General features: G+C 71.0%; 47 protein-coding genes, 1 tRNA gene and 2 pseudogenes. 18 read left to right on the forward strand and 32 right to left on the reverse strand.

Annotated elements, in window-relative coordinates:
- The first annotated feature begins 383 nt into the window (after nt 1–383).
- The 6 genes from ABZ154_RS24880 to ABZ154_RS24905 all read left to right on the forward strand — a co-directional run bounded on the left by ABZ154_RS24880 (nt 384) and on the right by ABZ154_RS24905 (nt 7,337).
- The gene (locus tag ABZ154_RS24880) at nt 384–1,709 is read left to right on the forward strand and encodes an extracellular solute-binding protein (RefSeq protein WP_356836070.1); all 1,326 of its coding nucleotides are present in this window, start codon (nt 384–386) and stop codon (nt 1,707–1,709) included.
- A 180-nt stretch (nt 1,710–1,889) separates the two neighbouring features.
- Nucleotides 1,890–2,894, forward strand: a complete 1,005-nt coding sequence (locus ABZ154_RS24885; RefSeq protein WP_356836072.1) for a sugar ABC transporter permease — start codon at nt 1,890–1,892, stop codon at nt 2,892–2,894.
- Between the two features lie 14 nt (nt 2,895–2,908).
- Nucleotides 2,909–3,829, forward strand: coding sequence for a carbohydrate ABC transporter permease (locus ABZ154_RS24890; protein WP_356836074.1), 921 nt, complete (start codon nt 2,909–2,911; stop codon nt 3,827–3,829).
- Nucleotides 3,830–3,915: 86 nt separating this feature from the next.
- Nucleotides 3,916–5,373 carry a GH1 family beta-glucosidase gene (locus tag ABZ154_RS24895; RefSeq protein ID WP_356836075.1) on the forward strand — a complete coding sequence of 486 codons (1,458 nt, stop codon included), beginning with the start codon at nt 3,916–3,918 and terminating at the stop codon, nt 5,371–5,373.
- Nucleotides 5,374–5,547: 174 nt separating this feature from the next.
- Entirely contained in the window at nt 5,548–6,582 is a 1,035-nt protein-coding gene (locus ABZ154_RS24900; protein ID WP_356836077.1) for a LacI family DNA-binding transcriptional regulator, read from the forward strand.
- Between the two features lie 164 nt (nt 6,583–6,746).
- Entirely contained in the window at nt 6,747–7,337 is a 591-nt protein-coding gene (locus tag ABZ154_RS24905) for a lytic polysaccharide monooxygenase auxiliary activity family 9 protein (protein ID WP_356836079.1), read from the forward strand.
- A gap of 62 nt (nt 7,338–7,399) precedes the next feature.
- Here the strand turns inward: ABZ154_RS24905 and ABZ154_RS24910 are convergent.
- The 3 genes from ABZ154_RS24910 to ABZ154_RS24920 all read right to left on the reverse strand — a co-directional run bounded on the left by ABZ154_RS24910 (nt 7,400) and on the right by ABZ154_RS24920 (nt 9,429).
- Nucleotides 7,400–7,472 (reverse strand) — tRNA-His (locus ABZ154_RS24910).
- A 120-nt stretch (nt 7,473–7,592) separates the two neighbouring features.
- Nucleotides 7,593–8,198: an oligoribonuclease gene (gene orn, locus ABZ154_RS24915; RefSeq protein WP_356836081.1), complete on the reverse strand. Its 606-nt coding sequence runs from the start codon at nt 8,196–8,198 to the stop codon at nt 7,593–7,595.
- Nucleotides 8,199–8,208: 10 nt separating this feature from the next.
- Nucleotides 8,209–9,429: a helix-turn-helix domain-containing protein gene (locus ABZ154_RS24920; RefSeq protein ID WP_030574665.1), complete on the reverse strand. Its 1,221-nt coding sequence runs from the start codon at nt 9,427–9,429 to the stop codon at nt 8,209–8,211.
- Between the two features lie 895 nt (nt 9,430–10,324).
- Between ABZ154_RS24920 and ABZ154_RS24925 the strand changes: the two genes are divergently transcribed.
- On the forward strand, nt 10,325–10,846 hold the full coding sequence (locus ABZ154_RS24925) for a universal stress protein (protein WP_026241330.1): 522 nt from the start codon (nt 10,325–10,327) through the stop codon (nt 10,844–10,846).
- 176 nt (nt 10,847–11,022) lie between these two features.
- Here the strand turns inward: ABZ154_RS24925 and glmS are convergent, their stop codons facing one another.
- The 9 genes from glmS to ABZ154_RS24970 form a co-directional block, all read right to left on the reverse strand.
- Nucleotides 11,023–12,852 carry a glutamine--fructose-6-phosphate transaminase (isomerizing) gene (glmS, locus tag ABZ154_RS24930; protein WP_356836083.1) on the reverse strand — a complete coding sequence of 610 codons (1,830 nt, stop codon included), beginning with the start codon at nt 12,850–12,852 and terminating at the stop codon, nt 11,023–11,025.
- Between the two features lie 86 nt (nt 12,853–12,938).
- Nucleotides 12,939–13,214 (reverse strand): hypothetical protein, encoded by a 276-nt coding sequence (locus ABZ154_RS24935; RefSeq protein WP_003968990.1) that lies wholly within the window; start codon nt 13,212–13,214, stop codon nt 12,939–12,941.
- 97 nt (nt 13,215–13,311) lie between these two features.
- Nucleotides 13,312–14,196, reverse strand: a complete 885-nt coding sequence (locus ABZ154_RS24940) for a DUF4429 domain-containing protein (protein ID WP_356836085.1) — start codon at nt 14,194–14,196, stop codon at nt 13,312–13,314.
- A gap of 468 nt (nt 14,197–14,664) precedes the next feature.
- Nucleotides 14,665–16,443: an IucA/IucC family siderophore biosynthesis protein gene (locus tag ABZ154_RS24945; protein ID WP_356836087.1), complete on the reverse strand. Its 1,779-nt coding sequence runs from the start codon at nt 16,441–16,443 to the stop codon at nt 14,665–14,667.
- The gene (locus tag ABZ154_RS24950) at nt 16,440–17,024 is read right to left on the reverse strand and encodes a GNAT family N-acetyltransferase (protein ID WP_356836089.1); all 585 of its coding nucleotides are present in this window, start codon (nt 17,022–17,024) and stop codon (nt 16,440–16,442) included. Before ABZ154_RS24950 ends, ABZ154_RS24945 begins: the two co-directional genes overlap by 4 nt.
- Entirely contained in the window at nt 17,021–18,298 is a 1,278-nt protein-coding gene (locus ABZ154_RS24955; RefSeq protein ID WP_356836091.1) for a lysine N(6)-hydroxylase/L-ornithine N(5)-oxygenase family protein, read from the reverse strand. Before ABZ154_RS24955 ends, ABZ154_RS24950 begins: the two co-directional genes overlap by 4 nt.
- Nucleotides 18,282–19,730, reverse strand: a complete 1,449-nt coding sequence (locus ABZ154_RS24960) for an aspartate aminotransferase family protein (protein WP_356836093.1) — start codon at nt 19,728–19,730, stop codon at nt 18,282–18,284. Before ABZ154_RS24960 ends, ABZ154_RS24955 begins: the two co-directional genes overlap by 17 nt.
- A gap of 187 nt (nt 19,731–19,917) precedes the next feature.
- On the reverse strand, nt 19,918–20,781 hold the full coding sequence (locus ABZ154_RS24965) for a siderophore-interacting protein (RefSeq protein ID WP_356836095.1): 864 nt from the start codon (nt 20,779–20,781) through the stop codon (nt 19,918–19,920).
- A 128-nt stretch (nt 20,782–20,909) separates the two neighbouring features.
- The gene (locus ABZ154_RS24970) at nt 20,910–21,551 is read right to left on the reverse strand and encodes a GNAT family protein (RefSeq protein WP_356836097.1); all 642 of its coding nucleotides are present in this window, start codon (nt 21,549–21,551) and stop codon (nt 20,910–20,912) included.
- On the opposite strand from ABZ154_RS24970, the gene ABZ154_RS24975 reads away from it, so the two are divergent.
- Complete coding sequence (locus ABZ154_RS24975; RefSeq protein ID WP_356836099.1) at nt 21,550–22,083, forward strand: DUF1707 domain-containing protein; 534 nt, start codon at nt 21,550–21,552, stop codon at nt 22,081–22,083. The two genes, ABZ154_RS24970 and ABZ154_RS24975, sit on opposite strands and share 2 nt — an antisense overlap.
- 342 nt (nt 22,084–22,425) lie before the next feature.
- Here ABZ154_RS24975 and ABZ154_RS24980 read toward each other — a convergent pair whose 3' ends face one another.
- The 6 genes from ABZ154_RS24980 to ABZ154_RS25005 form a co-directional block, all read right to left on the reverse strand.
- A complete protein-coding gene (locus ABZ154_RS24980) occupies nt 22,426–23,355 on the reverse strand; it encodes a MurR/RpiR family transcriptional regulator (RefSeq protein WP_356836101.1) in 930 nt (309 codons plus the stop codon).
- Nucleotides 23,356–23,454: 99 nt separating this feature from the next.
- Nucleotides 23,455–24,768, reverse strand: coding sequence for a cyanophycinase (locus ABZ154_RS24985; protein ID WP_356836103.1), 1,314 nt, complete (start codon nt 24,766–24,768; stop codon nt 23,455–23,457).
- Nucleotides 24,769–24,904: 136 nt separating this feature from the next.
- Nucleotides 24,905–26,119 carry a M20 family metallopeptidase gene (locus tag ABZ154_RS24990; protein WP_356836105.1) on the reverse strand — a complete coding sequence of 405 codons (1,215 nt, stop codon included), beginning with the start codon at nt 26,117–26,119 and terminating at the stop codon, nt 24,905–24,907.
- On the reverse strand, nt 26,116–26,868 hold the full coding sequence (locus tag ABZ154_RS24995; protein ID WP_356836163.1) for an amino acid ABC transporter ATP-binding protein: 753 nt from the start codon (nt 26,866–26,868) through the stop codon (nt 26,116–26,118). Before ABZ154_RS24995 ends, ABZ154_RS24990 begins: the two co-directional genes overlap by 4 nt.
- Before the next feature lie 8 nt (nt 26,869–26,876).
- The gene (locus ABZ154_RS25000) at nt 26,877–27,827 is read right to left on the reverse strand and encodes an amino acid ABC transporter permease (protein ID WP_356836107.1); all 951 of its coding nucleotides are present in this window, start codon (nt 27,825–27,827) and stop codon (nt 26,877–26,879) included.
- 1 nt (nt 27,828) lies between these two features.
- The gene (locus ABZ154_RS25005; RefSeq protein WP_356836109.1) at nt 27,829–28,788 is read right to left on the reverse strand and encodes an ABC transporter substrate-binding protein; all 960 of its coding nucleotides are present in this window, start codon (nt 28,786–28,788) and stop codon (nt 27,829–27,831) included.
- 308 nt (nt 28,789–29,096) lie between these two features.
- On the opposite strand from ABZ154_RS25005, the gene ABZ154_RS25010 reads away from it, so the two are divergent.
- The gene (locus ABZ154_RS25010; protein ID WP_356836111.1) at nt 29,097–30,146 is read left to right on the forward strand and encodes a hypothetical protein; all 1,050 of its coding nucleotides are present in this window, start codon (nt 29,097–29,099) and stop codon (nt 30,144–30,146) included.
- A gap of 329 nt (nt 30,147–30,475) precedes the next feature.
- Here ABZ154_RS25010 and ABZ154_RS25015 read toward each other — a convergent pair whose 3' ends face one another.
- The 4 genes from ABZ154_RS25015 to ABZ154_RS25030 are packed head-to-tail and all read right to left on the reverse strand — an operon-like array spanning nt 30,476 to nt 36,198.
- Nucleotides 30,476–31,642, reverse strand: coding sequence for an acyl-CoA dehydrogenase family protein (locus ABZ154_RS25015; protein ID WP_356836113.1), 1,167 nt, complete (start codon nt 31,640–31,642; stop codon nt 30,476–30,478).
- 8 nt (nt 31,643–31,650) lie between these two features.
- On the reverse strand, nt 31,651–32,628 hold the full coding sequence (locus ABZ154_RS25020) for a hydroxymethylglutaryl-CoA lyase (protein WP_356836115.1): 978 nt from the start codon (nt 32,626–32,628) through the stop codon (nt 31,651–31,653).
- Nucleotides 32,625–34,568 carry an acetyl/propionyl/methylcrotonyl-CoA carboxylase subunit alpha gene (locus ABZ154_RS25025; RefSeq protein ID WP_356836117.1) on the reverse strand — a complete coding sequence of 648 codons (1,944 nt, stop codon included), beginning with the start codon at nt 34,566–34,568 and terminating at the stop codon, nt 32,625–32,627. The genes ABZ154_RS25020 and ABZ154_RS25025 overlap by 4 nt, the downstream gene beginning before the upstream one ends.
- A 7-nt stretch (nt 34,569–34,575) precedes the next feature.
- Nucleotides 34,576–36,198, reverse strand: coding sequence for a carboxyl transferase domain-containing protein (locus tag ABZ154_RS25030; protein ID WP_356836119.1), 1,623 nt, complete (start codon nt 36,196–36,198; stop codon nt 34,576–34,578).
- A gap of 132 nt (nt 36,199–36,330) precedes the next feature.
- On the opposite strand from ABZ154_RS25030, the gene ABZ154_RS25035 reads away from it, so the two are divergent.
- Entirely contained in the window at nt 36,331–36,975 is a 645-nt protein-coding gene (locus ABZ154_RS25035; RefSeq protein WP_356836121.1) for a TetR/AcrR family transcriptional regulator, read from the forward strand.
- A 244-nt stretch (nt 36,976–37,219) separates the two neighbouring features.
- Nucleotides 37,220–37,636 carry a DUF6336 family protein gene (locus ABZ154_RS25040; RefSeq protein ID WP_356836123.1) on the forward strand — a complete coding sequence of 139 codons (417 nt, stop codon included), beginning with the start codon at nt 37,220–37,222 and terminating at the stop codon, nt 37,634–37,636.
- A gap of 64 nt (nt 37,637–37,700) precedes the next feature.
- Here the strand turns inward: ABZ154_RS25040 and ABZ154_RS25045 are convergent, their stop codons facing one another.
- Both ABZ154_RS25045 and ABZ154_RS25050 read right to left on the reverse strand, forming a co-directional pair.
- On the reverse strand, nt 37,701–38,357 hold the full coding sequence (locus tag ABZ154_RS25045) for a response regulator transcription factor (RefSeq protein WP_356836125.1): 657 nt from the start codon (nt 38,355–38,357) through the stop codon (nt 37,701–37,703).
- Nucleotides 38,354–40,723, reverse strand: coding sequence for an ATP-binding protein (locus tag ABZ154_RS25050; protein ID WP_356836127.1), 2,370 nt, complete (start codon nt 40,721–40,723; stop codon nt 38,354–38,356). Before ABZ154_RS25050 ends, ABZ154_RS25045 begins: the two co-directional genes overlap by 4 nt.
- A 194-nt stretch (nt 40,724–40,917) precedes the next feature.
- Here ABZ154_RS25050 and ABZ154_RS25055 point away from each other — a divergent pair, with 194 nt between their 5' ends.
- From ABZ154_RS25055 to ABZ154_RS25065, 3 genes and pseudogenes are all read left to right on the forward strand, one after another.
- Complete coding sequence (locus ABZ154_RS25055) at nt 40,918–41,595, forward strand: alpha/beta hydrolase (RefSeq protein WP_356836165.1); 678 nt, start codon at nt 40,918–40,920, stop codon at nt 41,593–41,595.
- Nucleotides 41,477–41,725: a hypothetical protein gene (locus ABZ154_RS25060; protein WP_356836169.1), complete on the forward strand. Its 249-nt coding sequence runs from the start codon at nt 41,477–41,479 to the stop codon at nt 41,723–41,725. The genes ABZ154_RS25055 and ABZ154_RS25060 overlap by 119 nt, the downstream gene beginning before the upstream one ends.
- 572 nt (nt 41,726–42,297) lie before the next feature.
- Nucleotides 42,298–42,402, forward strand: a pseudogene (locus tag ABZ154_RS25065) (TetR/AcrR family transcriptional regulator); the annotation flags it as partial.
- Here ABZ154_RS25065 and ABZ154_RS25070 read toward each other — a convergent pair.
- Both ABZ154_RS25070 and ABZ154_RS25075 read right to left on the reverse strand, forming a co-directional pair.
- On the reverse strand, nt 42,368–45,436 hold the full coding sequence (locus tag ABZ154_RS25070; RefSeq protein ID WP_356836129.1) for an SGNH hydrolase domain-containing protein: 3,069 nt from the start codon (nt 45,434–45,436) through the stop codon (nt 42,368–42,370). The pseudogene ABZ154_RS25065 and the gene ABZ154_RS25070 sit on opposite strands and share 35 nt — an antisense overlap.
- 30 nt (nt 45,437–45,466) lie before the next feature.
- Complete coding sequence (locus ABZ154_RS25075; protein ID WP_356836131.1) at nt 45,467–47,176, reverse strand: cellulose synthase catalytic subunit; 1,710 nt, start codon at nt 47,174–47,176, stop codon at nt 45,467–45,469.
- Between the two features lie 293 nt (nt 47,177–47,469).
- Here ABZ154_RS25075 and ABZ154_RS25080 point away from each other — a divergent pair, with 293 nt between their 5' ends.
- Nucleotides 47,470–48,285, forward strand: coding sequence for a phosphatase (locus tag ABZ154_RS25080; protein WP_356836133.1), 816 nt, complete (start codon nt 47,470–47,472; stop codon nt 48,283–48,285).
- Between the two features lie 63 nt (nt 48,286–48,348).
- Here the strand turns inward: ABZ154_RS25080 and ABZ154_RS25085 are convergent, their stop codons facing one another.
- From ABZ154_RS25085 to ABZ154_RS25095, 3 genes are read right to left on the reverse strand one after another with little or no spacing between them, the layout of a single operon-like run.
- Nucleotides 48,349–49,326, reverse strand: coding sequence for a cation diffusion facilitator family transporter (locus ABZ154_RS25085; protein ID WP_356836135.1), 978 nt, complete (start codon nt 49,324–49,326; stop codon nt 48,349–48,351).
- Between the two features lie 38 nt (nt 49,327–49,364).
- On the reverse strand, nt 49,365–50,252 hold the full coding sequence (locus ABZ154_RS25090; protein WP_356836137.1) for an acyl-CoA thioesterase II: 888 nt from the start codon (nt 50,250–50,252) through the stop codon (nt 49,365–49,367).
- A gap of 46 nt (nt 50,253–50,298) precedes the next feature.
- Nucleotides 50,299–51,456: an acyl-CoA dehydrogenase family protein gene (locus ABZ154_RS25095; protein ID WP_356836139.1), complete on the reverse strand. Its 1,158-nt coding sequence runs from the start codon at nt 51,454–51,456 to the stop codon at nt 50,299–50,301.
- 223 nt (nt 51,457–51,679) lie between these two features.
- Between ABZ154_RS25095 and ABZ154_RS25100 the strand changes: the two genes are divergently transcribed.
- Entirely contained in the window at nt 51,680–52,021 is a 342-nt protein-coding gene (locus tag ABZ154_RS25100) for a DUF5713 family protein (protein WP_356836141.1), read from the forward strand.
- A gap of 36 nt (nt 52,022–52,057) precedes the next feature.
- Here the strand turns inward: ABZ154_RS25100 and ABZ154_RS25105 are convergent, their stop codons facing one another.
- Entirely contained in the window at nt 52,058–52,600 is a 543-nt protein-coding gene (locus ABZ154_RS25105) for a MarR family transcriptional regulator (RefSeq protein WP_356836167.1), read from the reverse strand.
- 361 nt (nt 52,601–52,961) lie between these two features.
- Between ABZ154_RS25105 and ABZ154_RS25110 the strand changes: the two genes are divergently transcribed.
- Entirely contained in the window at nt 52,962–53,315 is a 354-nt protein-coding gene (locus ABZ154_RS25110; protein WP_356836143.1) for a PRC-barrel domain-containing protein, read from the forward strand.
- A 199-nt stretch (nt 53,316–53,514) separates the two neighbouring features.
- Here the strand turns inward: ABZ154_RS25110 and ABZ154_RS25115 are convergent, their stop codons facing one another.
- Nucleotides 53,515–53,730 carry a DUF397 domain-containing protein gene (locus ABZ154_RS25115; RefSeq protein ID WP_356836145.1) on the reverse strand — a complete coding sequence of 72 codons (216 nt, stop codon included), beginning with the start codon at nt 53,728–53,730 and terminating at the stop codon, nt 53,515–53,517.
- Between the two features lie 235 nt (nt 53,731–53,965).
- On the opposite strand from ABZ154_RS25115, the gene ABZ154_RS25120 reads away from it, so the two are divergent.
- Nucleotides 53,966–55,009 (forward strand): VanZ family protein, encoded by a 1,044-nt coding sequence (locus ABZ154_RS25120; RefSeq protein ID WP_356836147.1) that lies wholly within the window; start codon nt 53,966–53,968, stop codon nt 55,007–55,009.
- A gap of 24 nt (nt 55,010–55,033) precedes the next feature.
- On the opposite strand, the pseudogene ABZ154_RS25125 reads toward ABZ154_RS25120, so the two are convergent.
- A pseudogene (locus tag ABZ154_RS25125) lies at nt 55,034–55,827 on the reverse strand (GNAT family N-acetyltransferase); the annotation flags it as partial.
- Between the last annotated feature and the right edge of the window lie 60 nt (nt 55,828–55,887).

The raw sequence follows: 55,887 nt of genomic DNA on the forward strand, positions 1-55,887 counted from the left end.
GGCCGGGGCGCGCCCCTTTTCGGCGCCCGAAGGATGCCCTCGAGCGCCGGACGGGCCGGAAGCGCCACCAGCCCGCCGCTCAGTCGGCGGCGAAGGCGCTCGGCCGAGGGGACATAAGGCGCTGAATCGGCAAGGGCGGGACCGCCCGGCGCTTCGCCCCGCTCCGGCAACCCCCGTTCACCTCTCGACGGGTGGCCGGGTCCGACGCCCTCACGTGACGCGGTGGACATCCTTCGGCAACGGAATCGTCTTCAACTCTTGACACCCACCCCCTTGAGGCAGCAACCTTCCGGCATCGGCGCATGGGAGCGCTCCCACAACTAGGGCAGGGGTTCCCGCGCGCTTCCTTCCCGTAGGACTTCCCCGCAACAAGGAGCAGTGGAATGCGCATCACCCGCAGCGTTGCCGGTCGACGCCGGAGAACCGCGATCGTGGCCACCACGGGCCTGACGGTCACCGCCCTGCTGCTCACCGGCTGCGGCGGCTCGTCCGACTCGGGCAGCAAGGGGGCCGACGCCGACGGCAACATCACGCTGACCGTGGCCGACTTCGGCCAGTTCGGGTACAAGGAGGCCGGGCTCTTCGAGAAGTACCACGAGCTGAACCCGAAGATCACGGTCAAGGAGGACACCACCGCCGAGGAGAAGAACTACTACCCCAAGCTGCTCCAGCAGCTGAACTCGGGCAGTGGCCTCGCCGACGTCCAGGGCATCGAGGTCGGCCGGATCAAGGAGATCGTCGACACCAAGGCGGACTCCTTCGCCGACCTCTCCAAGGCGATCGACGTCAACGAGTGGGTGTCGTGGAAGGCCAAGCAGGCCACCGCCCCCAACGGCGCGGTGATCGGCGCGGGCACCGACATCGGCCCCATGTCCCTCTGCTACAACCGCGAGCTGTTCGAGAAGGCCGGCCTGCCCACCGACCGCGCCGAGGTCGCCAAGCGGACGGCCGGCGGCTGGGAGGACTTCCTGGCGCTCGGCGAGGAGTACAAGAAGAAGGCGCCCAAGGGCACGTACTTCATGGATTCCGCCAGCGCCATGTTCAACGCGGTCGTCAGCTCCAGCCCCGAGCAGTACTACGACGCGAGCGGCAAGCCCGTCTACAAGGAGAGCGCCAGCGTCCAGAAGGGCTGGGACCTGGCCGCCGAGGCCGCGTCCAAGAAGCTGACGCAGGGCCTGGCCCAGTTCGAGGACCAGTGGCAGGCGGCCCTGCGCAAGAGCACCGTCGCCACCGTCGTCTGCCCCGCCTGGATGGCCGGCCAGATCTCCACGTACGCCGGTGACGCCAACAAGGGCAAGTGGGACATCACCAGCGCCCCCGGCGAGACCTCCGCCAACTGGGGCGGCTCCTTCCTCGCCGTACCGAAGTCCGGGAAGAACGTCGACGAGGCCACCAAGCTCGTCAAGTGGCTGACCGCCCCCGCACAGCAGGCCGCCGTCTTCAAGGCCATCGGGGTCTTCCCCTCCAACCAGGGCGCCTACGAGCTGCCCGACGTGAAGAGCGCCACCCTGCCGTACTTCAACGACGCCCCCATCGGCCAGATCTACGCGGACGGGGCGAAGTCCATCCCCGAGGCGGTGCTCGGCCCGAAGGACGGCGTGATCAAGGACTCGATCTCCACGCAGATCAACAACATGGAGCAGCGTGGGACGAAGCCGGACGCGGCCTGGGACGTCGCGGTCCGCACGATCGACAAGGCGATCGGCTGACCTGATCCGGTCGCACGCGGCCGGTCCGGTCCGGCCGCGATGCGGCTGGCCTGGCCAGGCCGCGCGCCGGGGCGGGCAGGCGACTCCTGCCGCGCCCGCCCGCCCCGGCCGGCCTCTCGTCCGTACCGCCGCCCGATCACCCAGCCGCCCGCCGGCGCCTCCAGGGAAGGACTCCCGCCCGTGGCAACCTCGACCACCACCCGGGACGCATACGCAACCCCGCCCCGCGAACCGCAGAATGAACCACCGTCCGAGCGGCGGCAGTTGTGGCGCAGTCGGCTGTGGCGGTTCGACGACAAGGCGTCCCCGTACGCGTACATCGCGCCGTTCTTCCTCGTCTTCGGGGCCTTCGGTCTCTACCCGCTCATCTACACCGGCTGGATCGCCCTGCACCGGGTGGAGATGACCGGTCTGGACAGCATGGAGTGGGTGGGCTGGGCGAACTTCGACAAGATCCTGCACGACCCCGAGTTCTGGACGTCGGTCAGCAACACCTTCCTGATCGGTGTCATCTCGACCGTCCCGCAGCTCCTGGTGGCCCTCGGCCTCGCGCACCTGCTCAACTACCGCCTGCGCGCGAGCACGTTCTGGCGCACGATCATCCTCACGCCGTACGCGACCTCCGTCGCCTCGGCCGCCCTCGTCTTCGCGCTGGTCTTCCGGGCGGACGGCGGACTGCTCAACTGGACGCTCGGCCTCGTCGGTTTCGACCCGGTCAACTGGGCGAACGGGCACTGGACGTCGAAGCTCGCCATCTCCATCATCGTGATCTGGCGCTGGACCGGCTACAACGCGCTGATCTACCTGGCGGCGATGCAGGCGGTCCCGGGCGACCTCTACGAAGCAGCCTCGTTGGACGGCGCCTCGCGCTGGCAGCAGTTCCGCAAGGTGACCATCCCCTCGCTGCGGCCGACGATCCTGTTCACGATCGTCATCTCGACCATCGGCTCCATGCAGCTGTTCGGTGAGCCGCTGCTGCTGGAGGGCGGCGCGCTCGGCGCCACCGGTGGCAACGAGAACCAGTACGAGACGCTCAGCATCTACCTCTACAACTACGGCTGGAACCTCGGCCATCTCGGTCCGGCCGCCGCCGTGGCCTGGGCGATGCTCGCGCTCCTGCTCCTCATCGCAGGCGCCAACTGGCTCATCGGCCGCTACGTCCGCAAGTCCGATTCCGCGGTCTGACCGGGAGCGATTCCATGACCATGACCAGCCCCACGTCCACCGCCCCCGTGAAGCTCGCGCCGGCCCCGAAGAACAGCGCCCCGCAGCGCCCCAGCCGCTTCAGGATGGGCGCCGGCCAGCAGATGAAGGGCGGCCCGTTCGCGTACATCGCGCTCGCCGTCATCGGCTTCGGCTCACTGCTGCCGCTCTACTGGACCCTGGTGGCGGCCTCCCGCACCCAGGACGAAGTCCTCGCCTCCACCCCGCCGTTCCTGCCGGGCGGCCAACTGGTGGAGAACGTCCGGACGGCCTGGGAGCAGGCCAACCTCGGCAAGGCGATCGTCAACAGCATCATCGTCTCGTCGTCCATCACTGCCGCGACGCTCTTCTTCTGCACGCTCGCCGGATACGCGTTCGCCAAGATGCGCTTCCGGGGCCGTGGTTGGCTGATGACCGCCGTCATCGCCACGCTCACGATCCCGCCGCAGCTCAGCGTGGTCCCGCTCTTCATGATGATGTCCGGCCTCGGCTGGGGCGGGCAGCTCGAATCGGTGATCTTCCCGACGCTGGTGAGCGCGTTCGGCGTGTTCTTCATGCGCCAGTACCTGATCGAGGCGCTGCCGTACGAGCTCATCGAGGCGGCCAAGATAGACGGGGCGAACAACTTCCGCATCGTGGTGAGCGTGGTGCTGCCGGTGGCCCGCCCCGCGATGATGGTGCTCGGCATGCTCACCTTCGTCCAGGCGTGGAACGACTTCTTCTGGCCCTACCTCGCCCTCAACCAGCAGAACCCGACCCTGCAGGTGGCCCTCGGCCAGCTCAGCGCCTCGTACACCCCCGACCAGTCCATCGTCATGGCGGGCGCGCTGATCAGCACGCTGCCGCTGCTGGCGGTGTTCGTGATCTTCGGCAAGAAGATCGTGGGCGGGATCATGTCCGGCGCGGTCAAGGGCTGACGTCACGTGCGGTCGGCCCCGACCGCACCGCCCCTGCACCTCACTCCTCCCCTCTACTCTTCTCTACTCCCTGGGAGCGCTCCCACATGACAGTCGTACGATCCGACACCGCCCCGCACCAGGCCTCTGCCGCCCCCGCGCCCTTCCCGACGGGCTTCGTCTGGGGCGCCGCCACAGCCGCGTACCAGGTGGAGGGGGCGGCCACCGAGAACGGCCGCACCCCCTCCATCTGGGACACCTTCAGCCACACCCCCGGCAAGGTCCTCGGCGGCGACACCGGAGACGTGGCCGCCGACCACTTCCACCGCTACCGGGACGACGTGGCGCTGATGAAGCGGCTCGGCCTCAAGGCCTACCGCTTCTCCGTCTCCTGGTCCCGCGTCCAGCCCACCGGCCGGGGCCCCGCCGTCGAGCGCGGCCTGGACTTCTACCGCTCGCTCGTCGACGAACTGCTGGAGGCCGGCATCACGCCCGTCGCCACGCTCTACCACTGGGACCTGCCCCAGGAGCTGGAGGACGCGGGCGGCTGGCCCGAGCGCGCGACGGCCGAACGGTTCGCCGACTACGCCGCCATCATGGCGCGCGCCCTCGGAGACCGGGTCGGGATGTGGACGACGCTCAACGAGCCCTGGTGCACGGCCTTCCTCGGTTACGGCTCCGGGGTCCACGCCCCCGGCCGAACCGAACCGGCCGCCGCGCTGCGGGCCGCCCACCATCTCAACCTGGCCCACGGCCGGGCGACCGAGGCGCTGCGCACCCATCTCCCCGCTGCCGCGCAGACCTCGGTCACCCTCAACCTCCACCAGGTGCGCCCGCTGACCGCCAGCGAGGCCGACGCGGACGCGGCGCGCCGGATCGACGCGGTGGGCAACCGGATCTTCACGGGCCCGATGCTGCACGGCGCGTACCCGGAGGACCTGCTGGCGGACACGGACCGCCTGGTGAACTGGACGGACCTCGTCCACGACGGCGACCTGGCGGCGATCGCCCGCCCGATCGACGTACTCGGCGTCAACTACTACACGCCCACGATCGTCTCCACGCCCCCCTCCGGCGCCGGGGACACCCGCAACGACGGCCACGGCAGCAGCGACCACTCCCCGTGGCCGGGATCCGAGCACGTGGCGTTCCACCTCGCCGAGGGCAAGCCGCTCACCGCCATGAACTGGTCGGTCGACCCGAACGGCCTCCACGCCCTCCTCATGGACGTCGCCCGCGAGAACCCGGGCCTGCCGCTGATGGTCACCGAGAACGGCGCGGCCTTCGAGGACGTCCCGGACGCGGACGGCCGGGTCCACGACCCGGAGCGCATCGCCTACCTGCACGGCCATCTCGCCGCCGTACAGCGGGCGGTGGCCGACGGAGCCGACGTACGCGGCTACTTCCTCTGGTCGCTGATGGACAACTTCGAGTGGGGGTACGGCTACGCGAAGCGGTTCGGCGCGGTCCACATCGACTACGAGACCCAGCGCCGCACACCCAAGTCGAGTGCCCACTGGTACAGCGAGGTGATCGCGCGGCACGGGCTGCCGCCGGAGGTCTGACCTCCTGCGCTAAGCCGTGGGCCCCGGTCACCCCTGACCGGGGCCCACGCCATGCCGCCACCCGGCCTTGGGAGCGCTCCCAATAGACTGTCCGTACGCTCGTCGGAGTGATCGATCCAGGACTTGGATTGACTGTACGGCTGTGAGAAATTGACCGGGGACGGGGAGGCAGCCATGGCGGCAGCGCGAGTACGGAACGGCGGGCGGCCCACGCTCGAAGAGGTGGCGGCACGTGCCGGGGTCGGCCGAGGCACCGCCTCCCGGGTCATCAACGGCTCGCCCCGGGTCAGCGAAGCGACCCGCGAGGCGGTCGAGGCGGCCGTGGCCGAGCTGGGTTACGTCCCCAACCGGGCGGCCCGCGCCCTCGCCGGCAACCGGACCGACGCCATCGCGCTGGTGGTGCCGGAGCCGGAGACCCGCTTCTTCGCCGAGCCGTACTTCTCCGCCATAGTGCGCGGCGTAGGCGCGGCTCTCGCCGACACCGAGATGCAGCTGCTCCTCACGCTCGCGGGCAACGACCGCGAGCGCCGCCGGCTCGCCCAGTACCTGACCGCGCACCGGGTCGACGGGGTCCTCCTGGTCGCGGTGCACGCCGACGACCCGCTGCCCGAACTGCTGGAACAGCTGGGCATGCCCTGCGTGATCAGCGGCGCCCGGCACGCGGCCGAACCGCTGGCCTCGGTCGACTCGGACAACTTCGACGGGGCGCGGGCGGCCGTCGAGCACCTGATCACCCGGGGCCGCCGCTCGGTCGCCACCATCACGGGCCGCCTGGAGGTCTACGGAGCCCAGCGCCGCCTCGACGGCTACCGCGCCGCCCTCGCCGCCGCGGGCCTGCCCCCGGACGAACGCCTCATCGCTCCCGCCGACTTCACCGAGGAGGGCGGCGCGCGGGCGATGCGCGAACTCCTGGCCCGCCGCCCCCACCTGGACGCGGTCTTCGCGGCCTCCGACGTGATGGCGGCAGGCGCCCGCCAGGTCCTGCGCGAGGCGGACCGCCGGATCCCCGAGGACGTGGCCCTGATCGGCTTCGACGACTCGGTGGTCGCCCGCCACATGCACCCGGCCCTCACCAGCGTCCGCCAGCCGATCGAGGAGATGGGGCGCCGGATGGCCCAGCTCCTGCTGGAGGAGATCGCGGGGCCCGTGGGGGAGGAGCGGCCGACGGTGGTGCTGCCCACGGAACTGGTGGTCCGGGACTCCTCGTAACGGCTGTCGCGGCACGTGGTGGCGGTGGCCGTCATTGGTATGGACATGACCAGTAGGCAGGACTAGCCTCGTCTTGGTCTAGACCAAGTGCGGCGAGCCGTCGCGCCCGTCCGGCCACCGATCCATCTGTCCGCAAGCTCCACCCCTCACCTCAGGAGCACCGCATGCGCAGAAAGATCACCGCCTTACTCCTCGGCCTCGGCGTCGCCGGGGTCTCCCTGCTGGCCACCTCCGGCAGCGCGCAGGGTCACGGCTACACCGATTCGCCCGTCAGCCGGCAGCAGCTCTGCGGCAACGGGGCCGTCCGTAACTGCGGGCAGATCCAGTGGGAGCCGCCGAGCGTCGAGGGCCCCAAGGGGTTCCCGGCCGGCGGCCCCCGTGACGGGCTGATCTGTGCCGGAGGCAACCAGCGGTTCGCCGAGCTGGACGACCCGCGCGGTGGGGGCTGGCCCGCCTCCGCCGTACGGGCCGGGCAGAGCCACACGTTCCAGTGGCGGATCACCGCCCGGCACGCCACCACCGACTTCCGGTACTACGTCACCAAGGACGGGTACGACCCCGCCAAGCCGCTCACCCGCGCCGACCTGGAGCCGCAGCCCTTCCTGACCGTGCCGTTCGGCGGCCGGCGGCCGGGCGCCACGGTCACCCATGCGGGAGCCCTGCCGCAGAAGTCGGGCAAGCACCTGATCCTCGGCGTCTGGACCATCTCGGACACCGGCAACGCCTTCTACGCCTGCTCCGACGTCACGTTCTGACCGGCGGCGGAACCCAGGCATGAAGAAGGGCCCCGGTCCGAAGACCGGGGCCCTTCCCTCAGGGTGAGTAACGGGACTTGAACCCGCGACATCCTGGACCACAACCAGGTGCTCTGCCAGCTGAGCTATACCCACCATGTCGCCCGGTCGTTTCCGACCGGCCGAGAAAAAGTGTACAGGGTTCGGGAGGGTGCTCGCGCCCCCGTTTCCCGGGGCCGGTCCGCGGGCGCTCACACGCCCGTGACCAGCGGTTTTCTACGGTGTGGCGCGGACCACATGGCGCGCCGCGATCTCCTTGGCGCGCTCCGAGTCCGGGCCGGGCTGCGGGACGAAGACCGCTTCCCGGTAGTAGCGCAGCTCCGCGATGGATTCACGGATGTCCGCCAGCGCCCGGTGGTTGCCGCTCTTGTCGGGGCTGTTGAAATACGCCCGGGGGTACCAGCGGCGCGCCAGCTCCTTGACCGAGGACACGTCCACGATCCGGTAGTGGAGGTAACCCTCCAGCTTCTGCATGTCACGCGCCAGGAACCCGCGGTCGGTGGAGACCGAGTTTCCGCAGAGCGGGGCCTTGCCCGGCTCCTTCACGTGCTCGCGGACGTATGCCAGGACCTGTTCCTCGGCGTCGGCCAGGGTCGTGCCCCCGGCCAGCTCGTCGAGGAGACCCGAGGTGGTGTGCATCTGCCGCACCACCTCGGGCATGGTCTCCAGGGCCGCGTCCGGCGGGCGGATCACGATGTCCACCCCGTCGCCGAGCACGTTCAACTCCGAGTCGGTGACCAGTGCGGCCACCTCGATGAGTGCGTCGTCCGTCAACGAGAGCCCGGTCATCTCGCAGTCGATCCACACCATGCGGTCGTTCATGCGCCCCACCCTACGGGGCGCTCCGCTGTCCCGGCAGGGCCGGGCGCCCGGGAACGTACGCGTCGGGGACCGGCAGCGAGTGCTCCGAGGAGCCCGCCGACGCCGATACGGAGACCGGGGCGCCGGAGGGCACCGGGGCGCCCCTGCGGCCCGATGGCGAGCCCTGGCTGGGCACGACCGTCTCCAGTACCGTCGCGGCGCTCTCCGCCACCCCCTGCGGACGACGGGCCCGGTAGGCGGCCCGGTACGCGGCGGGGGAGGAGCCGAGCTGGCGGCGGAAGTGCCCGCGCAGCGCGACCGGTGAGCGGAAGCCGCAGCGGCCGGCGACCTCGTCGACCGAGTAGTCGGAGGTCTCCAGCAGCCTCTGTGCCTGAAGCACCCGCTGGGTGATCAGCCACTGGAGCGGTGCGCTCCCCGTGAGCGAGCGGAACCTGCGGTCGAAGGTCCGCCTGCTCATGTAGGCGCGCGCCGCGAGCGTCTCCACGTCGAACTGCTCGTGCAGATGCTCCAGCGCCCAGGCCACGACCTCGGCGAGCGGGTCGGAGCCGATCTCTTCGGGTAAAGACCTGTCCAGGTAGCGCTCCTGCCCGCCACTGCGCCGCGGCGGCACGACGAGCCTGCGGGCGAGCGCGCCCGCCGCCTCCGTGCCGTGGTCGGTGCGGACTATATGCAGGCAGAGATCGATACCCGCCGCCGTCCCGGCGGAGGTCAGCACATCGCCGTCGTCCACGAAGAGTTCGCGCGGATCGACGTGCACCGACGGATAGCGCTTGGCCAGCGTCGGCGCGTACATCCAGTGCGTGGTGGCGGGTCGGCCGTCCAGCAGTCCGGCCGCCGCGAGCACGAAGGCTCCCGTGCACAGGCCGACGATGCGGGCGCCCTCCTCGTGGGCGCGCCGCAGCGCGTCCAGTGCCTCGGCGGGCGGCGGCGAGGTGATCGACCGCCAGGCGGGCACGACCACGGTGCCTGCCCTGCTGATCGCCTCCAGGCCGTACGGCGTGGTCAGTTCGAGTCCGCCCGTCGTCCGCAGCGGTCCGTCCTCGCCGCCGCAGACCAGCAGTCGGTAGCGGGGAACTCCCGCGTCCTGCCGGTCGATTCCGAAAACGGAGAGCGGGATGGAGCTCTCGAAGATAGGGCCGCCGCTGAAGAGCAGCACGGCAACGACTTCCCGGCGTCGCCGCCCGGTCAGCTTGCGTGCGGCCTCCGTCGCGGTGGCGGAGTCCTGGCTCATGACGCTAAGCCCCCCTCGGTGTTCGCGTCTCCCTGGTCCTTACGGGCCTGCCGCTCCTGCACGTTTCCCCTCGGTTTCGCACGTTTCCCCAGTCCCCGATTTTCAAGATCGAATCTACTGCGTCGTGTGGCCCCGCCGTGACACCTTCCCCCACCGGCGCTATGTCGATAAGGAAACGTGGCTTGAAGCGTTCGATCACGAAGCGTTTCACCCGCGAAGCGCACAGGGAAGTGCCCTTCACGAACGTGGCCCGTCCGCGTCGGGTGAAAGCGTACCGCGCGGTCTCTTCCTGCCTGGTGGGTGGTGGGCTGTCCGGCCATTCCGCGAAGGGTTCGGTCACGATGCGAAGTTGGCTGAAAACAAACGGTTGCGTGCGCGGGTTCCAGTCACGCCGGGCGCACAACTTCCGCCTGACGAACGCCCCGGTGCGCTCCCTCGGTCCGGTGAGACGTGGCGTGTTCGGGGCGCCGGGGCCGAACATGGCGGGCTGCCGGGATGTGGCCGCTCCCCGAGGCGGCGGCAACCGGATTACCGACCGATGGGCGGCGGGCGCACAGAATCGGCGGTGCGGGCCGACGGCCGGCATTGCCCCCGCGGCGGCGCCTCCGTGGTCCGTGCGGTCCCCCGGGCGCCCCGGAAAACAGGGCGGTCACCCTCCTCCGGGCCCTCCGAGGCCCGTGTACGACACAACCGGCATTGCCATACCGGGCCGCCTCGGGCATGCTCCCTCCAACGTCACGCGTGCTTTTGCGGGGGTCTGGGCAGCTGAGGAGTGACGCCGTACCCTTGGGGGTATGGGGTTGGGAAGATGATTCCCGGACAGAGCCACACCACCAGCTGATGGACCTCTCGAAACCGCTCCCTCCTCACGAGGACTCTCTTCGCCGAGACACCGATGGCCGGTCACGAAATCCCTGAACCCAAAGACCGCAAGCAGGTAGCCGACCCCCGGTCGGAGCCGCGGACGGTCGAAGAAGCACGCCATGCGTGCGATCCCGCCTTCCGGCACGGAGTCGTGGTCGGTTTCGACGGTTCCACCTCCAGCGAACGGGCCCTCGCCTACGCGATCGGCATGGCCGGCAGATCGGGCTCGGGCCTGATCATCGTCCACGTGGCCAACCGGCTCCCGACGACGGTCTGGGCGGGCTGCGAGCCCCCCGTCTTCGTCGACGTCCCCGACCACCGCACCGAGGTCCTCGGCCTGGAGCTGGCCTGCGCGGACTACCTCTCCGACGTCCCCTGGGTGCTGGTGGAGCGCGGCGGCGACATCTGCCACGAGCTGGAGGAGGTCGGCCGCGAGTATTCCGCCGACGCCATCGTCGTCGGCTCCACGCACGGCATCGTCGGCCGGATCTTCGGCTCGGTGGCCGGCCGCCTCGCCCGCCGCGCCCAGCGCCCGGTCGTCGTCATCCCCTGACAGCCCTGAGGGCCCGGTCGTCCGCGCCCCCTGACAAGCCCTGAGGGCCCGGTCGTCCGCGCCCCCTGACAGCCCCTGAGGGCCCGCCAGAACCCCTGGCCACAAGACGAGTCGGGCCCCGCACCGTCATCACGGCAGTGCGGGGCCCGACTCACGTACGCGTACGCGACCTCCGATTACTCGACCGTGACCGACTTCGCCAGGTTGCGCGGCTTGTCGATGTCCCGGCCCATCGCGAGGGCCGTGTGGTAGGCGAAGAGCTGGAGCGGGATGCCCATCAGGATCGGGTCCAGCTCGTTCTCGTTCTTCGGTACGACGATGGTGTGGTCGGCCTTCTCCTGGACCTGGTGCGCGACGGCGAGGATACGGCCGCTGCGCGCCTTGATCTCCTCCATCGCGGCCCGGTTCTTCTCCAGCAGGTCGTCGTCCGGCACGATCGCCACGGTCGGCATCGCGGGCTCGATCAGGGCGAGGGGGCCGTGCTTCAGCTCGGAGGCCGGGTAGGCCTCGGCGTGGATGTACGAGACCTCCTTGAGCTTCAACGAGGCCTCACGGGCCACCGGATAGCCCCGCACCCGGCCGATGAACATCATCGACTTGGCGTCCGCGTACTCCGCCGCCAGCCGCTTGATCTCGTCCTCGCCCGCCAGGATCTCGCTGATCTGCTCCGGCAGCCGGCGCAGCCCGTCGATGATCCGCTTGCCGTCGGCGACCGAGAGGTCCCGGATGCGGCCCAGGTGCAGGGCGAGCAGCGCGAAGGCGACCACGGTGTTGGTGAAGCACTTGGTGGAGACCACGCAGACCTCGGGGCCGGCGTGGACGTACGTACCGCCGTCGGCCTCCCGGGCGATCGCGGAGCCGACCACGTTGACCACGCCGAGGACGCGGGCGCCCTTGCGCTTGAGCTCCTGGACGGCGGCCAGCACGTCATACGTCTCACCCGACTGGGAGACCGCCACGTACAGGGTGTCGGGGTCCACGACCGGGTTGCGGTAGCGGAACTCGGAGGCCGGCTCGGCGTCGGCGGGGATGCGGGCGAGCTCCTCGATCAGCTGGGCGCCGATCTGGCCGGCGTGGTAGGAGGTGCCGCAGCCGAGGATCTTGATCCGGCGCACCCCGCGCGCTTCACGGGCGTCCAGGTTGAGGCCGCCCAGGTGCACGGTGGAGAACCGGTCGTCGATCCGGCCGCGCAGCACCCGGTCGACGGCGTCGGCCTGCTCGAAGATCTCCTTGTGCATGTACGTGTCGTGGCCGCCCATGTCGTACGACTCGGCCTCCCACTCCACAGTGGTCGGCGTGGCCGTCGTGGTCGAGCCCTCCGTCGTGTACGTACGGAAGTCGTCGGCCTTCAGGGTGGCCATCTCGCCGTCGTCCAGCGTGACGACCTGGCGGGTGTGGGCGACCAGGGCGGCGACGTCGGAGGCGACGAACATCTCCTTCTCGCCGATGCCGAGGACGACGGGGGAGCCGTTGCGGGCGACCACGATGCGGTCGTTGAAGTCGGCGTGCATCACCGCGATGCCGTAAGTGCCCTCGACGTGGCGAAGCGCCTCGCGGACCTTCTCCTCCAGGGTGTCCGCCTGGGCGCGGGCGATCAGGTGGACCAGCACCTCGGTGTCGGTCTCGGAGAGGAAGACGACGCCGTCGGCGGTGAGCTTGGCGCGGAGCTCGGAGGCGTTGTCGATGATCCCGTTGTGGACGACGGCGACCCTGTTCTCCGCGTCCAGGTGCGGGTGGGCGTTCTCGTCGCTCGGGGCGCCGTGGGTGGCCCAGCGGGTGTGCGCGATGCCGGTGGTGCCGGCGAACCGCTTGGGGACCTTGGCCTCCAGCTCGCGGACCCGGCCCTTGGCCTTGACCATCTTCAGCGTGCCGGGCTTGCCCGCCGCCGTCCTGCTGGTGATGACGATGCCCGCGGAGTCGTACCCCCGGTACTCCAGCCGCTGCAGGCCTTCCAGCAGCAGCGGTGCCACGTCACGCTTTCCGATGTATCCGACGATCCCGCACATGAGATTCTCTGCCCCTCCTCGACGTACACGTACATGCGTGCGCTCGGCGCCCCGCACGGGCGCCCCGGCCGGCCTGCCGCGGCCGGTCAGCCGTAGACGATGCGGCGCAGCTGGCGGAGCGAGAGCTCCGGCGGCGCCACGGCGCGGTGCGGCAGCTCGGCCGCGATCCGCTCGAAGATCTCCGTGTTGACCAGGCCGCCGGACTGCAGTTCGCGGTGCCGGCGCCGGACGAAGTCGTCGGTGCTCTCGTCGAAGTACGCCAGCACGTCGAGGATCACCCGGGCCGCCTCACCGCGCTGGAGCGCGGTGGAGCGTACGAGGTGATCGATGAGGTCGTCGTGCGACGAGCGGCGTTCAAGCACCCGTCGATATTGCGCGCCGGGGCGCTCTTATGCAAGAAATCTGCCCGATATCGGGCAGGAGGGACCAGGAAAGGCGTGAAGGCATCGCACGCGGCGGTCACATCCGGCTCAGGATCGCCTGCTTCGCCGTACTGAACTCCTCATCCGTGAGGACCCCGGCCCGGTGCAGCTCACCCAGCTCCCGCAGCCGCCGTAGCAGTACGTCGTGATCGTCGACGGGCCGTACGGCGGCGGGCGCGGGCGCCTTGGTGAGGGCCGGGGGCCCGGCGGGCGCGTCCACGGCCGTCCGGGCCTGCGGCAGCCGGGCCAGCACCGCCGCCGCGACCACGACCGCCGTGTACTCCTTCTTGGACATCCCCCACAGCTCCAGGGAGTACGGGTCGTACTTCGGCGGGGCCGAGACCGGCCCGTCGACCGGCTCGAACCGCAGGTAACCGTTCTCCAGGCCTATCGCGGGCAGCCAGCGCACCCCCGCGATCCGCGACAGCGGGAAGGCCGCCGGGCCGCTCGCGGTCTTGGACTCCTCGGCCTTCCAGTTCCAGGTGAGCCGCACGGTCTCGCCGTCGAAGGACGCCGTACCGTCGCCGCCTCCGCCGGAGACCGGCAGAGAGGGCCCCGGCAGCAGGAACCGGTCCACCGGCCCCTCGGGGACCCGCTCGATCAGCAGCGCGTTGCGGACCTCGTCGACGACGTACTCCGCCACCCCTGTGCGGTCCTTCTCCACGGTCAGGGCGTACGGGTCGGCACCGTCCTTGAGGCGGCCGTCGGCGGCCCGCAGAACCGGGCAGGCGCCCCCGCGCAGCCGGAGCCGCAGTCGGCCGCCCTTGCGGTCCGGCTCGAACGAGATGCCGGCCAAGGCCTCCACGGGGACGGCGAGTTCACCCAGCGCCAGCCGGACCGGATGCGCCCTGCCTCCCGGCACGATGCGTACCGTCTCCCCGTCGAACGTCCACGTGCCGTCGCGCTGGATGATTTCTGCCATGCCCGCGATTCTGCCAGCCGGCCGCCGGGGCGAACCCTGGTCCTTGACCCGTCCGCAGCCGCGCGATAGGCGTCACGGGCGTTCGGCCGGCCCCCAGATCCACAGGCAGGACCCGTCGGAGGGACGAGTTTGTGCGACAGCGACGTACGACCCGGCAGGCCCGGGGCGCGACCCGGCAGCAGGCTTCGCGCAGTACGGCCCGGGCAGGCCGCCGGATCCCGGTCGTGCGACCTCTGATGGCGTACGGGGAACCGCCCGGGCACCGCCTGGGCGGGGACGGGTACGAGCTGTCCGAGGGGGTGACTGGGAGACGTACAAGGCGCGCGCCTCGCCGCCCAGGGGCCGCGGCTGACCGAGCTGGGGGATCGACTTCTACCGCTGCCCGCAGGTGGACCGGAGCTGACGGCGGCAAGCGAGGTGAGCGCCCGGGGGACCGTCCCAGGGCGCTCACCGGTCCGTGATGACCGCTCAGAACTTCGCGATCGGGTTCTCAAGGCGGCCCACCAGCTGCAGAGCGCCCGCCGGGTCGTTGAGATCGACCATCTGCTGGTTGTTGCGCAGCTGGAGGCGGTTGAGGCAGGAGAGCGCGAACTCCGCCTCGAAAAGGTCGTACTGCTCGAACTTCTCCGCGAGGTACGGCGCCGACTCCTGGTAGCCGCGTACGCACGCGGCGACCGTCCGCCAGAAGGTGTCCTCGTCCAGGACCCCCTCGGTGGCCAGGCCCGCGCCCAGGAAGCGGAAGAAGCAGTCGAAGACATCGGTGAAGACCGACAGCAGCTTCATGTCCTCGGGGACCTCGGCCCGGATCCGGTCGACCTTCGGCGGCAGCACCGCGTCCGGGTCCATGACCGCGATCTCCTCGGCGATGTCCTTGAAGATCGTCCGGGTGACGACCCCGTCCTCCACGACCAGGATCACGTTCTCGCCGTGCGGCATGTAGACCAGGTCGTAGGCGTAGAAGCTGTGCAGCACCGGCACCAGGTAGGCGTCCAGGTAGTGCCGCAGCCACACCTGCGCGTCGAGCCCGGACTCCTCGATGAGGGCTGCGGCCAGCGAGCGGCCCTCGTGGTCGGTGTGGAGCAGGGAAGCCATCGTCGCGACCCGCTCGCCCGGCTCCAGACCCGCGACGGGGCTCTCGCGCCAGAGCGCGGCCAGCATCTTCAGGTACGGGGAGCCCTTGGCGGTGGCCGCCTCGTAACCCCGGTGGTGGTAGCCGATCGCGGCCCGCTCCCGGATGATCGAGAACCGGGCGGCCCGCAGCAGGCTGTCGCGCTCGATCAGTCCGGCCAGCCAGTCGTTGATGGCGGGCGTGGCCTCCATGTAGGCGGCCGAGAGGCCGCGCATGAATCCCATGTTCAGGACGGACAGGGCCGTTTTGACGTAGTGCTTCTCGGGGTGGTCGGTGTTGAAGAACGTACGGATCGACTGCTGGGCCAGGTAGGCGTCCTCGCTCTCCCCGAGCACGACCAGGTGGCGCTGGGCCAGCTCACCGGCGAAGGTGACGGCGAGCTTGTTCCACCACTGCCAGGGGTGCACGGGCAGCAGGAAGTACGCGTCCGGGTCCAGGCCGAGCGAGCGCAGGGCGGCGGCGAACCGCTCCCGGGTCGCCTCGCTCAACTCGCCCCCGACCAAGGTGTCGTAGTCCAGCCCGGCGCCCGCCGTGAAGGTGGCCCGGTCGCGGCGGGCGGCCAGCCACACCAGCCGGACCGGGGAGGCGGCCTCGGGGGCGTACGCGCGGTACTCGTCGACCCCGAAACCGAGTCGGCCGTTGTTGGCCACGAAGCAGGGGTGGCCCTCGGTCATCCCGGTTTCGATGGCCTGGAAACCGGCGGCGACGAGCTGGCGTGAGGTGGCCGGTTCCTTGGTGAGTTTGTAGGCAGTTCCGGCCAGAGTGGAGGAGACCTCCTCCAGGTAGACCGGCAGGATCTCCTCGGTCAGTCCGAGCGCCACCCGCAGTTCGATGAAGAACTCCAGTGCGTCGAGGTGAACTTCGACCCCGTGGCGGTGCCGCGTGATCGACTCGGCCCCGATCTGCCAGTGGTCCAGAGCGAAGAGGCGTGCGGTGAAACGGTACTCCGTGCCCGCGTCGTCGCTACGGACGGTGTAGCGGTCCTCGCCCAGGGGAGCAGGGGTCAGCAGCCGTTCGTGGCTGAATTCCGCCAGTGCTTTGCGGACCAGCAGTCGGTTTGCGGTGGCCCAGCGACCCGGGGAGAGGTGGGCGACGCTGTCGGTGAGGGCGGTCGTCATCGGTCGGTTCCTCCGGTTGCTGCTTCGAACTGCTCGCGGGTGCAGGCGCTGAGCAGTGCGTCCTTCTCCGGTTTGGCGATCTCCCGGAGGACCTCGAAGCCGACGGCCTTGTTGAGGGCCTGCACGGCGCTGTTGGTCACGTCGGGCTCGACGACGACGCGGCGTACCGAGGGGTCGGCGAAGAGGAACTCCATCACGGCGGTGATCACGGCCCGGGTGAAGCCGTGCACGGGGGTGTCGGTCGGCGCGACCAGGAAGTGCATCCCGACATCGCCGGGCTCCGCCTCGTACAGCCCCTTCAGTTCGACCTCGGTGGGGTCGTACCGCTCGATCAGGAACGCGGGCTCGCCGTCGTGCAGGCCGATGAAGGCGTCGTGGTGCGGGTGTGCGGCGATCGCCATGTACTCCCGTTCCACGTCCTGGAGTTTCGCGCCGCCCATCAGCCAGAAGGCGGCCTTGGGGTGGGTCACCCAGCCGTGCACGCGCTCGGCGTCGGCGAGGGGGTCGAGCGGGCGGACGGTGAAAGCGCCGAGTGCGTCGGAGGTCCCGGCTTCGGCGCGGCTGGTCTCGGGGCGGCTCATATCGCGAACTCCTGGAAGGCGATGGACTTCTCGACCGGGTAGTACTCACGGCCGAGCAGTTCGCCGATGATGTACGCGTTGCGGTAGGCACCCATGCCGAGGTCGGGCGAGGTGATCGAGTGGGTGTGCACCCCCGCGTTCTGCAGGAAGATCCCGCGCCCGGTGGTGTCGATGCTGTAGTTGCGGGCCACGTCGAAGCGGCCCCGGCTGTCGTGGCGCAGTCGGCCCTCGACGGGCGCCAGGAAGGCGGGCGCCTCGTAGCGGTAGCCGGTGGCGAGGATGAGGCCCTCGGTGGTCAGGGAGTAGTCCTTGCCCTGCTCCTCCTGGCGCAGCCCCAGGCTGTAGGCGCCGCCCTCCTCGTCGTAACGCGCGCTGAGCAGAGCTGAGTTGGTGAGCAGCCGGGTCGGGACCGGGCCGGGGAGGTTCTTCTGGTAGAGCAGGTCGAAGATCGCGTCGATCAGCTCCCCGTCGATGCCCTTGAACAGCCCCTTCTGCCCGGTCTCCAGCCGGTAGCGGGTCTCCTCGGGCAGCGCGTGGAAGTAGTCGATGTACTCCGGGGAGGTCATCTCCAGCGTGAGCTTCGTGTACTCCAGAGGGAAGAACCGCGGGGAGCGCGTCACCCAGTTGAGCCGGTAGCCGTACGTGTCGATCTCGGAGAGCAGGTCGTAGTAGATCTCCGCCGCGCTCTGCCCGCTGCCGACCAGGGTGATCGACCGCTTCTTCTGGAGCTCGGCCTTCCCCTGCAGGTAACGGGAGTTGTGCAGGAAGTCGCCGCCGAGTCCGTGGCACGCCTCGGGGACGTACGGCGGGGTTCCGGTGCCGAGGACCAGGTGCCGGGAGCGCAGGACGGTCCCGGCGGCGGTGGTCACGGTGTAGAGCTCGTCACCCTCGTCGTACGTCACCGCCTCCACGGTCTCGTTGAACCGGATGCTGCTCAGTCTGGCGGCGGCCCAGCGGCAGTAGTCGTTGTACTCGGTCCGCAGCGGGTAGAAGTTCTCCCTGATGTAGAACGAGTAGAGTCTGCCGCGCTCCTTGAGGTAGTTGAGGAACGAGTACGGCGAGGTCGGGTCGGCCATGGTGACCAGGTCCGACATGAACGGCGTCTGGAGATGGGCGCCTTCGAGGAACATCCCGGAGTGCCACTCGAAGTCCGGCTTGGACTCCAGGAAGACGCCGTTCAGTTCGTCGATCGGCTCGGTCAGGCAGGCCAGTCCGAGATTGAACGGGCCGAGCCCGATCCCGATGAAGTCGTGGGGGTCAGGAAGCGCGGTCAAGGGAGTCTCCCAGGTACTGCTCGGCGTGGCCGGAGATCAGGTCGAGGACCGCGGCGATGTCTTCCACGGTCGTTTCGGGGTTGAGAAGGGTGAACTTCAGGTACTGCCGGTCGCCGACCTTGGTGCCCGCGACGATCGCCTCGCCGGAGGCGAACAGCGCCTTGCGGGCGTAGAGGTTGGCGCGGTCGATGTCGTCCGGGGAGGTGACGCCGGAGGGGATGTAGCGGAAGACGAGCGTGGAGAGCTGCGGCTGGACCACCACGTCGAAGCGCGGGTCGGCGGCGAGCAGCTTCCCGCCCTCGGCCGCCAGGTCGCAGACCTCGTCGAACAGCTCACCGATGCCGTCGGCGCCCATGACGCGCAGCGTCATCCACAGCTTGAGCGCGTCGAACCGGCGGGTCGTCTGGAGGGACTTGTCGACCTGGTTGGGTATCCGCTCCTCGGCCATCCGGCGCGGGTTCAGATACTCCGCGTGGTACGTGGCATGGCGCAGGGTCGCCCGGTCGCGGACCAGCACGGCCGAGGAACTCACGGGCTGGAAGAAGGACTTGTGGTAGTCGACGGTCACCGAGTCTGCGCGGTCGATGCCTTCGAGGAGCCCGCGCCGCACGCGCGAGGCCAGCAGCCCGCAGCCGTAGGCGGCGTCCACATGCATCCAGGTGGCGAACCGCTCACACAGTGCGGCTGTCTCGGGCAGCGGGTCGATGGAGCCGAAGTCCGTGGTGCCGGCGGTCGCGACGACGGCCATCGGCACGGCGCCTTCGGCGACGCACTGCTCCAGGGCGTGGGCGAGGGCCACGGTCTGCATGCGCTTGTTGCCGTCGACCGGGATGGAGACGACCGCGTCCGGGCCGAGGCCGAGGAGTTTGGCGGACTTCTGCACGCTGAAGTGGCTGCACTCGGAGGTGAAGACCCGCAGCCGGGTGTAGTGCTCGGGCCGGATCTTCGCCTCCTCCCGGGCCAGCAGCAGGGCCTGGAGGTTGGACTGGGTACCGCCGCTGGTGAAGATGCCGTCGGCGGCCGGTCCGAGGCCGATCCGCTCGGTGGTCCAGTCGATCAGCCGGCGCTCGATGAGAGTGCCGCCCGCGCTCTGGTCCCAGGTGTCCAGGGAGGAGTTGACCGCGGAGAGGACCGCCTCGCCGAGGACGGCGGGGATGACGACCGGGCAGTTGAGGTGGCCCAGGTAGCGGGGGTGGTGGAAGTAGACGGCGTCGCGGAGATAGACCTCGCCTAGCTCGTCCAGGGCGGCGGCGGCGTCGCCCAGCGGCCGGTCGAGGTCGATCGCGTCGATGAGGGGGGAGAGCTCGTCGACACCGATCCCGCTGAAGGGGCGCTCGGTGGCGGCGAGTTTGGCCGCGACCCGTTCCACTCCTGCGGTGACGGTACGCCGGTAGTGCTCCGCAGTCGTGTTGTTGAGCAGGTGCGAACGCATGAGGGGGTCCTCCCGGGTGAGGGGAACTTCATCGCGTCCCTCCGGGCAGAAAGGAGGGACGAGGGACGCGATGTCGAAGTGAGGTTAGCCTAACCTAATGCGATCACTGGCTGTCCCTCGCCCCCCGGTGAGTACGAAGTCGCCCGCTTTGATGCGCTTGTGAGGTGCCGCTGGGTCCGCCGTGGGGCTACTCCCTGGCCGCGGCCCGCGCGATCGTCTCCGCCCGCAGCTGCTCCTCGCTGAGCCCGCGCCGCCAGTACCCGACGAAGGTGACCCGCTTGCGGTCGAAGCCGCGCTCCTGGACCAGGTGGCGGCGGAGTGCCCGCACCTGGGACGACTCGCCCGCGATCCAGGCGTACGGGGTGCCCTCCGGCAGCTCGCCGGCGCGCACCGCCTCCACGGCGGGCAGGGCGCCCTCGCTCCGGACGAGCCAGCTGACCCGGGCCTTGGCCGCGGTGTTGAGGGCCTGCCGGTCCTCCGTCTTCGGCACCTCCAGCCAGACCCGGGCCGGCATCCCGGCGGGCAGCCACTCCAGGGCGGCGGAGGCGGCGGGCAGGGCGGTCTCGTCGGCCCAGATGAGCACCCAGTCGGTGTCCCCCGGGGGCCGGAAGCGCACGGAGGTGTTGTCCCCGACCGCGGGCCCCAGCACCTTGAGCGGGTCGCCCGCCGTGGCCGTGAGTGCCCAGCGGGAGGCCGGACCGCCGTCACCGTGGAGCGCGAAGTCGATGTCCACCTCGGTGGAGCCGTCGGCCTTCACGCGCTGGGCCCGCACGGTGTACGACCGCATCACCGCCCGTACGTCCGCGGGCAGCGCCCGCCACTTCGGGTACCAGGCCCCGTCCTCACCCTCCGGCACCACGGCCTCGCTCTGCCCGGGGTGCGGCAGGAAGACCGACAGGCTCTGGTCGCGGCCCCCGGCGCTGAACCCGTCGGCTCCGGGCCCGCCCAGCGTGATCCGGAGCATGGAGGGGCCGAGCCGCCTGACCCGCAGGACGATCAGGTCGAAGAACCGGAACGGGGCGACATGGGGAACGTTGGCAGTCGTCGTCAACGAGGGCTCCTCCGGGGCGGGCCAGGAGCAGCGGGCGGAGGTGCCCGGCTCCGGCGAGGGCAGTCCGAAGAAGGTTAGCCTAACCTTGCTAGGCGGTCACGGTGCGGCATCCCCGCCGACCGTCGGCTTTACGCCCCGAAGTCGGCCCGGCAGGCGTCGAGGCCCTCCACGGCGACGTCGACGCTGCGGTGCTTCTGCCAACCGGCCCGGTCCAGCCGCAGCCGCTGCAAGGTGGCGGCCTCCCCGCGGATCACGTGGACCTGGAGGCCGTCGGGCTCGTACCCGAGCCGCCGTGAGACGCCGAGCGAACCGGCGTTGTCCGTCCTTGCCTCGGAGACGGCGTACCGGGCGCCGAGCCCCTCGAAGGCCAGATGGAGGGCGGCGGCCCGCATCTCCGTGCCCATGCCCTGGCCCTGATGGGGGAGGCCGAGCCACGACCCGGTCACCACTTCGCGCCGTACGCCGAACTCCTGGCCCATCACGTCCTGCCGCCCCACGACCTTGCCCTCGTGGAGGACGGCCAGGGAGAGGTGCCACTCCTGGGCCGTCCACCCGGCGATGGTGCTCAGCACATGCTGGTACGTGGCCCGGCCGACCTCGTCGGGCTCGCCGTCGGTCCACGGCACGAGGAACGGCATCCGGTCCGGGGCGTGCACCCCGCCCGCTCCGACCGAGGCCAGCTCGTCGAGGAGGACCTCGTCGGGCAGGCGCAGTTCGAGGCGGGGGGTACGGATCCGGAGACCGCGGAGGGGCCAGTATCGGTGGCTCATGCGGGGACTTTGCCGGACGGGAGGCCGGATTGTCGAACGCGAGAGTGCTGTGCGACGGGTGCGTGAGGCGTACGCCCAGGAGCGCATCTCGCACGAGGAGATGGACGCGCGCCCCGGCCAGGTGCTCGCCGCCGCGACGCTCGGCGAGCTGGCGTCCGCCCTTGCCCCGCTTCCGGCGGAGGACCCCGGCGTCACGTCGACGATCGGCGCCGCCGGGGGACGCATCAAGCGGCGTGGTCCGTGGCTCGTGCCCAGGGTCCTCAAAGTCGAATCCGCCTTCGGGCGGGTGCGGCTGGATCTGTCCCGCGCGCTCATGGAGCACCCGGTCGTCGACATCGAGCTGAGCCTCGGCACCGGCAGCGCGGTCATCATCGTCCCGCGCGAGGCGATCGTCGGGACCGAGGGCCTGTCGACGGGCTGGAAGGATCTGCGCTACCGACCTCGGCGGCCCTCCGGCCCTGGCGCGGCCCGTATCCGCCTCTCCGGAGCGATGGGATACGGGCGGCTGAGGATCCGCCACGCCTGGCGGTGAGGCCCCGCCGGCCCGGAAGCCGGTGTCGGCGACATGCCCTGTTGGTCAGGTCTTCCTTCCCATCGCGGACCCCTGCGGCAAGACCGGGCCGAGCTCTGTGGCGCACGTGCGCGGACGGGCAGCAGTTGGCATCGTCATCCGGTCTCGGCCTGGCGGAGCCGGCTGCGCGGGGCCTCGTCCTGGATGCCGGGGTTCTTCGCGACGTGCGCTGTCGGGTGGCCGGTGGTGGGACCTCATGGATTGCGCGCTCGCGCAGTTCGTCCGGGTGTCTACAGGGTGCTGCCATGTCCGGAGTGGGTGGCCGGGCAAGCGTGACCTCGCGGGATCATCGCCGGTGACGCGTCAGTAGAGCCCTGCCCGCCGTGCGATGTCCTCGCCGTGCTGCATGCGGCTGCGGGCGTCGTCGCCCAGGGCCGTGATGACGCCTGCCACGACGGTCTCCAGTACGGCGAGGGTCGGTACGAGGCTGTCGTAGGGGGAGGGGGCCGTGACCCGGCTGGGCAGGACGACCTCGGCGTGGGGGGCGGCGGGGGAGAGCCAGGTGTCGGTGAACAGGACCACCTTGCCGCCCTGCTCCTGGACGAGTGCGGCGATGGTGGTCTTGTCGCTCTCGTAGCGGCGGTAGTCGAAGACGACCAGCACGTCACGGCGGTTGAGAGCGGCGAGGACGGCGGTGCGTTCGACGTCACGGTCGGGCAGGAACCGTACGTCGTCGCGCAACTGCATCAGGTGCAGGCCGAGGTACTGGGCGAGCAGGTGGGTGAAGCGGCCACCGGCCAGGGTGATGCGGCGCTTGCGGTCCGAGAGGAGCCGCACCGCGTGCTCGAAGTCGTGCGGGGGGAGCTCCGCGAGGGTGGCGGTCACGGCGCCGGTGAAGACCTGGCTGCCGTGGCGTAGAAGTGCGGAGTCCGTGCCGGTGCTTCCGCGCCTACCGCGGTGTGTGCCGTCGTCAGGCGTGCCCGCGTCCTCGGCGTCGTCCGTTCCGCCCCGGCCGAAGCCGGCCGACTCGTAGAGGGAGAGCGGGGAGGCGTTGCGCGCGTCGAGTTCCTCGCGGAGGGCGGCCTGGAAGTCGGGGAAGCCCTGGTAGCCGAGCCGGTTGACGAAGCGGATCACCGTGGGTGCGCTGACGGAGGCCCGGCCCGCGAGTACGGCGATGGTCTCGAACCCGGCCGCCGGGTATCCGGCCAGGAGTACCCGGGCGACCTTGCGCTCGGCCGGGCTGAGCTCGCCCAGCTTCTGCCGGATGTCGTCGGCGAGCGTGGGTGAGGCCATCGTGTCCGGTTCCCTTCCGAGGTGTGCTGGGTCTCCGGGAGCCTACTGGCGGAACAGGCCACGGCTCTCGACCGGTCCCGCCGGAGGGGCCGGGGGCTGCTACCGGTCGGCCACGCGAATGCTCAGCCCGGTCAGCGTCTGCGGCGTGGCGCCGTCGCCGCTCCATGCGGTGAACCCCGGTGCCTTGGTGAAGGTGACCGTGAAGCGCGGCCCGTCCTCGTAGGTCGTGGCCTCGGCCGTGCGCTGGGCACGGGTGGCCGCCAGGGCTCGGGCGGTGGTCAGGAAGGAGTAGGGGGCGCCCGAGGGGTTCGCCACGGAGTGGAACACGTCGGTGTTGGCCGGTACGGGGGTGGTCGTGCGGGGTGCGAGGGGCCGCTTCCCGGGCGCCGGGAGCGTGAGCCGGAGCCGGGGGTCGTAGCGGTCCCCGTCGGTCAGGTAGTCGTAACGCACGCCGGTCAGCGACCAGCTGCCGCCACGCGTCCCGGCCGCCTTCGGCCCCTCGTGCACGCGCGCCCGCCGCAGGTCGAACACGGCGACTCCCCGCGGGCCGATCACCCGTACGCGTTCGCCCGGGCCGCCGGGGTGTTCCACCAGGAGTGCGGTGTTCTCCTCCAGGGCGTACACCCGGTCGTGCCCGGTGTCGGCTGCCAGTCGCATGGCGCGGCCCTCGCGGCCGTACGCCCCGGTGTGGGTGTCGATCAGCCCGGAGCGGAGGAGGCCGAAACCGCCCTGCGGCTCGTATCCGAGGCGTGTCGCGTCCTCGAAGTAGCCCGGGCTGCTGCCGTCGCGGAGCCCCTGGTACGACTCGCCGCCCGTCACCATGCCGGCGCCCGCGGTGATCTGCGCCCCCGCGCTGGAGCCTGACACGACGGCTCCGGCCGCCAGTTTGGCCCGGATGGCCGCGAGTACCTTGGAGTCGGTGTGCGCTGCCCCGTTCAGGAGGGTGGTGAGGTAGCGGGACTGGTCCCCGCCGCCGAAGAAGAACCCGGTCATCGAGTCGACCTGCCGGACGACGGTCTGCGAGTCGGCGTTCGTGATGTGGTCGAGGTCGACGGGGATCCACTGGGCGTCGGCAGCGCCGTGCCGCTTGAACACGTCCGAGTAGTACGCCCCGTTGCACTCGGAGTTGCTGCACCTGTCGGGATCGTCGGCGTACGCGTCCTGGCTGGCGGGCACGGAGGAGGCGGTGATCACGCCGATGCGAGCGCGGTCGCCACCCGCCCGCTCGATGATCTCGCCGTAGACCTGGGTGTTGTCGTCCTTGAGGCCGCCGCCGACGAGCACCAGCGAACCGCTCTTCCGCGATGGCCGGTCGGTGTCCGCGGTGGCGGTCGGGCTGATGGCCAGGGTGAGCACGAGCGCGGCGGCGCCGCCGGTCAGAACGGAACGTCGGGAGCGGAACGGGGGGCGCATGGAACCTCCGAAAGGTCGTGGTGGCGGGAGGAAGGACGGAGAGCGGCAAGCGGTTGTGCTGGGCGGGCGGGTGGCGGGGGCGCCGATGCGCACCACCCGCGGCGGCCGCGCCGTGAGGAGCGGGGCCACCGGGGCGTCACCCGTGCCGGGAGCTGCCCAGCGTGGCGATGAGCGTGGCGAGCAGGGCGACCCGCTCGGGTACGGTCGCTGTGTCGAGCCACTCCTCGGGGGTGTGGTCGGCCCCGCCGACGGGGCCGAGGCCGTCGAGGACGGGCACCCCGACGCCCGCGATGATGTTGGCGTCGCCCACTCCACCGGTCGCGGTCGCCCCCAGGGCGAGGCCGAGTTCCTCGCCCAGGGCGCGGGCCCGGGCCATCATGCGGTGTGTGGTGTCGGTGTCCTCCATGGGAGGGCAAAGGTCGAGCTGTTCCACCACCGCGGTCGTGCCGGGCACGCGGGGCCGGGCCGCGGCCTCCTCGATGGCGGCACGCGCCAGTACCATTCCGGCCGTGGTGGCCGAGCGGATCTCGACGCGCAGCTCCGCTTCCGGGCAGACGATGTTGGTCCGGGTGCCGGCACGCACCACGCCCACGTTGACGGTCACGTCCTCCCAGCGGCCGTTGAGCGCCTGGAGGGCGACGACCAGGTGGGCGGCGGTGAGGGCGGCGTTGGCGCCGCGCTCGGGTTCGATGCCGGAGTGGGCGGCGCGTCCCGTGACCGTGATGAGGAGGTCGGAGACTCCCTTGCGGGCGATGACCAGGGCGCCGTTCTCCCGGGCGCACTCGAGGGCGAGTGCGAAGTGCACTCCCCTGGCGGCCTGTTCGGTGACGGGGCGGCTGACGGGTGAGCCGATCTCCTCGTCGGGGGTGGCGAGGAAGATGATCTCGGCGTACTCCTCGACGCCCGCCTCGGCGAGGATGTCCAGGGCGGTGAGCCCGGCGAGCAGGCCGCCCTTGTCGTCGCTGACGCCGGGGCCGTGCGCGAGCCGCCCGTGGAGGGTGAAGGGGCGGGCGGCGGCGGTGCCGTCGGCGAAGACGGTGTCCATGTGGGCGGCGAGCAGGACGCGCCGCCCGCCTTCCCGGGCCGCGAGCCGGCCGGTCCTGCGGCCGATCAGGACGTCCCCCGTGGTCTCGCCGTCCGCCCCGCCGGGGGTGACTCGCTCGACGGCGAAGCCGAGGGCGGCCAGCCGGGCGGCGGTCCAGTCGGCGACCCGGTTCACCCCGGCGGGGCTGTAGGAACCGGAGTCGATCGCGACCAGACCGGCCAGGTCGGCCAGGAACCCGTCCAGGCGGGCCTCGGCGTACGGCAGCAGATCCTGGGCACGCGGACGCGGTCGGGTGGGCGCGGTCACAGGACCTTGGACAGGAAGGCGCGGGTGCGCTCCTGCTCCGGGTCGACCAGCACGTGCCGGGGGTTCCCGGCCTCGACCACCACGCCGTCGTCCATGAAGACCGCTGTGTCGCCGACCTCCCGGGCGAACCCGATCTCGTGGGTGACGACGACCATGGTCATACCGTCGGCGGCCAGCTGTCGCATGACGTCCAGGACGTCGCCGACGAGCTCGGGGTCGAGCGCGGAGGTCGGCTCGTCGAAGAGCATCAGCTTCGGTTTCATGGCCAGCGCGCGTGCGATGGCCACGCGCTGCTGTTGCCCGCCGGACAGCTGGGCCGGGTAGTGGCCGGCCCGGTCCGCCAGCCCGACCTGCTCCAGCAGCCGCCGCGCATCCGCACGGGCCTCGGCGGTGCTCGTGCCGCTGACGCGGACGGGCGCCTCCATGATGTTCTGTTCGGCGGTCAGGTGGGGGAAGAGGTTGAATCGCTGGAAGACCATGCCGATGTCACGGCGGTGGGCGGCGATCTCCTTCTCCCGCAACTCGTGGAGCCGGGATCCGCGCCGCTGGTAGCCGACGAGTTCCCCCTCGACGGCGAGTGTGCCGCCGTCGATCTTCTCCAGGTGGTTGATGCACCGCAGGAAGGTGGACTTGCCCGAGCCCGAGGGGCCGAGCAGACAGCACACCTGCCCGCGTTCGACGGTGAGGTCGATGCCCTTGAGGACCTCGAGCTTCCCGAAGCGTTTGCGCACGTCTTGGGCGTGCACCATGGGCGTCGTCAACGGCCTTCCGCCTTTCCGGTCTTCGGCGCGGTCGCGCGGCTGACCCCGGTCAGCATCCGCCGCAGCGGGGAGGTGTGGCCTCCGTGTGCGGTGCCCCGGCCGTAGCGGCGCTCCAGCCAGGCCTGCGGAATGCTCAGCAGGCTCACCAGTGCCAGATACCAGAGCGAGGCGACCACGAGCATGGGGATGACCTGGTAGTTCTGCGCGTACACCTCCTGGATGTTCGACATCAGGTCATGCGCGGCGATGACCGAGACCAGCGCGGTCATCTTGAGCATGTTGATCGCCTCGTTGCCCATCGGAGGGATGATCACCCGCATGGCCTGGGGGAGAACGATCCTGCGCATCGTCAGAGCGGGCCGCATACCGAGCGAGTGCGCGGCCTCGGCCTGCCCGGTGTCGACGGACTGGATCCCTGCCCGGACGATCTCCGAGGCGTACGCCGCCTCGTTGAGTCCCAGCGCGAGCAGCGCCGCGACGGCCGGGGTGAGCAGGGAGTTGGTGTCGGCCTGGAAGAAGGTGACGTCGGTGAAGGGGATGCCGATGAGCACGTTCTTGTAGAGGGCGCCCGCGTACCCCCAGAAGATGATCTGGACCAGGAGCGGGGTGCCGCGGAAGGCCCAGACGAACAGGGAGGAGAGGCCGTGGAGGACCGGGTTGGACGACAGGCGCATCACGGCGATGGCGGTGCCCAGGGTGAGCCCGAGGGCCATGGCCGCGACGGTCAGCCACAGGGTGGTGACCAGTCCGTCGAAGATCAGGCCGGCGAAGAGGTAGTCGCCGATGATGTCCCAGCGGAGATTGGCGTTGGTGGCCAGCGACCCGACCAGCCCCGCCAGGGCGAGTACCGAGGCCAGGGCGGCGACCCAGCGGCCGTAGTGACGCACCGGGACGACGGTCAGGTCCTGCTCGGCCGGCGCGGTGCGGGTGTCGAGTGTGGTGGTCATATCAGTCGACCGCTGCGTTCCGAGTGGCTTCCTTGACCGCGATCGAGGCGACGCCGTACTTCTCGAAGATCTTGGTGGCGGTGCCGTCGTCGATCAGGGACTGCAGTGCCTTCTGGATCGCGTCCGTCAGCCCGGGCAGCTTCTTGGAGACGGCGATGCCGTTGGGGGAGGCGTTGTAACCACCGCTCGCGGCGGGGTCGTCGACGACCTCGAAGGCCTGGCCCCCGTCGGCCGTCTTGGCGGTCCAGCCGGCCGCCGGCTTCGTCAGCACCTGGGCGACGACCTTGTCGGCGCGCAGGGCGAGCTGGGCGTCGGAGTCCTTGGGGAACGTCTGCACGCCGATCTCGCCACGGCCCGCCTTCCTGCACTCCTTCTGGTGCGTCTTCAGGAGGTCGAACTGGTTCGTGGCCGCCTGGACGGCGACCTTCTTGCCGCACAGGCCGTCGAGCGTGGTGATCTTCTCCGGGTTGCCCTTGACGACCATGATCCCGGAGCCGGAGACGGAGTAGTCGACGAAGTCGACGACCGCCTGGCGCTCCTTGTTGTCCGTCATCGCGGACATCGCCACATCGAACTTGCCGGCCTGAATGGCGGGCACGATGCCGTCGAACTTCTGCGGGGTGAAAGCGAACGTCACACCGAGCCGGGCGCCGATCGCCTGACCGAGGTCGTAGTCCAGGCCGGTCAGCTCCTTCTCCCCCTCGGTCACGAACATCTCGAAGGGGGCGTAGGGCACGTCGGTGGCCACGCGCACGGTGCCGGACTTCTTCACGGCGCTCGGCAGCGTCTCGTGCAGCTCCGCGTCCCTTTCGACGGTCACCCCCGCGACCTCCAGCGACGCGGGAGTCCTGGCCGCGGCGGCACTGCCGCCACCCTCTCCGCAGCCCGTGAGCGCCAGCAGGACGGTGCTGGTCAGTGCGGCGGCGGTCACTGCGCGACCGGAGACGTGGGCGTACTTCATGTCGTTCCCTCCTGGAGCAATTCCGGCCGGCGGCGACTTCCTCGCCCGGCCCGTCCCAGAAGTTACACACTGCGGCCCATTCTGCATAGATGTAACGACAGTTACGTCCTCGCGATGCGCCATCGCGCTGCGGGAAACATGCCCCACGCGCCCTGTCCGGGGCGGTCGATGCGGCAATCCCGCCGCGCGATGCCCGGTGTCGGTGATTGCTGCCGCGTTACATCTGGCGCACTGCACCGCGTGTCTGTACTTTCCATCACCACCGACTCCCAGTCGGTCCCCGACTCCTCCACCCTCCGGAGAGCTCCGTGATCCGTACCACCCCCCTGCGGCTGGCGACCTGCCTCGCCGCGTCCCTGGCCCTGCTGGCCCCCGCCCTCATCACCGCGGAACCGGCCCACGCCGCCGCCAAACGCATCCGGCTGGGCAGCCTGGCCGACGTCAGCCGCGGCAGCTGGTCCGGTCCCGCGTACACCATGAACGGTTCCGGCGGGGTCGTCGCCGCGACCATGAGCAGAGCCATCGACGCCATCCGCGGTGGTACGGGCTCCCTCGACGTCGTCGTCCTCGCCGGCTCCGCACCCACCTCCGGCAGCGCGACGCCCGAGTGCGACACGGTCATGGGCCTGGCCGGCGTCAACTCCTGTACCACCTGGACCCTCACGCGCCGCAGCGACGGTGACAACAGCGCGGCCAACACCGACATCCGCAACGCCGAGTTCGTCTACTTCGCCGGTGGCGACCAGTGCGACTACGCCGACTGGAAGGGCACCGCCCTCCAGAACTCCGTGAAGTCCGTCGTCGCCAAGGGCGGCGGCTCCGGAGGCGGCAGCGCGGGGCACCACATCAACAGCGCCGTCGTCTACGACGCCTGCCGCGGCAGCGTCACCTCCGGCGAGGCGCTCTACGACCCCTACGATCCGGCGGTCACCTTCACCACCGGCATGTTCTCCTGGCCGAACTACGCGGGCACCATCAACGACTCACACTTCGTCACCCGCGATCGCATGGGCCGCACCATGGCCTTCGTCGCCCGGGCGATCGAGGACGGTCTCACCACCGGCGGGGCCGCGTGGGGCGTCGGCGTGGACGACGGCGGATCCCTCTTCATCGACGGGAACGGCAGAGCGACCGTCGCCGGCGCCGACACCTTCGTCGTCCTGGGCGACCACCGCCCCGAGCAGGCCGACCCCGACCGTTATCTCAGCTACGACGGCTACAAGATCTGGCGACTGCGCCCCGGCCAGACCTACGACTTCAAGAACCGCCCCACCTGTGGCTACTACCTGCGCAGCGTCGTCAGAGGCGTCTTGGACCGCAACCTCTACGACGGGACGCCGCTCACGAACTGCGGTTGAGTCCGACGCGGCCCTCTCACCCCCGCCCGGCGCAGCGTCAGCATCCGGTCGGCGCGGCCGCCGGGCGGCAGCTCTGAGGGAAGGTCCGCGCGCGAGGAGAGCGTGGGTGCATCCACGACATGAGAAGGAAGGCCGAAACCCGCACAGGCCGGCATCGACCTCGTACCCCGGTGGCGCGCCCCGGTGGCCGCCCTGCCGGTGCAGGCTCTCGCCGCCGCGACGTCGTACCGACGGAGGGGGAGGGGTGACGCCCGGCTGACACGACCGCCCCGGCCACCACGAGCACATCCACGGGGGCCGGGGCGGTTGTGGTCGAAGCGCCGAACGGATCAGCTCGGCAGCCCCAACTCCCGTGCGATCAGCATCCGCTGGACCTCGCTCGTCCCCTCGCCGATCTCCAGGATCTTCGAGTCGCGCCACATCCGCGCCACCGGGTACTCGTTCATGAAGCCGTAGCCGCCGTGGATCTGCGTCGCCTCGCGGGCGTTGTCCACCGCGACCGTCGAGGAGTACAGCTTCGCGATCGCCGCCTCCTTCTTGAAGGGTTCGCCCGCCACCAGTCGCGACGCCGCGTCGCGCCAGCCCACCCGGGCCATGTGGGCGCGCATCTCCATGTCGGCGATCTTGAACTGGATCGCCTGGTTCGCGCCGATCGGCTTGCCGAAGGCGTGGCGCTCCGCCGCGTACCTCACCGACTCGTCCACGCAGCCCTGCGCCAGGCCCGTGGCCAGGGCGGAGATCGCGACGCGACCCTCGTCCAGGATCCGCAGGAACTGCGCGTAGCCCCGGCCCTCCTCGCCCAGCAGGTTCGCCGCCGGGACGCGGACGTCGGTGAAGGACAGCTCGCGGGTGTCCGAGGCGTTCCAGCCGACCTTGGAGTACGGGGCCGCGACCGTGAAGCCGGGGGTGCCGGAGGGGACGATGATCGCGGAGATCCGGGGGCGCCCGTCCTCCTTGCGGCCGGTCACCGCCGTGACCGTGACCAACTCGGTGATGTCCGTGCCGGAGTTGGTGATGAAGCACTTCGAGCCGTTGATCACCCACTCGTCTCTCGCCTCGTCCAGAACCGCCGTCGTCCGCGTACCGCCCGCGTCCGACCCCCCGTCCGGCTCGGTCAGGCCGAACGCGCCCAGCGCCTCGCCCGCGCAGAGCTTCGGCAGCCACTGCCGCTTCTGCTCCTCCGTGCCGAAGAGGTGGAGCGGCATCGCGCCCAGGGAGACCCCGGCCTCCAGGGTGATCGCCACCGACGAGTCGACCCGGGCCAGCTCCTCCAGGGCGATCCCGAGCGCGAGGTAGTCGCCGCCCATGCCGCCGTACTCCTCCGGGAAGGGCAGCCCGAACAGGCCCATCCGGCCCATCTCGCGCACGATCTCGTACGGGAACTCATGGCGCTCGTAGAAGTCGCCGATCTTCGGCGCGACCACGTCGTGCGCGAACGCCTCGACCGTGCGGCGCAGTTCCTCGTGCTCGGCGGTCAGCCGGTGATCCAGGGACATGGGGTGACTCACTCCTTGTGGGAGGGGGGAGAGGAAGCAAGGGAAGGGGTCAGGGCGCGGACCGTGCGGGATGGGCTCGGTCGGCCCAGGTGTCCGGCCAGCCAGGCGCTGGTGGCGGTCAGTGCGTCGAGGTCGACGCCGGTCTCGATGCCGAGGCCGTCGAGCATCCACACGAGGTCCTCGGTGGCGAGGTTGCCCGTGGCGCTCTTCGCGTACGGGCAGCCGCCCAGGCCACCCGCCGAGGCGTCCACCGTGCTCACGCCGTGCTGGAGCGCGGCCAGGGTGTTGGAGAGCGCCTGACCGTACGTGTCGTGGAAGTGGACGCCGATCGACTCGGTGGGGACGGCGGAGTCGTTCAGCGCCGTCAGCAGCGCCGTCACGTGGCCCGGCGTCGCCACCCCGATCGTGTCGCCCAGCGACAGCTCGTCGCAGCCCAGGTCCATCAGCGCCCTCGCGACCCTGACCACCTGCGCCACCTCCACCGCGCCCTCCCACGGGTCGCCGAAGCACATCGACAGGTACCCGCGCACGTGCGCCTTCTCCGCCTTCGCCCGGGCCACCACCGGTTCGAACATGGCCAGCGACTCGTCCACCGTCCGGTTCAGGTTGCGCGCGGCGAACGTCTCCGTGGCCGAGCCGAACACCGCGATCGACCGGGCCCCGAGCGCCAGCGCCCGGTCCAGGCCGCGTTCGTTCGGCACGAGGACCGGGAGGGATACGTCGCCCACGTCCGCGATCTCCCCGAGGAGGGGGAACAGCTCCTCCGCGTCAGCCAGTTGGGGCACCCACTTCGGGTGTACGAAGCTCGTCGCCTCGATGGTGGTCAGGCCTGCCACCGCCAGGCGGCGGATGAACTCCGCCTTCACCAGCGTGGGGACGGTCCCCTTCTCGTTCTGCAGGCCGTCCCGTGCGCCGACCTCGTGGATCCGGACCCGGGCCGGCAGACCGGCGGCCGGGACCTTCATGGGGAGCGGTCGCGTGCTCATGCGTCCTCCCGGGGGGCTACTACGGCCAGGATCTGGTCCATCGCCACCGTGGCCCCCGCTGTGACGTCCAGCTCGGTCACCGTCCCCGCGTGCGGCGCGGAGATCACGTGTTCCATCTTCATCGCCTCCACCACGAGCAGGCTCTGCCCCGCCTCGACCTCGTCCCCGACGGCCACCTTCACCACCGTGACCGTGCCCGGCATCGGCGCCGCCAGCGTGTCCGCCCCGCTCCGGCCCGCCCCGCTCAGGGACGCCTCCACCGGGTCGTGGTCCTGGACGTGCCAGGTGTCGCCGTCCCGGCCGAGCCAGTCGCCGGAGCGGTGGAAGTGGCTTACCCGGCCGTCGAGCTGGACCGTGACCCGGTCGGCCGTGACGGTCGCGCCGGCCGGGGCGCCATGAGTGACGGATTCACGTCCCGACACCCGCAACGGGAACGCCGGCGGCGTCGGCACACCCCCCGTCCGCCACCCGCTCGGCACCGAGAACGGGTCCGTCCAGCCCCTCGCGTCCGCCCGGGGCTCCAGCGCCTCCCTGCGGACCGCCGCGGCCGCCGCGTACACCTCGTCCGGAACTCCGTCCGGCACCAGGCCCTCCGCCTCGCGCTCCACCAGCCCCGTGTCCAGGTTCCCGGAGACCACATCCGGGTGGGCCAGCAGGCGGCGCAGGAAGCCCGCGTTGGTCGGGACGCCCAGGATCACCGTGTCCGCGAGGGCCGCCCGCAGCTTGCGCAGGGCCGTCGCGCGGTCGGGGCCGTACGCGACCACCTTCGACAGCATCGGGTCGTACAGGCTGCCCACCGGCACGCCCTCGCTGAGCCCGGAGTCCGTGCGCACCCCGCCGCCCTGCGGCTCGCGCAGCGCCAGCACCGTACCGCCTGAGGGCAGGAAGCCACGGGACGGGTCCTCGGCGCAGACCCGGGCCTCGATCGCCCAGCCGTCCAGCTTGATGTCCTTCTGCGCGTACGGGAGTTGCTCGCCCGACGCCACCCGCAGCTGCCACTCCACCAGGTCCAGGCCCGTGATCAGCTCGGTCACCGGGTGTTCCACCTGGAGGCGGGTGTTCATCTCCATGAAGTAGTACGACGCCGGATCGTTGCCCGGGACGATGAACTCCACCGTCCCCGCGCCGGCATAGCCGCAACTGCGCGCCGCCTGCACGGCCGCCTCGCCCATCGCCGCCCGGGTCTCCTCGTCGAGCAGGACCGAGGGGGCCTCCTCGATGATCTTCTGGTGGCGGCGCTGGAGCGAGCACTCACGCTCGCCCAGGTGCACCACGTTGCCGTGGGCGTCGGCCAGAACCTGGATCTCGATGTGGCGGGGGCGGTCGATCCACCGCTCGACGAGCAGGGTGTCGTCGCCGAACGAAGCCCGCGCCTCGCGCCTGGCCGCCGCGATCTCCTCCGCCAGCACCGCCGCGTCGCGGACCAGGCGCATGCCCTTGCCGCCGCCGCCCGCGGAGGGCTTCAGCAGGACCGGGGTGCCGATCTCCCGTGCGGCGTCCTCCAGCTGGGCATCCGTGAGGCCGCTGCCGGACGAACCCGGGACGACCGGGACCCCGGCCGCGGCGACCGTCTCCTTGGCTCGGATCTTGTCGCCCATCAGCGAGATCGCGGAGGCGGGCGGGCCGATGAAGACCAGGCCCGCGTCCGTGCAGGCGGCGGCGAACTCCGCGTTCTCCGCGAGGAAGCCGTAGCCGGGGTGGACGGCCTGGGCGCCCGTACGGCGGGCCGCCTCCAGGAGCGCCGGAACCGACAGGTAGCTCTCCGCGGCCGGCGGCGGGCCGAGCCGTACCGCCGTGTCCGCCTCCCGTACGTGCCGGGCGTCCGCGTCCGCGTCGCTGAAGACCGCGACCGAGCGCACCCCCAGCTCCCGCAGGGTCCGGATCACCCGGACGGCGATCTCGCCGCGGTTGGCGACCAGAACGGTGTCGAACATCGTCATCTGTTCCTCACATCCGGAAGACGCCGAAGCCGGGACCGGCCGGGTCCTTCTGGGGCAGCGGGGCATTGGCGCAGGCCGTGAGGGCGAGGCCCAGCACCTGGCGGGTGTCCACGGGGTCGATCACGCCGTCGTCCCAGAGCCGGGCGGTGGCGTAGTACGCGTTGCCCTGGGTCTCGTACTGGGCGCGGATGGGGGCCTTGAACGTCTCCTCCTCCTCGGCGCTCCAGTCGTCGCCGAGCTGGTCGCGCTTGACGGTCGCGAGGACCGACGCGGCCTGTTCGCCGCCCATCACCGAGATCTTGGCGTTGGGCCACATCCAGAGGAAGCGCGGGCTGTACGCCCGGCCGCACATGGAGTAGTTGCCCGCCCCGTACGAGCCGCCGACCACGACCGTCAGCTTCGGCACGCGCGTGCATGCCACCGCCGTGACCATCTTCGCGCCGTGCTTGGCGATGCCGCCCGCCTCGTAGTCGCGGCCGACCATGAAGCCGGAGATGTTCTGGAGGAAGACGAGCGGGATGCCGCGCTGGTCGCACAGCTCGATGAAGTGCGCGCCCTTCTGGGCCGACTCGGAGAACAGGATCCCGTTGTTCGCGACGATGCCGACCGGGTGGCCGTGGATGCGGGCGAAGCCGGTGATCAGCGTCTGTCCGTATGCGGACTTGAACTCCTGGAACCGCGAGCCGTCGACGACCCGGGCGATGACCTCGCGTACGTCGTACGGGGTGCGGGAGTCCACCGGGACCGCCCCGTACAGACCCGCCGGGTCCACCTTCGGCTCCTCGGCCGGCTCGACCGACCAGGGGAGCGGGGCGCGGTCCGGGAGGGTCGCGACGATGGTGCGGACGATCCGCAGCGCGTGCGCGTCGTCCTCCGCGAGGTGGTCGGTGACCCCCGACGTACGGGAGTGGACCTCGCCGCCGCCCAGTTCCTCCGCCGTGACGACCTCACCGGTCGCGGCCTTCACCAGCGGCGGGCCGCCGAGGAAGATCGTGCCCTGGTTGCGGACGATGACGGCCTCGTCGCTCATCGCCGGGACGTACGCCCCGCCGGCCGTGCAGGAGCCCAGCACCGCCGCGATCTGCGGGATGCCGGCCCCCGACATCCGGGCCTGGTTGTAGAAGATCCGCCCGAAGTGGTCCCGGTCGGGGAACACCTCGTCCTGCATCGGGAGGAAGGCACCACCCGAGTCGACCAGGTAGAGGCAGGGGAGCCGGTTCTCCAGCGCCACTTCCTGCGCGCGCAGGTGCTTCTTCACGGTCATCGGGTAGTACGTGCCGCCCTTGACGGTCGCGTCATTGGCGACGATCACGCACTCGCGTCCACTGACCCGCCCGATCCCGGCGATCACCCCGGCCGCCGGGGCGGCGCCCCCGTACAGCCCCTCGGCCGCCAGGGGGGCCAGCTCCAGGAACGGCGAACCCGGGTCGAGGAGGGTGTCCACCCGGTCCCGCGGGAGCAGTTTGCCGCGCGCCTCGTGGCGGGCCCGCGCCTTCTCACCCCCGCCCAGCCGTGCTGTGGCGAGCCGTGCCGCCAGCTCGTCGGCGAGCGCGTGATGCGCCGCCTCGTTGGCCTGCCAGGCCTCCGAGGCGGGATCGGCCGCGCTCGCCAGAACCGGTGCCTGCTGCATCGTGTCGAGCCCCCTTGCCCGTACCGCGATCATGTGCGTGCTGTCCGCGTGCCGCTCGCCTGCTGTTAATGAGCGTTAACGCGTTTCCTTCAGGTTAACGACCGCTAACGACCCTGTCTAGAATGAATCCTCATGAGCACCCATGCCGCCGCCCGCGTCGCGGCCCCCACCCGCCGCGAGCAGATCCTGCGGGAGGCCGCACGCCTCTTCGCCGAGCGCGGCTTCCACGGTGTCGGCGTCGACGAGATAGGCGCCGCGGTCGGTATCAGCGGCCCCGGCCTCTACCGCCACTTCCCCGGCAAGGACGCGATGCTCGCCGAACTCCTGGTCGGCATCAGCGAGCGGCTGCTGGACGGCGGCCGCCTGCGGGTGTCGGAGGACGCGTCGCGGGGCGACGGCTCCCCGGAGGCGCTCCTGGACGCGCTCATCGAGGGCCACATCGACTTCGCCCTCGACGACCGCCCCCTCATCACCCTCCACGACCGCGAGCTGGACCGGCTGCGCGACACGGACCGCAAGCGGGTGCGACGGCTCCAGCGCGAGTACGTGGAGGTCTGGGTGGGCGTCGTCCGCGCCCTCTACCCCGGTCTGCCCGAGAACGAGGCCCGCGTCACCGTGCACGCCGTCTTCGGCCTGCTGAACTCCACCCCGCACCTGGCCCGCCCGGAGGCCCGCCCCGGCCGCGAGGCCACCGCCGCGCTGCTGCACCGGCTGGCGCGCGGGGCGTTCGCGGCGGCGGTGGACCCCTCCCGTGCGGGCGCCTCGGACCCCTCCTGAGCAGGAGTTCCACCCGGCGGGCAACCTCGGGCGCGTCCGCGGTCCGGCCGGTACAGGCCCCGGCTCGGTCCGCTTCGCCGCGCACGCGCGCGCTCGCCGGCCACCTCGGCACCCCGGCCGTGCTGACCGACGCCGTGCGGTACGCCGACCCCGTCCAGCACCGGGTCGCGGACCGGCGCGCGAGCGTCAGCAGCCACGCGACGGCGCGCGCTGCTGCGGTTCGTCGGTGACGCGGGGAGCAACCATGGGCAAGGTGAGCAGGGACGAGCACGGGGTGCTCGAACCGCGTCTGCGGTTGGGCGGGGTCATGGTGCGCGGAGCGGCGTACGGAGTGGGGGCGGCAGTCTGCGTGGTCGTCGCCGCGTTCGTCTTCCAGGAGCACGACGACCGTGTCGACCTCCTGGAAGCGACCACCTTTCTGGGACTCCTGGCCGGCACGGTCCTCCTGTTGACCGGGCTGTTCTTCTGGGCCTGCAGCTCCGGGGAGATCCTGCGTTGGCGTGACTTCTTCACGACGCGAGCTCCCCATGAGGTGGTCTCGATCGCCGCGCCGTCCCTGGTCCGCGCCGGCGTTTTCCTGCTGGTGCCTGTTCCGGTCGCTTTCGGTCTGGGCGAACTCGTCGGAACGGCCGCCCGAGACTCCTGGCTGTGGGGCGCCTGACCGAGTGCGTTGCGGGGGTCTCGGCCGACGCCGGGATGTGCGGAGACCCCGGTCAGGGCCGGCCTCAGAGGTCGTCCACGTCGACGAGCCCGTCCTGGACAGCCCGGGCCACCAGGCTGGCCTTGGTCCGCGCGGGGCGGCCGACGTTCGCGTACTTGATCCGCACCCGGTCCAGATACGAGTTGACCGTCCGTACGGAGATACCGAGACGCTGCGCCACCAACTCCTTCGACTCCGACTGGAACCACTCGATGAGCACGTTCTCCTCGCGCGCGGAGAGCTGCGGGCGGTCGGCGCGGGCGTTGGTGCCCAGCGCTCCGGCCAGAGCGGGCGGCATGTAGGGCCGTTGATCGGCTGCTGCCAGTGTCGCCTCGACCAGGTGCTCCTGGCCCTCGCTCTTGGTCAGGAAGGTCGCGGCTCCGAGGTCCAGGCAGGTGAGCGCGGTCTTCTCGTCATCCCGCATCGAGTAGACGACCACCTGCCGCCCGGCGTCGACGAGTCTCCGGAGGCTGCTGAAGGCGGAGCCGGGCTCGCCCAGTTGCAGATCCAGGACGACCACGTCGGCCGTACTGCCCGGGGCGTTCCAGGCCTCCCGTACGGAGGCGCCCGCCGCGACCACGGTGATGAGCCGCGGTGACGCGCTGTACCACATCTCCACACCCGAGAGGATGGCGGGATGATCGTCGATGACGACCACGCTGACCGGTGCGTCGCTACTCATGGCAGGTCAACTCCTGATGACGCCGATCTGCTCCAACTGGCTTCCGCCCACATACTTTCACCGCGCCTAGTTCTTACCACGGATACGTTCGCGTCCATGGGGCGATCGTGCGAAGGAGCAGCCTCTCCCGCGGTGCGGTCGTCGGCGCAGTCCACCCCCACGACGCTCACACGGACGTTCTGCGGGGTCCACACGACAGTCACCCGCGCGGCCGTGCGGGTGCGGCCCAGGGTCACCGCCACCGGGTCGATCAGCTCCCTGCGTACCTGCACAGGCACCTCACCCGGCCGGCCGCGCACGGCCAGGCTCACCGTCACCCCCTGGTGTTCGGCCACCTCGACGCATGCCCGCAACTCGTTCAGCAGCGGGTCCAGGACTGCGTCGCCCTCGGCGAACAGGCGGCGCATGCGGGCGCCCTCCACGCCGCAGCGCAGCCTGACCTCCTCGTCGTACGGACTGAGCACACCGTGGCCGAGGCCCACCAGCAGCGGCACGGTCGTTGCCGTCAGCGCGCGGTAGCGCTCCTTGTGATCACTCTGCAGGTGCTCCTGGATACGCTCTCGGGTGCGCAGTTCCTCCTCCCGAGCGGCAGCTGACCCCGCTGCCGGCGCCGTGCCGTGGCGCAGATGAGTCATCAGGAAGCCGACGGAGAGCTGGAGGCCACAGCTGCCTATCGTGGCGATCCCCAGGACGGCCGATTCGGCCGCGGTCGGTGCACCGGACCAGACCACAGCGGTCGCGTTGATCCCTATGTGCGCCCCGAGGAATGCCGCGAACACTCTGACCCGCAGGTCTGCCAGCAGGAACAGCGCATGCCAGCCGACCACGCCGAACGCCCAGTCCGCCGGACCTGTCGACTGCCCCGGCGGGAGTGTGTACGCGCCTACCGCCGAAACGGCCAGCACCGCACCCAGGCTCCACCCGCGCACCCATGGCGGTATCCGCCTGCCGCGCAGCAGATAGGCGCCGCCGGTCACCGCGACGGCTGCCAGGCAGACGAAGGCTGCCGTCTGCGCCCAGGCGGGGTGATACACGTCCTGGTGGGCCAGGAGTCGGCGCAGCGAGATGGCGAACTGCCATACCAGGCAGATCAGCAGCGCGACCAGCTGGGACCCGTAGAGGAGTTGTCCGCGGATGAAGCGGATCGCAGCCGTGTGCTGTGCTTGGGGGCGGGGCGGGCACGGTGCTCCCGTGGCCCGCACTCCGCGTCCTGCCTGTGGCGCCTGGTCCCGGTCGTGCCAGCGCCACCGCACGCGGGTCCCGGTGCCTGGGCGCGAGGTGATGGAAGCGGTGCCTCCGACCGCACGCATCCTGCCGATGATGGAACCCGAGATGCCCCGGCGCCGCGCGGGGACGGATTCCGGGTCGAAGCCCCGTCCCCTGTCCGACAGTTCGACGACGACGTCGTTCCCCTCCCGCCACGCTCCCAGTTCCGCTTCCCGCACCCCGGCATGGTGCGCCACATTGGTGACGGCCTCTCGGACGCCGTTGAATATCGCGAGCCCCGGGCCGGACGGGATCGCGAGCGGGCCTTCGATGTGCGTGGTGAGCCGAACGCCGGCCTTTCCCTCGCCCGTGGGCACACAGTCGAGAAGCGCGGCGAGGTCGACGCTGCCCGTCTCGAATCCGGGCATGGCGGACAGTGCCTCCAGGTCTTGCCTGGCACGTGGAGGCAGCCACGACCAGTCCCGGCTGTCGCCCTGGGAGACCATCAGCAGTGTCGCGCTCGCCGTGTCGTGCAAGGTCGCCAGGTAGGCGCGCTCGGTCGCCCGCCGCGCCGCGGCGACATCGGCCTCCCGACGCAAGGCCGCCCGCACCGCGGCCGAGCGGTCAGCCGCCCTGGCCCGTGCCCGGACGATGAGGTAGGCCGCCCTCGACAGGCCGACCTGGACCACCAGGCGTACCAGGGGCGCCACGTCGGGGTCGTGCGCAGGCGAGGAGAGGAGGTCACCCAGCACGCAGGCGACAGCTCCCAGCAAGGCCAAGGCGGCCCCGGCCACCGGACGCATCGCCCATTCGAACTGGAAAGCGATGACGCTGATGCCGACGGTCACTTCCACCATCGCGTTCGCGCCCTCACCGCCGAGGACCGGCTGAGACAGCCCCATCAGCAGCACCACTGCCGCGTCCAGCGTCCAGAGCAGAGCGAAGGGGAGCGGACGGCGCAGCGACCAGAGACGCACACCGCAGGCGAGGACAGCCGGCGCCAGCAGCGACAGGGTCCAAGACACATCCGCCGCGTCCGCCCAGACGAGGCCCAGCGCACCGCACAGGCAGACCACGGTGGATCTGAGCCACACCCCGTACCGTTCGACGGTCCGGTTCACCAGGCGCTCGCTGTTTCCCTCGTGCCCCCGAAGCCGCATGAGTCCGAGGTTAGTTGACCGGCGAACGAGCGGAGGCGGATGTGGGGCGAACGACCGGCACACCCCCCGGCATGGCCGGGCTGATGTCCCCGTCGAGAACCACACTCAAGACGGGGAAACGGGGAACTTTCATGCAGGGAATGCAGAGGCGGTTCACGCTGCTTCTCGCCACGGCGCTGGCGGCTGTCCTCACCATGCTCACCATCGCACCGGCCGGAGCGGCGACCAAGCCGTCACGGTCGAACGGAAACGGTAATCGGGTCATCTTCGTTCACGGGCACTCCCCGGTCGGCAAGCATGACTGCGCCAAGGTCTTCAGCAGCGCGCGCAAGCACTTCGCGGACAATGGGTGGAAGGGGAACCTGCTCACCTTCGGCTACTACTCGAAGAACAAGAACTGCTCGTACAACGCCGGCGGCAGTCGTGAAACGTCCATCAAGGAGGTGGCCAAGAAGTTCGCGAACTATGTTTCCAAGAACTACACGGAGAAGAACAAGAAGGTCGACGTCGTAGCCCACTCGATGGGCGGCCTCGTCGTCCGCGCCGCTCTGCACTACACCCATAAGCGCGCCGCGGGGTTCCCGAAGAAGCTCTACATCGAGGACGTCGTCACGCCGCACGCCGCACGCCGGGATCACCAAGAGCAGGGTGACGCTCTGCGGAAGCGCCCGGCAGTGCAAGGACATGAAGCCGGGCAGCAGCTTCCTCAAGGGTCTCCCGAGCAAGATGCCGAGTACCACGAAGAACGGCAACATGAGCACCGACTGGACCACCGTCTCCTCGTTCGACGACGGAACCGTCACCGAGTCCTCGGGCATCGCCGGCACCGCGGACCACGAAGTCCAGTACAACGCCGGAATCAACCACGGTGAACTCATCACCACCAGCACCGGAAGTCACAACGGCAGGATCAAGTACTCCACGAAGTGGACCAAGTGGCACAAGCGCATCTCCCCTGTGGGACAGGCGCGCCTGGCGGTGTACTGGCACGCCACCACCTGATATGCGCTGAGACGCCGAGCAACGGAAGGTGCGGTCGCCCCATCAAGGGGCGACCGCACAAAGCGATGAGACCGCAACGAAGTGGAGCAGAGCGCAAAGGCGAGCACTCCGCACCACTGGCAACTCCCGCAATGAGCACGGGCGTCGAACGCGCTTCTCTTCTACGGGGTCCAACTCGACGCCTCCGCCCGGCTGATGAGCCGTTGCCGGTACGGTCCGGTCGACGGGCTGTCGCGCGCGGTCACGTTGTGGGCCCCGGCCTCCCCCCGCGCTTGAACAGGCGGCTCCTCAGCGGGGATCAACTCGGAAAAGCGTTCGCATCCTCCCCGAACGAAAGGTGATACTTCCGGAGCCCGGACACGGCCGCACCACGGTGCGGCTCCGGGCCCCGGCCGACCGCGTCGTACGACCGTTCGGCCCGCACGACGGCTCGCGCGGGTCCCCGGGCAACGGGGGAGGGACCCGCGCGTGGCCGGTGTGCCGTACGCCTTTCGGCCCCGGCCCGAAGCTGTTCGCTCCTCGGGCCGCCGTCCGGTCATTCCTGCGGCGCCGCGCTGGCAGCCGCGGCCCCCCTGGCCACCGAGCACCACGCCGAGCCGGCGGTCCAGGCCGACCGCCTCTTCGCCCTCACCGTCGAAGGCCTCAGCCCGAGCCCCTGGCCGGGCCCGAGCCGCTGACCGGACCCGGACCCGGACCCGGCTCCGAGCCCCCGCCCCCGACTGCGCCTCCCTTGGCCTTCACCGTGACCCGATCGACCCGCATAGGGTGCCCCGGCTCGGTGTCCGGCCCCGCCGTCGCGCCGTCCGCGACCGGCAGACTGCCGCCGATCGCCACGTTCAGGATGAGGAACACCCCGTGGTCCACCGCCCGCTCCCAGGTCGCGGCGTCCATCCGCCCGGCGCTCACGCGGTGGTACACCCGGCCGTCGAGATACCAGCGCACCTCGCCCACACCGCGGTCCACCTCCACGGCGTACGTGTGGAACTCCGTACGGCAGGTCGCGCACGCCTGCGGGCCCGATGTCAGCCCCACCGGCTCCTCGCACGGCCCGCCGTCCAGCACCCCGCAGTGCATCGAGCCGAAGACGGTGTCCCGGCCGTTGACGGACTCCATGACGTCCAGCTCCCCGACGCCCGGCCAGCCCGTGTACCCGTCGCGCAGCGAGGCGCCCAGGGTCCAGAACGCGGGCCAGTAGCCCGCCGCCTTCGGCCCGGTCACGTCCGGCAGCGCGATCGACGCCTCGATCCGCAGCACTCCGCCGGGCGGCGGCGCGAAGTCGGAACGTACGGTCTCGATCCGCCCGGAACTCCAGGCGCCGCCCTTCCTGGTGGGGACGATCTCCAGCGCACCCTTCCCGTCCAGGCGGACGTTGTCCGTCGAGTCGGTCATGGTCTCGATCTCGCCGGTGCCCCACTGCGGGGCCGGGCAGCCGGGGTAGCAGGTCCCGAGGTCGTACTGCCAGTTCGCGGGGGAGGGGCGGCTGCCCGCCGCGCCCTCGAAGTCGTCCCGCAGCAGCTCGGTCCAGCCGTCGGCCCCCGGCGTGGCGTGCGCCGTGGCGGCGGGCAGCGCCCCCGCCTCCGTCAGCAGCCGCTCCAACCTCGGGGTCAGCACGACGGCAGCCGCGTTGGTGAGGTGGGCGTCGTCCCGGTAGAGCAGGACGCGGTCCCGTACGGCCGGGCAGGTCGGGCCGTCGCCGGGGCAGAGGACCGGGTTCACGCTGATGGACCGTACGCCGGGCACGGCCCCCGAGGCGATCCTCCGCGCCAGCGGATCGGCCGGAACCGCCTCCGCCCGCTGGAACGCGCAGGCGGCCGCATCGTCCGGAACACCGGAGACACACGCGGGGACGTCCGTCCCGGGGACGGGCGTGTCCTCGATGTACACGATCGGGGCGCCGATCGCCCGCAGCGGCTTGAGGGTCTTATCCCAGGCGGCGGCGAGAAGTTCGGGGTCGGCGGTGTACCGGTTGAGTGAGGCGATCACGATGAGCCGGGGCTTCGGCTGCGTACGGAGGCGGTCCAGGGCATCCGCACGCCAGGTGTCGCACTCCCGGTAGGCGCGGCCCAGTTGCGGGCTGTTCACCGCCAACTCCGGTAGCGGACACCCCTGCTTGACCAGCTCTTGGAGAGCCCAGCCGCGTTGGGAGGCCAGCGCCAGCATCGGGGAGAACCACTGGCCCGCGTGCGAGTCACCGAGCAGTACGATCCGGTCCGGGCTGTCCACCGCGCCGAACAGGCACTCCGGGCTGCGGGTCACCTCCGGGGCGACCTGGCAGTCCCGGTCCGGCGGGAAGTCCTTCCGCGCCTGGGCCGGGTTCGGCACCACCGGCCCGTCCCCGGCGGAGGCCCCGAGCAGCGAGGGCCCGGAGGCGGCGCCCGGCGGCAGGCCCTTGACGTCGACCGGGGTGGCCGGACCCATCAGGTGCAGCGTCGCCGTGCCCACCACCAGGGCGAGCGCGACCGGCAGCACGATGGCACAGACGCCCACCGCCAGTCCGCGCCGGGGGAGTTCGGAGACCGTACGGCTGCGCCGCAGCGGCTGCTCGACCCAGCGCATCGTGGCGAGCGCGGGCAGGACGGCCGCCAGCGTGAGCGCCGTCCTCGCGGGCCAGCCGAGCGCGCCGAGACGGGCCTCCGCGAGGACGAGCACCGGCCAGTGCCATAGGTAGAGGTTGTAGGAGAGCCGCCCGACCGCCCGGGGTGCCCGCCCCGCCAGCAGCCGACCGACCCCGTACGCGCCCTGGACGTTGCGCTCGCCCCGCCCGGGGATCGCGGCGAGGATCACGGCGGCGGTGGCCAGGGTCGGCACGAGCGCCGCGTATCCGGGGTACGGCGTCGAGGCGTCGTACGCCACCACGCACCAGCCGATCGCCGCCGCCCCGCCCCGGCCGCACAGCAGCCGCAGCGGACGCGGCCCGCGCAGCAGGTGCCAGGGCAGCAGCGCGAGCAGCGCGCCCACGCCGAACTGCCAGACACGCGAAGGCGTTCCGAGGTACGCGAGCGAGACCGAGTGCTCCGTCCAGTGCAGGGAAAGCGCGAACGAGCCGAGGACCAGCGCCCCGGTGACGAGCGCCACCACGGACCGCACGGCGCGCCCCCGGCGGACCGCGCGCGCGGCGCAGAGCACGGCCACCGCGAGGAGCGGGGCCCAGAACAGGTAGAACTGCTCCTCGACGGCGAGCGACCAGAAGTGCAGCAGCGGGCTTTGGTCGTGCCCGGCGGCGAGGTAGTCGGTCCGCTGGGAGACGAACCGCCAGTTGGCCAGGGAGAGGGCCGCCGCGAGGACGTCGTACTCCAGGTCGGTGCGGCGCAGCGGTACGGTCAGCCAGGCGCCGGCCACCGCGACCGCCGCGAGCACGACGGCGGCCGAGGGCAGCAGCCGCCGCGCCCGCCGGGAGAAGAAGTCGCCGAGCCGGATCCGGCCGGTGCTGATGGCCTCGCGGGCCAGCAGTCCGGTGATCAGGTAGCCGGAGATGACGAAGAAGACGTCCACCCCGACGAACCCGCCCGCCAGGCCCGGGATCTCGGCGTGGAAGGCGAGGACCGCGAGGACGGCGACCGCGCGCAGCCCTTCGATGTCGGGCCGGAACGTGGACCGGTGCGGGCTGGGCCCGGACTCGCCGCCGGAGTGACGGGCGGGCGGCGCGGGCGGTGGCGTGGACGCTGGTGCGGAACGCTTGCGGCGGGGGCCGGGAGCGAGGAGGAAGGGCATGACGGCAAAGGCCTTTCAGCTCGGCTCGGCTCAGCTCGACCAGGGGAGCATCGGATTGACCCACCCCGAGGCGAGGAGACCGGTGAGCAGGAGGACGGCGGAGGCGGCGAGGGTCTCGGGCCAGCGGCGGGGCAGCATGGCGGCGGGGGAGCGGAGGCTCACCAGGAACGCTTCCGCCCCTGCCCGACGCGACGTCGGGACTTCCTCGTCCCGCGCCGCCGGTCGCAGCTCGGCCAGCAGATCGCGTATCAGCGGCACGTTGATCTGGAGCTGCACCAACAGGTAGAGGAGGAGACCCCAGTTGGGCTCCCAGCCGTTACGGGCGACGGCCAGCGCGATCCCGGCCGCCGCCGCTCCGTTGGACAGGACGAGCCAGACCAGCGAGACGCCCACCACCCGACGGGCCATCGAGCCCGAGCTCCCCCTGCTGCGCACCCCCGCCGGCACCCAGGCGGCGCTGCGGCCCCGCAGGGTGTGCCAGAACGCGGTCGCGGCGGCCACGCTGGTGAGGACGTTGGCCCGGATCACCTCCACCCGCCAGCGGGTGCGGCTGATCCGGGGCAGCAGCACGTGCCAGAGCCAGAGCGGGGCGAGCAGCGGCAGCACGTGCCAGGGCCGGATGTGGTCCGGGTACCAGAACATCATCACCAGCGGCGGCAGCGGTGCGGCGAAGGTGTTCACGGCCGTCGTCAGGTACCCGACGACGCCCTCGTAGAAGCAGAGCCGCATCCGACAGGGCGCGCGCATCCGCTTCAGTACGGGCGCTCCCAGGAGGTGGAGGTTGCCCATCGCCCACCGGTACTGCTGGTTGACGAAGGAGGTGACCTCGTCGGGCGAGGTGCCCTTGGCGACCAGGACGGGGACGTACTGGGTGCGGAACCCCTGCTCGTGCAGGGCGAGCCCGGTGTACAGGTCCTCGCTGTGGTCGAGCCGCGCGAAGCCGCCCGCCAGGTCGATCGCGCTGCGCCGGTAGACGGCGTTGGAGCCGCAGCAGATCGCGGCGTCGCTGGCGTCCCGGGAGGGCTGGATCCAGCGGAAGAACCACTCCTGGGCCGCACCGGCGGCGCGCTGGATCCACTCCATCGACCCGTCGGTGTCGAAGCACTGGGGGCTCTGCACGATGCCGACGGCGGGGTCGGCGAGATACGGCACGAGGTGGCGCAGGAAGTCCGGGCGGGGCGCGAAGTCCGCGTCCAGGATCGCGATGAATGCCGAACTGCTGAGCGTGAGCGCGTGGTTGAGGTTGCCCGCCTTCTTCAGGTGTCCCCGGTCGGGCCGGACGACGTACGTGTAGCCGTAACGGGCGGCCAGCGCCGCGACCTCGGGCCGGTCGCCGTCGTCCAGGACCCAGACGGTCAGCGCGCCGGGCCAGTCCACGGCGGCGACGGCGCGGTAGGCGTTGTCGAGGACGGGGAGAGGTTCGCCGCAGGTCGGCAGGTACAGGTCCACGGTGGGCAGTTCGGCGGGCTGCCAGGCGTGGACGAGGACCTCGTGCGACGGCCGGGTCAACCGGCGCTGGCGCAGGCTGTTGACCGAGGAGAGGCCCAGTGCCACGACGTTGAGCCCGAGGATCGCGAGGAACGCCCAGAGGGCCGGGGTCCGCAGCGCGAAGGCGAACATGGTGGCCGCGGTGAAGACGAAGGCGAGCGAACTGCTCACCAGGACCCAGCGGCGCTGCGGCCCGAAGTACCAGTAGAGCTCGTCGTCGGATGGTGGTTGCGGAAGGTGATGCACGGTCATAAAGCCCCCCACGGCTGTGTATGTACCCGTTTCAGGTGGCCCACCCTAGTGCCAAAGGTATAGACCACTTACGTGAGAACGCGGCCTCGGGCGGAAATGAGACAGCGGATTGGCGTGACTCAATTGGTCCAGACCTCTGGGTGTTTCCATTCGACCGACCGCACCCGTCGAGCCGGGGAAGGGCCAGATCACGCGGGGGTGAACAGTCCCGGAAGACTTACGGGCCCAGGGAGGATCCGTCCGGCGTACGGGACACCGGGCACGCCCCGCACCCCGGGCGGCACAATGGGTGCATGCCGATACCCAGCCGCGCCGCCCTCGTCGACCACCTCGTCCGTTCGCGTATCGCGGGGGACGTCGCCACCCCTCGTGACAACAACCTCTCCCACTACCGCAAGCTCGCCAACGGTGACCGCCACTACTGGCTGGGCCTGGAGCTCGGCGACCGCTGGACCGACGAGCAGGATGTGCTCGCGGTGATGGCCGAGCGCTGCGGAGTGAACGACGACCCCGCGCACCGGACCGGCCAGGACACCATCGACCCCGAACTGACGGTCGACGCCCTGGAGCGGATGGCGGCCCGCCTGCGCAAGGCCGCGGACGGCCGCGAGCGGGTCCTCTTCGCCACCGGCCACCCCGGCGGCCTGCTGGACGTGCACCGGCAGACGGCGGACGCGCTGCGCCGGGCGGGCTGCGAGATCGTCCGCATCCCGTCGGGGCTGATGGCGGACGAGGGCATGGTCTTCCAGTTCGCCGATGTCGCGGTGCTGGAGCGCGGGGCCACACTCTGGCACACCCACTCCCCGGCCCCGATGGCGGCCATCCTGGACGCCATGGCACACCTGGGCCGCCCGCTGCCCGACCTCGTCGTCGCGGACCACGGCTGGGCGGGCTGCGCCGGCCGGCGCGGGCTGGACGCGATCGGTTACGCGGACTGCAACGACCCGGCGCTCTTCCTCGGCGAGGCGGAGGGCACCCTCCAGGTCACCGTCCCCCTGGACGACCACGTCACCGACCCGCGCTTCTACGACCCGATGACGGACTACCTGCTGCACGCGGCGGGTCTGCTGGAGGACGAGCCCCAGGCCGCACAGGAGCCCGCCGTGTAGGACCGCCGCGCGCGCAGCAGGCCACGGAAGGAGCGCGTCCGGGGCGTGACGGCTTCAGGAGCGTCAGGAGCCGGGCTGCTGCCGCTCCCGCAGCCGCTGCCCGCGCCCCGGCGTCGGGTCCAGATACACCCGCCGGACCGACGGAAACCGCTCCCGCAGCTGCGCCTCCGCCTCCTCGCAGGCCCACTCGACCTCCTCGGCGGTGGCCATGTCCCGGAAGTCGACCTTCGCGGCGATCATGAACTCGGACGGCCCCTGGATGAGCGTGGTCAGGTCCAGTACGTCGACGATGTGCGGGACCGACGTCAGCTCCTCGCGCACCCCTGCCCGCACCGCCGGGGGCAGCGGCCGTCCGATGAGCAGCTGCGCGTTGGACCGGCCGAGCACCCAGGCCACGTACACGAGCAGCAGGCCGATCAGGCAGGAGGCGATCCCGTCCCAGGCCCCGGACCCCGTCAGCTGCCCGCCGAGCAGCCCGCCCGCCGCCAGCAGCAGCCCGATCAGGGCGGCCGAGTCCTCCATGACGACGGCCTTCACGGCGGTGTCGGGGGTGTGGCGGAGGTAGTACGTGTCCGGCACCCGCAGCCGCGACGCCTCGCGCCGCACCTGTTTGACGCCGGTGCGCAGCGAGTAGCTCTCCAGCAGGAAGGCGACGCCGAGGACGACGTACGAGACGAGGGGGTTGCCCAGCTCCTCGCCCGCGATCAGGGTGTGCACCCCGTCGTAGATCGAGAAGACCGCACCACCGACGAAGGTGGCGATGGAGGCGAGCATGGCCCAGATGTACCGTTCGGGGCCGTAACCGAGGGGATGGTCCTCGTCGGCCGGCTTCCCGCTCCGCTTGAGCGCGGTGAGGAGCATGACCTCGGTGACGGTGTCCGCGACCGAGTGGGCCGCCTCGGAGAGCATCGCGCTCGACCCGCTGATCAGCCCGGCGACGGCTTTCGCCACGGCGATGCCGAGATTGGCGAGGGCCGCCACGATCACCGTGAAGGTGGACTCTCCGCCGCCGGCTTCGCTCTTGGCTTTCGCGTCACTCATGGTGGGGAGTATGTCCGAAATGGCACCTCAGGCGGGGCTCATCCCGCCGCCGGTCCACGCGGAACCCGGACGACACCCTCCTGGATGACGGTGATCGCGAGGCGCCCGTCGGCGGTGTAGATACGGGCCTGGCCCAGGCCCCGCCCGCCGGAGGCCGACGGCGACTCCTGGTCGTACAGCAGCCACTCGTCCGCCCGGAACGGCCGGTGGAACCACATCGCGTGGTCCAGGCTGGCCCCGACCACGTCCCCGACCGCCCAGCCGCCCCGCCCGTGGGCCAGGAGCACCGAGTCCAGCAGCGTCATGTCGGAGACGTACGTGGCCATGCAGACGTGCAGGAGCGGGTCGTCCGCGAGCTTGCCGTTGGTCCGGAACCAGACCTGCGAGCGCGGCTCACGAGCCTCGCCCACCGTGCCGAACGGCGGCGCGTCCACATACCGCAGGTCGACGGCGGCCCGCGCCTCGATCAGCCGGTCCACCACCCCCGGGTCGCTGAAGCGGTCCGCGTACCGGGGCAGCATCTCGGCGGCCGTGGGCAGCGTCTCCGGATCGGAGGAGGCGGGCATGTCGGCCTGGTGCTCCAGCCCGTCCTCGTGGCTCTGGAAGGAGGCGGAGAGGTGGAAGATCGGCTGCCCGTGCTGCACGGCGACGACCCGGCGGGTGGTGAAGGACTTCCCGTCGCGGATGCGGTCGACGCTGTAGACGATGGGCGCGCCCGGGTCCCCGGCGCGCAGGAAGTACGCGTGCAGGGAGTGGGCGGCCCGCTCGGCGGGGACGGTCCGGCCCGCGGCGACCAGCGCCTGGGCCGCGACCTGCCCGCCGAACACCCGGGGCACGACCGCGCTGCGGCTCATGCCCCGGAAGATGTCCCGCTCGATCTGCTCCAGGTCGAGCAGATCGAGCAGGGAATCGAGTGCTGCGCTCATGGAGAGAACGTAGTCCTTACAGCTCTTGCAGAAGGGCGCGCGTCGTCTACAGACCCATGGACTTCGCGATGATCGACTTCATGACCTCGCTGGTGCCGCCGTAGATGCGGTTGACGCGGTTGTCGGCGTAGAGGCGGGCGATCGGGTACTCGTTCATGAAGCCGTACCCGCCGTGCAGCTGGAGGCAGCGGTCGATCACGCGGTGCGCGACCTCGGTGCAGAACAGCTTGGCGGAGGCGGCCTCGGCCGCCGTCAGCTCACCGGCGTCCAGGGCCTCCAGCGCGCGGTCGGCGACGGCCTGGGCCGCGTCCACCTCGGCCTGGCAGGCGGCCAGCTCGAACTTGGTGTTCTGGAAGGAGGCGACGGTCTTGCCGAAGACCGTGCGCTCCTGCACGTACTCCTTGGCGAACCGGACGGCGGCCGCGGCCTGCGCGTACGCACCGAACGCGATGCCCCAGCGCTCGGAGGCCAGGTTGGTGCCGAGGTAGCCGAAGCCCTTGTTCTCCTCGCCCAGGAGATCCTCGGCCGGAACCTTGACGTCGACGAACGCCAGCTCGGCGGTGTCGGAGGTCTTGAGGCCGAGCTTGTCGAGCTTGCGGCCGACCGAGTAGCCCGCGGACTTGGTGTCGACGGCGAAGAGGGAGATGCCGAAGCGGCGGTCGTCCTCGCGCGGGGCGGCGGTACGGGCGCAGACGATCACGCGGTCGGCGTGGACGCCACCGGTGATGAAGGTCTTGGCGCCGTTGAGGACGTAGTGCGTGCCGTCCTCGGAGAGCTTGGCGGTGGTCTTCATGCCCGCGACGTCGGAGCCGGTGCCCGGCTCGGTCATCGCCAGCGCCCACATCTCCTCGCCGGTCGCGAACTTCGGCAGCCAGCGCTTCTTCTGCTCGTCGGTGGCGAGCATCTTGACGTACGGGAGGCCGAGCAGCGTGTGCACGCCGGAGCCGCCGAAGGAGACACCCGCACGGGCGGTCTCCTCGTAGATGACGGCCTCGTACTTGTGCGAGTCGATGCCCGCGCCGCCGTACTCCTCGTCGACCTCGATGCCGAAGATGCCCAGCTCGCCCAGCTTCAGGTAGAACTCGCGCGGCACCTGACCCGCGGCGAACCACTCGTCGTACACCGGCACGACCTCGGCGGCGATGAAGGCGCGGATGGTCTCCCGGAACGCCTCGTGGTCCTCGTTGAATACCGTACGGCGCACGGGGTGCCTCCTTGATCGGCTGAAGTGTTCGTCGGCTGTTCGTCGGCTGGGCACTCGCTCACCGTGCATGGCTAAGCGCTTGCTCATTCCCCCTCGAAGTTACCGGTCGGTCACGGAGCTGTCCAGGGTGATGCTGAGCACGCGGGAGCGCGGCTGTGCCGGGGGCGTTGTCAGTGGCGTGGTGCAGGATCGATGAGAGCGCACCGGCAAGGGGAGGGCCATCGTGACGATCACGAACCGGCAGGTGGCGGAGCACCCGTTTCTGCTCCCGCTGTACGAGGACGACTACTACCCGGACCCCGTCCTGGACCGGGGCCGGGCGGTGCTGCTGCGCCTGTGCGAGCGGATCGAGGCGGAGCGGCCGGCGGACCTGGCGGCGCTGTACCGGCTGACCGAGGGGGCGACGGAGGAGTTCAACGCCCTGGAGGCGGAGTTCGAGGCGGCGGGCAGCGAGATCGAGACGGTGGCGCGCGACGAGATAGGCGAGGCGTTCTCGTTCATCGCGCAGGCGTACGGCTTCGAGGACGCGGACGGGGAGGAACTGATCGCGGCCCGCGAGTGGTGAGGGGCCTCGCCGCCCCGCCGCACGCCACCGCGCTGGTCACCCCGTACGCCGCTCCGACCCGTCATACGGTGGCCGCTTCGTTCCGGAGCTCGGCGGCCGCCCCATGCCGGTGTCCGGTGGCAGCCCCGCCCTGCCGCCGGGCGGCCGTCCCGTCCCGGTGTCCGGCGGTTCCGCCCGTACGACGGTGAGCGCGGCGCGGAGGGTCTCCACGGCCTCCATCAGCCGGGCCCGCGAGGCCGGTGAGGTACGCGCCAGAGCGGCCGCCAGCCGCTCCTCCCGCCGGGCCCGCAGTCGGTCGACGTGCGCCCGCCCCTGCGCGGTCAGCCGCAGCTCGACCTCGCGCCGGCTGGCCGTGCTGGCAGACCGCCGTACGAAGCCGATGGCCTCCAGCCGGTCGCACAGCCGACTCACCGACGACGGTGCGGCCTCCAGCTCCGCACCCAGCTGCCGCAGATTGATGCCCTCCCGGCGTTCGATCACGTACATGACCCGAAGCTGCGGCGCGGACACGGTGACGGGCGAGAACCCGTCGGGAACCCGCGTCCAGTAGAGCTCCAGCAGCTCGATGACGCCTCGCATCGCCCGCGCCACATCGCGCAGCCTCTGATCAGGGCCGGATCGCTCTACGCCCATGCTGGAACACCCTCGGTCGAGCTGCGGCCCTGTCCGCGCGTGCGGGCAAGTCCTCCATAGCGTTGACGCCCCAGCCGTTCCGAAACCCATGGTTGCTCATGGGCCGCGCGGGGGGCGGCGTGGGTGCATCGCATTCCCGCGAAACGGATCGGAAAACGCACGATTTCGCAGACATGGTGCCGGAGGTGCCGGGCACGAGGCTGTCAGCGGTTGCTCAGGAAGTGAGCACGGCGGAAAGCCCACCTTCTTACAGGGTGCGCGGGCCGCTGAACCAAATTCATTCAGGTGCGATCGAAGGAGTCTATTCATGTCTGAGAACCTGTGGGGCTACCAGCCGACCGTCGGCCACACCGTTGGCGCCGACCTGATCGGTTACAAGGTCGAGGCGACCGACGGCAGCATCGGCAAGGTCGACAAGCACTCCGACGACGTCACGTCCTCATACCTGGTGGTGGACACCGGCGTATGGATCTTCGGCAAGCACGTCCTGCTCCCGGCGGGCACGGTGAGCCGGATCGACACCGAGGACCAGAAGGTCTACATCGACCTCACGAAGGACCAGATCAAGGACGCCCCGGAGTTCGACAAGGACAAGCACGTAGGCGACGCGGACTTCCACCGCACGACCGGTGAGTACTACGGCCGCCACCGTCGCGTCTGATCCGACGGCAGGCGGAGGACGGGCGGGGCGGGACGCCATGGTGCGCGTCCCGCCCCGCCCGCGTGCGCGGGTCCGGGCGGGTCACGGGACGTGCCGCATGCGCTTCGTCCCGCTCGCGCGGGGTGCGCTGGACGAGCTGATGAACGAGACCGACCGGCTGCGGTAGGACGCGGGGCGGGGCCGGGGCGAGCCCCGGAACCTACAGGGACCCGTCGCGAACGGCGGTGACGAAGGCGGACCATCCGGGGGCGGGGATGAGGAGCGTGGGCCCGCTTGGGTTCTTGGAGTCGCGAACGGGGACTGCGGTGGGGTGGTGGTCCTGCACTTCGAGGCAGCTGTTCGAGTCGCTGCCACTGTAGGTCGACTTGCGCCATCGGTGGAGCGACGACGTAGTAGGGGTGGTCTGCTTAGCCATGTTCTCTGTAGCCCTTCGCCTTCGCCTTCATGAATGCCAAAGACGGGTCTGTGGGGAGCCTGTACGGCAGCCACACTGGCGCTGACGATGCGGAGTACGGGAGACGGGGGCGGCTCCGCGATATGCACGGTGAACCGGGACATATTCGAGCCGTTCCGGCATACGCAGGGGCAGTGGAACTTCTGCCTGCTGGTCCCGCTCGGCCTGCTGGGTGTGCTGGCCACGCGGCGGCCGGGTGGTGGCCTACTTGAGTCTGCTCCTTCCGGCCGCGATCGAGACGACACAGGCCCTGGCCCCGATCGGCAGGGCGTGCGACACGAGCGACGTCGTGGCCAACGGGGCGGGCGGCCTTGTCGGTACGGCGCTCGCCGCGCTGGTCATCGTGTTCCTGCGGTGCACCCCTCTGCCGCGTGGGACGGCGAGGAAGGGACTCATCGCCACGGGGATCGCGACGGCCCTGATGGGGACCGTTCTGTATGCCTCCGTCGATCTCGTCGTCATGAACCACACGGTGGCGTCCCCGGCCACATCAGCGCAGAAGGCCGCCATCGACCAGCGGCTCCGGGGCGCCTTCGGGGGCGCGTACCGGGTCACCGACTACTCCGTCACGACGACCGGTTTCGACGACGCGGCCACCGTGACCGCCTACTTCGGGAACGGCATGGCCGAACTGAGCTGGCCGGACCAGTGGGACTTCACCGTCCAGGTCATGTCGGCCACCGACGAGCCGATCGAAGCGTTCTCCGTACCTGGCGCCGCTGCCGGTGCCGGGGCCGCGGAGCGCCCCGTCGGCGACAAGGACGCGGTGCTGATCGCCCGGGCGTATGCGGACCGGTTCGCTCCCTGGGGGACCAGGAACGCGAAGGTCAAGGTCGCGCGCCCCGACGACGGCGGACTGCCCGGGTGGCTCGTGAGCTGGCGCAGGTACGAAAGAGAGGTCGTGCTCCCTCACCGGTTCGACGTGCGCATCGACGAGGAGGGACGTGTGAGCGAGCTGACCGAACGCAAGGTCGCCGACCCCCAACTCCCACCCGTGCGCGTGACGGAGGGCGAGGCGTGGAAGACCTTCGCGAAGAGCTTCCCGGAGAGGGCCGACGCCATCGAGGAGAAGCCGGACCCGACACTCTCGGCCCAGTTCCGGGACGGCGAATGGCGGGTGGACTGGCTGCTCGTGGCCACGACGTCGACGGGTTCCCTGGAGGCGGCCGTCGACGCCACGGACGGCAGCATCCATGACCCTGCGGAGATCCTCCTGGCCCGGAACTCTGAGGTGCCGTGACCCGCTGTGCAGGGACCCCTCTCGTCGAGGGCGAACCCAGTCCCGGTTCTCGCTCACGACGGTGAACCCGGCCGATCGATAGAGCGCCACCGCGGCCTCGTTCGCGGCCGGTGTCGCGACGGCGACCGCACTCGCGCCCCGGTGGACGAGTGCCGCGCAAGCGCCCAGCACGGCATCGCGCCCGTAGCCGTGCCCACGATGGTCCGGATGGGTGCCGACCGGTTCGAGCAGCCCGCACCTGCCCTCGCCGGCGAACCATCCGGTCGCGGCGGCTGCGGGCTCCCCGGCAGGCGTGCGGACAAGGGTCTCCACCGCCAGCCCGCCCGCCGGTGACCGCATCATCGTGCGGTGCCGCTCGACCGTGAAGGTGGATCCCGCGAAGGCGGCCCGATGCACCAGCACCCGGTCGGACGTCATGGCCACACCGACCGGCTCGGCACGGCTCGAAACCGGCTGCGGGACCCACGACAGGACGAGCCAGGACTCCTGCTGATCAGGCTCCCACCCAGGTATGGCCAGACCGTCGGACCAGTCGTCGCCGGATACGAGCACCTCCTCGGCATCGGCCGCGAGCGCCCCGCGATCGGCGCCGGGCGCTGCGTGACGCGCAGCACGGGGCCGTCCAGGAAGCCGACCGCCACCGGCATTCCACCGTCCGTCCAGAGGAGGACTGCCGCGTCGTGGAACCGCAGGAGCCAGCCCACGTCCCCGGGGTGGAGGCCACCGCCGGGGGCGGCGGCCGACGTCCACTCGCCCAGTGCACGCAGTGCCGGACCGGTTTCGGCGGGGGACAGGTGGTGGCGCGCGAGCGAGGTCATGGGCGGCAGGTTAGTGAGCCCGGTGACGGTGGGGCGAACGTATTCTCCGGCCACGGCTCC

It is taken from the genome of Streptomyces sp. NPDC006261 (assembly GCF_040613515.1).
In the GTDB taxonomy this organism is placed as follows: Bacteria; Actinomycetota; Actinomycetes; order Streptomycetales; family Streptomycetaceae; genus Streptomyces.

What these genes read in the sequence shown, in the direction of transcription:
- ABZ154_RS24925 (WP_026241330.1), top strand. Translation starts at nt 10,325, where the DNA reads ATGGCCGGTCACGAAATCCCTGAACCCAAAGACCGCAAGCAGGTAGCC.
- ABZ154_RS25050 (WP_356836127.1), bottom strand. Translation starts at nt 40,723, where the DNA reads ATGCGGCTTCGGGGGCACGAGGGAAACAGCGAGCGCCTGGTGAACCGG.
- ABZ154_RS24995 (WP_356836163.1), bottom strand. Translation starts at nt 26,868, where the DNA reads ATGGTGCACGCCCAAGACGTGCGCAAACGCTTCGGGAAGCTCGAGGTC.
- ABZ154_RS25005 (WP_356836109.1), bottom strand. Translation starts at nt 28,788, where the DNA reads ATGAAGTACGCCCACGTCTCCGGTCGCGCAGTGACCGCCGCCGCACTG.
- ABZ154_RS24945 (WP_356836087.1), bottom strand. Translation starts at nt 16,443, where the DNA reads ATGACGACCGCCCTCACCGACAGCGTCGCCCACCTCTCCCCGGGTCGC.
- ABZ154_RS25060 (WP_356836169.1), top strand. Translation starts at nt 41,477, where the DNA reads ATGAGCACCGACTGGACCACCGTCTCCTCGTTCGACGACGGAACCGTC.
- ABZ154_RS25045 (WP_356836125.1), bottom strand. Translation starts at nt 38,357, where the DNA reads ATGAGTAGCGACGCACCGGTCAGCGTGGTCGTCATCGACGATCATCCC.
- ABZ154_RS25055 (WP_356836165.1), top strand. Translation starts at nt 40,918, where the DNA reads ATGCTCACCATCGCACCGGCCGGAGCGGCGACCAAGCCGTCACGGTCG.
- ABZ154_RS25070 (WP_356836129.1), bottom strand. Translation starts at nt 45,436, where the DNA reads ATGCCCTTCCTCCTCGCTCCCGGCCCCCGCCGCAAGCGTTCCGCACCA.
- orn (WP_356836081.1), bottom strand. Translation starts at nt 8,198, where the DNA reads ATGAACGACCGCATGGTGTGGATCGACTGCGAGATGACCGGGCTCTCG.
- ABZ154_RS24920 (WP_030574665.1), bottom strand. Translation starts at nt 9,429, where the DNA reads ATGAGCCAGGACTCCGCCACCGCGACGGAGGCCGCACGCAAGCTGACC.
- ABZ154_RS24975 (WP_356836099.1), top strand. Translation starts at nt 21,550, where the DNA reads ATGCGGGGACTTTGCCGGACGGGAGGCCGGATTGTCGAACGCGAGAGT.
- ABZ154_RS24890 (WP_356836074.1), top strand. Translation starts at nt 2,909, where the DNA reads ATGACCATGACCAGCCCCACGTCCACCGCCCCCGTGAAGCTCGCGCCG.
- ABZ154_RS24960 (WP_356836093.1), bottom strand. Translation starts at nt 19,730, where the DNA reads ATGCGTTCGCACCTGCTCAACAACACGACTGCGGAGCACTACCGGCGT.
- ABZ154_RS24905 (WP_356836079.1), top strand. Translation starts at nt 6,747, where the DNA reads ATGCGCAGAAAGATCACCGCCTTACTCCTCGGCCTCGGCGTCGCCGGG.
- ABZ154_RS24980 (WP_356836101.1), bottom strand. Translation starts at nt 23,355, where the DNA reads ATGGCCTCACCCACGCTCGCCGACGACATCCGGCAGAAGCTGGGCGAG.
- ABZ154_RS24880 (WP_356836070.1), top strand. Translation starts at nt 384, where the DNA reads ATGCGCATCACCCGCAGCGTTGCCGGTCGACGCCGGAGAACCGCGATC.
- ABZ154_RS24895 (WP_356836075.1), top strand. Translation starts at nt 3,916, where the DNA reads ATGACAGTCGTACGATCCGACACCGCCCCGCACCAGGCCTCTGCCGCC.
- ABZ154_RS25000 (WP_356836107.1), bottom strand. Translation starts at nt 27,827, where the DNA reads ATGACCACCACACTCGACACCCGCACCGCGCCGGCCGAGCAGGACCTG.
- ABZ154_RS24970 (WP_356836097.1), bottom strand. Translation starts at nt 21,551, where the DNA reads ATGAGCCACCGATACTGGCCCCTCCGCGGTCTCCGGATCCGTACCCCC.
- ABZ154_RS25110 (WP_356836143.1), top strand. Translation starts at nt 52,962, where the DNA reads ATGTCTGAGAACCTGTGGGGCTACCAGCCGACCGTCGGCCACACCGTT.
- ABZ154_RS25105 (WP_356836167.1), bottom strand. Translation starts at nt 52,600, where the DNA reads ATGCGAGGCGTCATCGAGCTGCTGGAGCTCTACTGGACGCGGGTTCCC.
- ABZ154_RS25075 (WP_356836131.1), bottom strand. Translation starts at nt 47,176, where the DNA reads ATGACCGTGCATCACCTTCCGCAACCACCATCCGACGACGAGCTCTAC.
- glmS (WP_356836083.1), bottom strand. Translation starts at nt 12,852, where the DNA reads ATGTGCGGGATCGTCGGATACATCGGAAAGCGTGACGTGGCACCGCTG.
- ABZ154_RS25020 (WP_356836115.1), bottom strand. Translation starts at nt 32,628, where the DNA reads ATGAGCACGCGACCGCTCCCCATGAAGGTCCCGGCCGCCGGTCTGCCG.
- ABZ154_RS24900 (WP_356836077.1), top strand. Translation starts at nt 5,548, where the DNA reads ATGGCGGCAGCGCGAGTACGGAACGGCGGGCGGCCCACGCTCGAAGAG.
- ABZ154_RS25025 (WP_356836117.1), bottom strand. Translation starts at nt 34,568, where the DNA reads ATGACGATGTTCGACACCGTTCTGGTCGCCAACCGCGGCGAGATCGCC.
- ABZ154_RS25090 (WP_356836137.1), bottom strand. Translation starts at nt 50,252, where the DNA reads ATGAGCGCAGCACTCGATTCCCTGCTCGATCTGCTCGACCTGGAGCAG.
- ABZ154_RS24950 (WP_356836089.1), bottom strand. Translation starts at nt 17,024, where the DNA reads ATGAGCCGCCCCGAGACCAGCCGCGCCGAAGCCGGGACCTCCGACGCA.
- ABZ154_RS25085 (WP_356836135.1), bottom strand. Translation starts at nt 49,326, where the DNA reads ATGAGTGACGCGAAAGCCAAGAGCGAAGCCGGCGGCGGAGAGTCCACC.
- ABZ154_RS25015 (WP_356836113.1), bottom strand. Translation starts at nt 31,642, where the DNA reads ATGTCCCTGGATCACCGGCTGACCGCCGAGCACGAGGAACTGCGCCGC.
- ABZ154_RS25115 (WP_356836145.1), bottom strand. Translation starts at nt 53,730, where the DNA reads ATGGCTAAGCAGACCACCCCTACTACGTCGTCGCTCCACCGATGGCGC.
- ABZ154_RS25030 (WP_356836119.1), bottom strand. Translation starts at nt 36,198, where the DNA reads ATGCAGCAGGCACCGGTTCTGGCGAGCGCGGCCGATCCCGCCTCGGAG.
- ABZ154_RS25035 (WP_356836121.1), top strand. Translation starts at nt 36,331, where the DNA reads ATGAGCACCCATGCCGCCGCCCGCGTCGCGGCCCCCACCCGCCGCGAG.
- ABZ154_RS24985 (WP_356836103.1), bottom strand. Translation starts at nt 24,768, where the DNA reads ATGCGCCCCCCGTTCCGCTCCCGACGTTCCGTTCTGACCGGCGGCGCC.
- ABZ154_RS24940 (WP_356836085.1), bottom strand. Translation starts at nt 14,196, where the DNA reads ATGGCAGAAATCATCCAGCGCGACGGCACGTGGACGTTCGACGGGGAG.
- ABZ154_RS25080 (WP_356836133.1), top strand. Translation starts at nt 47,470, where the DNA reads ATGCCGATACCCAGCCGCGCCGCCCTCGTCGACCACCTCGTCCGTTCG.
- ABZ154_RS25040 (WP_356836123.1), top strand. Translation starts at nt 37,220, where the DNA reads ATGGGCAAGGTGAGCAGGGACGAGCACGGGGTGCTCGAACCGCGTCTG.